This window comes from Phytohabitans aurantiacus, assembly GCF_027923225.1.
In the GTDB taxonomy this organism is placed as follows: Bacteria; Actinomycetota; Actinomycetes; order Mycobacteriales; family Micromonosporaceae; genus Phytohabitans; species Phytohabitans aurantiacus.
In genome coordinates this window covers 1-57,671 of the sequence record NZ_BSDI01000025.1, presented here as the reverse complement: position 1 = coordinate 57,671, position 57,671 = coordinate 1, and the positions used below count along the sequence as shown (strand labels likewise).

The window sequence follows — 57,671 nt, the reverse complement described above, 5'->3', positions numbered from 1 at the left end:
TCGCCGGCGAGGCCCAGCGGTTCCTGGAGTCCACCACGCCCGGCCGGGCGCCCGGCACGGGAACGGGCGCGCCGGGCCGCGGATTTCCCGACGCCGGACCCGGCACACCGCGCGGCGAGGGAGGCCCGGGCCCCGGCGGCGAGGGAGGCCCGGGCTCCGGCGGCCAGGGAGGCCCGTCCGGAGGCACAGGCCCCGGCGGCACGGGCGGCTCCGGCGGCACGGGCGGCTCCGGCGGCACGGGCGGCCGCGGTGGTGGCGGTGTGGGCGGTGGTGGCGGCGGCAGCGGTACCGGTGGCGGCTCCGGCGTCGGGCCGCGCCCGCAGTCCCCGGGCGGCGGCACCGGCACGATCGTGGACGGCCCATCGACCGGTGGGCGTACCGCCACGGGACCAGGATCCATCCGGGGCGAGCTGCTCCGGATCGACGAGGCGGCGTTCAACCGCGCCGAGGCCGACCTGGCGGCCCGGAACCAGCCGGGCGGCGGTTCGGCGCTCGGGAAGCTGCGTACGCCGTCCCAGGGCGAACTCGTCGCCTTGGACAGGGCCCTCAACGAAGGGCTGCTGCGGCCCGACGAGGCCGGCACCACCACGTTGCCGCGCGAGTCGACACCGGCCGCCCCACCCGCGCAGGCCGCCCCACCCGCGGCTCCGCCGTCTCGCGGCGCGCCGATGGCCCCACCGGACGCGCCGCCGCCCATGCGCGGCGGGCCCGCGCCGGCACCATCCGCCGCCCCGCCGATCCGGTCAGCGCCCATCACACCACCGATCGCCCCACCCGACGGTCCCACGCCGCTGCCGCAGGCGCCGGATCAGCCCGCCGCCGGCCCGGTCGCCGGGACGCCATCCGTCCACAATGGACCGGTCGGCCCGCCGCCCGTGACACCCGGCGCCGCGCCCGCATCGCCCGATGCCCTGGCCCCGCCGCAGGGCACCGACCAGCCCGCGCCTCCGCCGCAGGCCGCCGCACCGCCCGCCACGGCCACGCCACCGTGGACCGCACCGCCCGCGGCACCCCCACCGCAGGCGACCCCACCCGCCGCTGGCGCGCCGCCGCCCGTCATCCCGCCGCAGCCCATACAGGGGGTGGCGTCGCCACCGCAGGGTGTGGCGCCGCCGGGCGGAGGTGCGCCGCCCACCCAGCCGCCGACGGTGGTCACGCCGCCCGCTGCCGGCGCGCCGCCCGCCGTCATCACGCCACCGAGCCTGGGCACGCCGCCCGCGACGGCCGCGCCGCCGGTGGCCTCCGGGCCGCAGCCGGCGCCATCCCCTGCGCCCGCCCCGCCGGCACCGATCCCGCCGCAGGCGCCGGAGCCGATCCCGCCACAGTTCCCGTCGCCAGACGAGCTGCCGTCGGTGATCCCGGAGCCGATCCCGCCGCTCGCGCCCGAGCCGATCCCGCCGCAGGCGCCGGAGCCCATCGCGCCGCCGTTCCCCGCACCGGCGGACCTCCCCGCCGACCTCCCGGTGCCCGGCGACCAGGCGAGCGAACCAGCACCCGCCGACGCTGTCCCCGACCCTGCGCCCAGCCCCGACCCCGCGCCCGGCCCCATCCCCGTCCCGGGGCCCGCGACCGCGCCATCGACCGCGCCATCGACCGGACCCGCGACCGGGCCCGCGACCGGACCCGCGACCGGGCCCGCGACCGGACCCGCGACCGGGCCCGCGACCGGGCCCGCGACCGGGCCCGGGACGCTCCTGCCCGGCACCTCCCACCGGGTTCCCAACGCGTCCCCGCCGCCCGTACGCCTGCCGGCCGAGGCGATCCCACTGCACGCGTCCCCACCCGGGGAGCACCAGGTGATCGCGAAGCCGGGCGCGGAGGGCGCGGGTGCCACGACCGCCGCGGTGCCGGAGCCGCATCGGGAGGAGCTCGGGGCGGCCACCCCGGAGGAGCCAGAGCCCCGGGAACCCGAAAGGGTGCCCGGGCCACCCGCGATGCCGACCGTTCCGGGGGTTCCGGCACCGGGAGATCCGGACGCGCGGGCGGTGCCGCCACCGCCGGTGCCGGCGGATCGCGATCCGCATCGCCGGCGGATGCCGCCGCGACGCCGCGACTCCCCGAACGGCCTGATCACCCTCGGCCTGCCCGATGAGGTGCTGCCGGGCAATGGCGAGAACGGTGCCGGGGCGCCGGGGGAGGGTGACCGGCCCGACGGTGGCGGCCCACCGGACGGTGCTTCCGCCGACGGCGCGCCGCCCGGTGGCGCGTCCGCCACCGGGCGCGACGGCCGTGGCCGGCCGGCCGGCACCAGCGGGCCCGGCCAGGCGGGCGTACGGGGCCAAGCGGGCACCGCAGGCAGGGGAGGCGCGCCGGGCCAAGCGGGTTCACCGGGCAGCGGAGGCGCGCCGGGCCAGGCAAGTGCGGCAGGCCGTGGCGGCTCGCCAGGGCAGGCGGCGCCGGGGCAGGGAGGCGGGCCGGACGGGGGGACGCAGCAGCACCAACCCAGTACTGGCGGGGCGGGCACGATCACCAGGGCCCTCGCGCCGGGCCGGGCGACGGGCGCCAGCCGGCTGATCGAGGAGTTCAACCGGGCCGAGGAGGAGCTGGCGGCCCGCAACCGCAATGGCGCTCCGGGACGCCTCCGGGAGCCCGGTGCCGAGGAGCTCGTCGAGGCCGAGCGCCAGCACGACCAGCGGATGTTCGACGCGAGCGACCCCGAGGCCCTGCCCGAGGATCTCGCGCCGCCCGCTCGCAGGCGGCCGGCCTCGACCATCCACAAGGGAGCGACCGAGAGCGCGCCCGCGAAGCCAGCCGAACCACCCGCGAAGCCAGCTGAGCCGCCCGCGGAACCGGCACCGGTCCACAGCGAAACGGTCCGGGGTGGCGATGCGGCGGACGCGGAGGCGGTGGCCGGTGGAGGGCCGCTCAAGGCCGGCAGGGAGGCCGCGCCGCCGATCCTCGCCGCGCCACCGGCCGGAGGTGCTCCGCCGGCTCCGCCGGCTGTGACCGGCGCCGTTCCCGGCGAGCCGGCCCCGCCGGCTGTGGCAGTCGCCGCTCCCGGCGAGCCGGAGGCCCTTCCCGTCGCAGGCGTGGCGGCACCGGAGACCGGAACGCGGCCGCGACCGGTTCCCGCGCCGCCGGCACCGATCCCGCCGCAGGCGCCCCGACCCATCGCGCCGAAGCCCCCGGAGCCCATTCCCCCGCAGGCGCCCGAGCCCATCGCGCCGCAGGCGCCTGAGCCGGTACCGCCCAAGCCGCCGGAGCCGATCGCGCCGCAACCGGCCACGCCGGACCAGATCCCGCCCGAGCTGCCGGTCCCGTCCGAGCCGCAGCCGAACCTGCCGCCACCCGGGCCGGGACCGGGCGCCCCCGAAGGCGAACCTGGACCAGGTGCGCCCGAAGGCACACCGGGACCCGGCGCGCCGGACGCGGTCCCCGGTCCCAGTGCACCCGATGGGACACCGGAAGCGCCGGCCGCGCCGGTACCCGGTGGGCCGACGCCGGCCGGGCCGGCCGCGCCCACTCCCGGTGCGGAGCCGCAGCCGGCGATCGAGCCCGGCGTGCCCGGCGGACCTCCCGCGGTCCTGCCGCGCGACACCGCGGGGCTGCCGCCGAAGCGGCCCGAACCGGTCACGCCGGTGCACCAGGAGCCGCCTGTTCCGCGCCTGACGCAGCCGCCGTCGCCCCACCACCGCGAGCGCCTGCTGGACCGTCCGCGGGAGCGGCTCGGCGCGAGCCCGGTACGGATACCGGCGCCCACCGAGCCGCCGCCGTTGCCAGGGGTGCCGCAACCGCCCGGGGTCCCCGCCGCGCCCCGGCCGGACGACCCGGCGGCCCGGATCGCGCCGGGCCAGCAGAGCCAGCGGGGCGGGGCGAAGGCTCCGGACCGCACCGCGCACCGGCGCCGGATGCCGCGGCGCGGCAGCGGCTCCCCGAACGGCCTGATCTTCCTCGGCCTGCCCAAAGAGCTGACCCCGACCGGGCGGCGGCGGGCCGAGCGGATGGCGGAGGTGCGGCGCGCGCTCGCGGAGCTGCTGCGGGCGGAGAAGCAGGCCCGGATCGAGGCGCGCCGCCGGGCTACGGCGCGGGCGGCCGGTGCCACCGGGCGCGCCGAGGGTGCGCCGGCGCGGGAGCGCAAGGCGCGCCGGGCGGCCCGGAGCGCTGTCCGTCGACAGTGGACTATCCGGCGACCGTTCAACGCCAGCGAGATGCCCGGCTTCGAGAAGGGGCCGCGTCCAAAGCAGACGGACACTCTCACCGCGATCCGGGCGGTCGCTCCGACGCTCCGCGAGTACCTGGACGACCGGTACGAGTCGATCGAGTTTCGGGAGACGCCGAGCACGCCGGGTCCGGTCATCGGCGACGGCGACGGCGACGGGGGTGCCCAGGCGGGCGTGCTCACCCTCCGGCCACGGGGCGGGGCCGAGTTCAGCGTGCCGGTGGTCGTGGTGGACCTGGACGGCAAGGCCATGGCGCAGACCGACCCGGGCGAGGGCGCTACGCCGGCCCGGATCGCATTGGACTCGCGGATGCCGGACGGGCCGAAGAGCCCGGAGCGTGCGATCGTCTACGCGCGCCGGATGCTCGTCCACGAACTGCGGGAGCTGGAGGCGATCCGCACCGGCGTACGGGCGTGGGCCCGCCGTGGCGGTGGCCGCAAACCCGTCGACGTGCTGGGGCGGTACACGACGGTACGGCCCGGCCGGGATGCGCGGCCCGCACAGCGGACGCGGTTCCTTCACCGGGATCGCCGGGCGCGGGCGGCCCAGCCCGGCCGGGGATCGCGGCTCGGCCCCAACGACCAGGGACTGCTGGGCGAGGCTATCGCGCTCGTCCGGGGCGCTGGCCCGGACACCGGCGACGACCTGGCGATGTGGATCGACGAGACCGGCCTGCGGGACGGGTATCCGGGCGCCGAGCAGAAGTGGCAACTGGTCCACGAGGAACTGCCGGAGGACGTCCGTAAGCGCGTCGCCGAGGCGCGCCAGAAGCCGGCCACGACGCAAGCGGACCGGGCGCTGATCGCGCTGCACCGCGAGCTGGAGGGCGACCACGTGCCGCGCTCCTGGCTGGGGCTCGGACCCGCCACCGAGTGGTTCGAGGCGTTCCAGCGGGGCGGCGGGCTGGACGGGATGGGCTTCCTCATCCTGGACGCGGACGACATCCGGCGGTTGATCGACGCGGATGGCGTGCGGCTGCGCGCGGGCTTCCCGGGCGCGGACGAGAAATGGGAACTGGTCGCCGCGGCGCTGGACGCGGCGGGCAAGCGGAAGATACGCGAGCGGATCGGAAAGATTCGCGAGGAGCCGCCCAGCGACCCGGAGGACCGGGCGCTGATCGCCATCCACCGCGAGCTGACCTTGACCGGCGTCACGGGCATCCCGGGCAACCGCTACGAATGGTTCCAGGTTTTCCACTCCAGCGGCGCGATGGACGAACTCCTCCTGGCACCGGACGACATCCGGCGCTGGGTCGACGCCGACGGCGTGCGACTGGGCGCCGGGTTCCCGGAGGCGGAGAAGCGGTGGGAGCTGGTCGCCGCGGCGCTGGACTCGGCGGGCCGGCGAAAGACGCGCGAGCGGATCGAACAGATCCGCGCGGAACAGGCCCGCGATCCGGATCGGGTGGTGACCCTGACCGGCGTGGTGCACCGGGGCGAGTGGCTCGACGCCTTCCGCCAGGCCGGAGGGCTGGCCGATGCGGCGGCGGCCGTCGGGCGCGGCAGCGACGGCATCCGGCGGTGGCTCGACGCGGACGAGGTGCGGCTGGGTGCCGGCCTGCCGGGCGCGGACGCGTTGTGGGAGCTGGCCGCCGGGGCGCTGGCCGAAGCGGGGCGGGCGGACGTGCGCGAGCGGATCGAGCTGATCCGCATGGTGCAGGCCCGCGAGCTGATGAGCGGGGCGCGGATCGTGCCCATCGACGCCGACGCCCCGAGTACCCGCTTCACCGGCGAGTTCGTCCGCCTCGGGCGCGATCCCGTGACGGGAGTCTGGCATGCCGAGTACCGGGTGCGCGTCACGGAGTCGTCGGCGAGCCCGGAGATGGTCGGGCAGGAGCGGCTGGTCCGGCTCGTCGAAGGAGCCGGTCCGGTGGCTGGCCGGTCCTGGTTGGTCCGGCCGGCGCACGGGCGGATCAAGGGCCTGCGGCGCGGGTACGAGGTGCGGCTGGAGGAGACCGAGCCGGGCGGGCCCGACATGTCCGGCGACCCGATCACGGCCAAGTTCCTCGGCTTCCGGCGGGATCCGACCGGCGAGCACTGGCATCCCGAGTACCTGCTGCGGTTCGTCGAGCCGCCCGGCCGCCCGGAGCGGCTCCCGCGCCGCCCGTGGCTCGTGCGGCTGCGCCCGGAGAAGGTCGAGTTCACGCCCAGGAACAAGCTGCCGCGGAGCGCTCCCGTGGTCGAGCTCCCGGAGGGCACGCAGACCTGGCTCGAGTTCACGGGCGAGCCTCCGGGCCCTCCCGAGGACACGCTCCCGGAGGGCATGGAGACCTGGCTCGACACCTACCAGGAGAGCTTCGACCTGGTGTACCGGCTAGGGCACGGCATCACCGAGGCCGAGCTGATCGACGCGGCGGCGGACACCGTGGAGACGATGCGCGACCTGCGCGCGCACCTGGTGACGTCGACCACGTCGTCGTCCGTCACCACGGTGGAGGGTGGTGTGGGAGCGGGCGTCCGCATCTCTCCCGCCGTGCCCGACATCGCCGGCGTGCTCAACGTGCCGGACGCCGTCACGCGCACCGCGGTCAGCACGGCGGCCAGCACGCTCGGCCAAGCGGGCGACCAGCCCGCCTTGAACGACGACGTCGCCGTCGCGATCCTGCGGCGGGCGGACTGGGACGAGCGGATGGTCCGCCACCACGAGCGCACGATCGCGGAGACCCAGGAGGCCCTGGACGGCACCGAGAAGGCGGTGAAGGACGCCACCGGCGAGAAGGTCAAGGCGCCCAAGCTGGTCGAGCCGCCGCCGGAGGAGGCCAAGACCTCGAACGCCGGCAAGGGAAGTCTGTCGCGCGCCGCGGAGCCGCTGCGGGACGCGCTGGTGGGCCAGCGGCTGTTCGGCTCCCGCCCGATCGCCGCGGTGAGTGGCGCCCACGAGCACAAGGACGAGCGGTTCGACGCCGAGTTCGACCTGTCCGGCTGGCACGGGCTCAACCGCGACGAGCACGCGCGACGGACCGTACGGATACACGTGCGGCTCGGCCAGGGCATCGGTACGCCGCCGGAGGCCGTGGAACGGCTGCCCGGCTCCGACCGCGAACACATCCTGATCCGGGTCGACCTCGGGCAACTGGGCGTCGCCGCCCCGGACGACCGCGCACCGGCCGCGGTCGATCCGGGCCTGCGCGGGCGGATCATCCGGCGCGCCATCGAGCGGGGTATGCAGGGGCTGCCCAGCACCCAGCGACCCGAGACCCTGGCGGGGCTGGCGGCCGAGCGGGAGGATCCGGACCGGGTCACGCTGCCGCCCAGCCAGCGGCGCCAGCTCCTCGACGAGCAGGCACGCCGGCAGTTGCGCCGGGAGCTTCACCAGGCCGTCGACGGCGAGATCCTGGTCTTCCACACGGTGGCCCGGCCGCAGCGCCGAAGGCAGCGCCGGGGGCTGCGCTCGCACCCGATCAGGCGGGTGCGGGGGCAGCACGAGCACGGGCGCGAGACGTTCGACGCGCAGTACGAGGTGAGCGGGCGGGCCGGCCTGAACCGGTGGAGCCTCCAGGTGCACGTCGTGTTCGTGCCCGACTTCACCTCCGACGACAAGAAGTTCTGGGAGCGGGCGCCGCTGCCCGAGCCCGACCACATCCAGGTCCGGATCGACCCGAACCGGCTGAAGCGGCCGGGCCGGGCGCGGCCGGAGAAGCTGGAGGAACCGCAGCGGCCACCGGTCCCGCTGCCGCCACCGCGGCCGCTACGGCCAGCGGAGGGCGCCGACCCCATGACGGTGCGGCGATACGAAGAGGAACTGGCCCGATATCCGGCGGACATGGCGCGGTTCCGGAAGGACCTCGCCCAGCACTCGACGAAACTGGCGCGGTTCCGGGAGGAGCTGAGGCGGTACCACCAGGCGCTGCCGGCGTACCAGGAGGAGATGGCGAAGTACGAGAGTGACCTCGCGGACTTCGCCGCCGAGCGGCGCCGGGACGGGAAGCTGCCGCCGGCGCGGCCCCGGCCCGATGCCGACGAGCGGACCCGGACCAGGTACGCGCAGGAGCGGGAACGGTATGACGAGGAACTGGCCGAGGAGTACGACAGCGCGGTCAAGACCTACCTCGGGAACCTGCGCAGGGCCGTGCTGAAGGCCGTCGAGCCGACCTGGACGGAGGCGCGGCGGACCACCCCGTGGGTGGACCACGGTGTGGCCGCCGCCCAGTCGACCGGTACCTCGGGCGCCCGGCCGATCGGTCGGGGCGCCGACAGCGCGGTCGGCCACCCGGCCGGGCAGGCCGCGCCCCCAAGCGCCCTGGACGCCGCGCTGGCGACCACCCGGAACAGCGCGCTGGTGGCGCTGCCCAACTACCTCGCCGAGCTGACCGACCGGGCCCGGCAGGGCGTGCACCAGTGGTACTCGCAGCGGGCCCGCGAGGCGAAGGTGGCCGCGAAGCTCGCCAACCAGAAGCACCGCGACGACCAGACGCTGGGCCCCGGCGGCCGGCTGGTCCGGTCCGGCCTGGCGGGAAAGGTGACGAGCTTCCTCCTCGCCGCGGGGCAGGCGGTTGGCCGGGGAGCGGCCAAGGCACCCGGCCACCACCGCCGCCGCCCCACCGATCCGCCGGCCGACGACCGGGTGGAGTTGCCGGGCATCCGTAGCCTGCTCGCGCTCAAGGCGCTGGAGGCCGCGGACGGAAAGCGGGACGACCCGATCACGCTGGACGCCTCCGACGCCTGGCGGGCCAGGACCGAGCTAACGCCGCTCAAGGAGCGGACGCTCGCCGGCAAGCTGGAGTTCTTCGCCCCGGCCTTCGACCCGGTGGACAGCGTGGCGGAGCTGCGGACCTTCAACCATCTGCCGGAGGGTGCGCGCGCGGCGCTGGTGCGCGACATCAACGGGATGCTGCGGCTGACGGCGTTCGAGGCGCAGGAGCTCAACCGGCGGGTCGACGACCTGGGCGGTGCGGAGAAGTTCCAGGAGTTCACGAAGAAGACGACGGACGAGCGGCTCACGGCGCTCGCCGGCAAGCGGGACCCGGTCGGCTACCTGCCGTTCGACCTGCTCGACGTGGCCGGGAAGCAGAAGGCGCTGGCCGACGTGCGGCTCTTCGCCGAGATCGTCGCCTTCGAGGCACTGGGTACCGCCGAACAGCTTCTGGCGCTGGACGCGATGGCGCTGTCGCAGGAGGTACCGGCGTTCCGGCTCGCCCGGTTCTCCGAACGCGCGCGGCAGTTCCAGGCCATCCGCCAGTTGCGCCGGGAGGTGACGTTCGGGCGCGCGCGCCACAACGAGGTCCAGCGGCTGCTCGGGGTGCTGGAGGACTTCCAGGTACTGGCCGACTTCGACCAGATGACCCCGGCGCAGCAGATCGTCGCCGTGGACGTGTTACGGGAGATCCAGTGGCTGGCCGGCTTCGCGCGGCCGGTGCTGCTGGAGCGGGTCCAGTTCCTGGAGGAGCTGCGCACCTTCCTGCACCTGATGGAGCTGGAAGGGCTGGAGGGCGGCGAGCGGCTGCCGTTCCTGAATGACCCCGACAGCCTGTCCGGCCTCCCGGCGTTCGAGCACCTGACGCCGGTGGAGGCGGAGAGCCTCAAGAAGGAGCTGGCGAGGTTCCAGGATCTCCCCGTCGACACCCGGGCGACGCTGCTGGAGCGCTTCGAGGACTGGGAGCGGGAGCACGCCGTCGTCACGGTGCAGACCCGCACGTTCACCCTGCACAAGCAGCGGGTCCGGGTGGGCGTACTGGCCGACCACTCCGAGTCGCTGCGCGCCGGGACGGTCGTGCCGGTGGCGCCCAACGTGTTCCTCATCGTCTTCGCCGGGCGGATGACGCCCGCCGAGACCGCCAAGGCCGGCTGGTACCTCGATCCGGAACGGGACCCGGGCGAGGCGCCGGCGAACACCGAGATCGACCGGATCGTGGCGACCGAGCTGGCCCGCATCAGCGACCAGGTCAAGCTGCAGTACGAGGCGTTCGGGCCGCGACTGCTGGAGGCGATGGCGAAGTACGGCACGCCCGTCATCTACACCGGCCTGCGTTCCCTGGAGGCGACCCACGATCCTGGGAAAGCGATCATCGCGGCGATCGGTGGCGGGTTGACCCTGGCCCAGGCGCAGGCCGGCCGGCTGCAGGAGCGGTGGAAGTCGGCCTACAAGGCCGGCGCCGACCTGCGGGCCGAGACGCCGCAGGAGAACCGGCGCGCCGACGTGGAGCGCGCGTTGGCCGACGCCACGGCCGCCACGGACGCCCACCGCGACCTGCTCGTACGCCGGCTGAACGAGATCCTCGAGGACCCGGCGGCGACGGAGGAGCAGCGCGAGTTCGCCACGCGGAGCCTCGACACACTGTCCTATCGGGACGGTTTCATGGCCAAGTGGATCGAGGACGTCGTCCTCGACCGCCTGAAGATCGAGGGCCACAAGGTCACGAGGATCTCGGCGGGCGTCTACGCGTACATGCCGACAGGGAAGGACGGCAAGCCGCGCAAGGGAGTCGATCCGATCGTCGTGGTGGTGAGCCACGACCGGATCGACGAGGTGAAGATCGTCCGGCAGGAGAGCGGCGGCTTCGGCGACCTGCGCCTGGTCGTGCCGGACCGGGTGCGGATCGGCGACGACGACCAGGGCACGACCCAGGAGAGCATCGTCGGGCAGATGCGCGACCGGGTGACCGAGGAGCTGAAGCTGTACGCCGACCGGCCGGACGGTCGCGCGGCGCTGACGACGTACCTGCGCCGCATCCTGATGACCGACGGCGTCTCCGGTGGCTCGATGGGCTTCTTCGCGGTCCAGCAGGGCAGCCCCATGGGGCAGTACATCGCGGAGGCGGCCGGGGCCAGGATGATCGCCACCGGTGCGCTGGGCCGCCGCCTCGACCAGACCAACGGCGTGCGCCTGCACATGCTCCGCCAGCTGCTCAACCGGTACGACTGGCCCAGCACGCACGACTACGGCCAGGTCGCCGATCGGATCACCCACCTCGCCGATTACCACGGCGAGCTGAACCGGCTTCTGGCGAAGGCGGAACGGGTCCGAAACGCCCAGACCGTCGCTCCACTGATGGTGCCGCGGCTGGTCGTACCGCCGGTTCCCGGGGTCGATCGAAGCGTGGACCCGGCCGCTGGCCAGTCAGAAAGCGTGACCGCGGTCCGCGAGGGTCTCGGCAAGGCGGCCGCGGCCACCGCCGGAGAGCTACCGACCATGTTCACGTCCGCCAGCCATGACGAGTCGACCTCGGACGTGACGCTCACCCTGCCGGGCGGCCGGCGGGTGACCGTCGTGCTGGACGCCCGGGAGCTGCCGGATGGCGAGGCGGCGATCGTGGAGATCACGCCCGCGGAGCTGAACCCGCGGGACGGCACCACCGCGGCGTACCCGCTGGACACGCACCGGATCACCGTGGACGCCCGGACCGCCGCCGGCGAGGGCCTGGACCTGCGCCGGGTCATCGGTCATGCCCTGGCGACCGTGCACGCCCACGAGGTTGGCGCCGCGGCCGCCCAGCAGCGGCGCGTCGCCGACCTGACGATCCTCGTACGGGCGGCCCGGACACCACCGCTGGACGTCGTTGCCAGGGCCCGCGTCGCCCTGGTCGAGGGGCTGCTCGCCGAGGCCATCGACCACCACGGATACCGGCACGGCCAGGCCGGCGCGGACCGGCGCTGGCTCCTGGAGCAGGGCCGCTTCCCGGACGACGTGCGGGACTTCATCGCCGGGGCGCGCCGCGACGCCATCCCGGCCGCACCGGGCGCGGCCCGTCCCCGCACCCGCCCCGCGCCGGCACCCCGGGCCTTCGACCGGCACGGCAACCCGGTGCCACGGCGGAACGTCGTGGTGCGCCGGCTCGCGGATCCGGAGGCGGCCCGGGTACGGGCGGCCCGGCGCGCCGAGGCGGTCGCCGCCATGCTCCCGGAGCTGTTCACGGACGCCGCCCTGAACCCGGAAACGGGGCTGTTGCGGCTGGCGCTGCCCGGCGGTCGGGAGGTCGCCGTCGCCTTCGACGCCGCCGAACTGCCGGACGGCGAGGTGGCCGTCGTCCAGATCCGCCCGGAAGACCTGAACGTGCCGGGTGGCCCGGTCACCCACCGGATCACCGTGCCGGACCGGGTCGGCTGGTGGCTGGACCTGCGCCGCGGGGTCGCCCGGGCCCTCGCCGTCATCCACGCGCGCGAGGTGGGCGCCCCGAACCAGCGGCACCGCCCGGTCGCCGACCTGCCGGCGGTCCGGGACGCCGACCTGACGGTGCTGGCGCGGTCGGTGGCCGACTCCGGTACCCCGATGCTGGCGGGCCGCCTCGCCACGACGCTGGAGGCGTACGGGTACGGCGCGGGAGAGGCCGGAGACCGGGCCTGGGCGGGCGCCTGGCGCCGGTTCCCGCCGGACGTGCGAGCCGTGGTCGACGAGGCGCGGCGGGAGACGGTGCACGCGCGGGAGATTCCCGATGGCCGGTTCCGGCCCGAGGGTCGTGACGAGCCGTTCGCGGACGCGTTCATCGGCGAGCGGTTGCGGTCGATACCGGCGGATGTGTTCGGCGGCGAGGCGGCCGCGCTGCGCGTGTCCGACGACGGCCTGCGTTCGTGGGTGATCCGGCCGGACGGCGCCGGGGTCCACTTCGTGCATCGGGCGGCGCCCGATCTTCCTGAGGGTGTGGTGGCGCGGATCCGGGACGGATCCGGGACGGCGGCTGACCCGTACGTGCTGGAGGTCGCGGCGCTGGCGCCGGACGCGGCGGTCGATCGGGCGGCGCCGCATGAGATCGCGCACAAGGTGGCGCCCGACGTGTCCCGCGGCGCGGATCCCGAGCGGTTCCCCCGCCTGGTCGAGGCGCGGGTGATCCAGCACCGGATCGGCGAAGCGGTGGCGGCCGGTGACGTGTCCGAAGTGGACGCGCTGATCGCCGACGCGCGGGCGCTCCAGCGGGAGCTGGACACCGGCCGGGCTGTCAAGTGGGCGCGGGCCTGGAAGGTGCGGCGGCGCGCCAAACCGGCCGCGTTCCATCGACAGTGGACCGTCCGCAAGCCGTTCAACGCCAGCGAGATGCCCGGTTTCGAGAAGGGCGCCCCCAACCAGGAGGGCGCGCTGGCCGCGATCCGCGCGGTGGCACCGGACCTGAGCGGCTTCCTGGGAGAGCAGTACGAGTCGATCACGTTCGAGTCGACACCGGGAACCCAGGGCCCGGTGGTGGCGGACAAGGACCGCGGCGCGCAGGCGGGCGTGCTGACCGTCCAGCCACGGGGTGGGCGGACGGTCAGGATCCCGGTGGTCGTGACCGACCTGGACGGCACCGCCATGGCGCAGACCGATCCCGGCCCGCGGCCAGGCGACATACCGGTGCGGATCGCGCTGGACTCGCGGATGCCGCGCGACTCGGACGAGCGGGCGAGGGTCTACGCGCGCCGGATGCTCGTCCACGAGCTGCGGGAGCTGGAGGCGCTGCGCACCGGCGTACGGGCGTGGGCCCGCCGCGGCGGCGGCCGCAAGCCCGCCGACGTGCTGGGGCGGCACACGACCGTGCGGCCCGGCCGGGAGGCGCGGCCCGCCACTCGGACGCGGTTCCTGCGGCGGGAACGCCCGGCCAGGGCGACGCAGCCCGGTGTGGGATCGCGGCTCGGCCCCAACGACCACGGCCTGCTCGGCGAGGCGGTCGCGCTGGTCAAGGGAAACGGCCCGGACGTGGACAAGGACCTGGCCAAGTGGATCGACGCGACCGGCCTGCGGGACGGGTACCCGGGCGCCGAGCAGCGGTGGCAACTGGCCAGCGGGGCGCTGCCGAAGGAGGTCCGCGAGCGGGTCGCGGCCGCGCGCCGGAAGGCGGCCACGACGCACGAGGACCGTGCGCTGGTCGCGCTGCACCGCGCGCTGGAGCGCGACCACGTGCCGCGTTCGTGGCTCGAGCTGGGACCCGCCGTGGAGTGGTTCGAGGCGTTCCAGCGGGCCGGCGGGCTGGACGGGGCGAGCGCCCTTGTCCTGGAAGCGGACGACATCCGGCGGTGGATCGACGCCGAGGGCATCCGGCTGCGGGTCGGCTTTCCGGGTGCGGACGAGAAGTGGGAGCTGCTCGCCGGGGCGCTGGAGGCGGCGGGCAAGCGGAAGATGCGCGACCGGATCGGGCGGATCCGCGAGGAGGCACCCACCGACCCGGAGGACCGGGCGCTGATCGCCATCCACCGCGAGCTGACCCTGAGCGGCGTCACGAGCACCGCGGGCAACCGCTACGACTGGTACCGGGAGTTCCGCCGCAGCGGGGCGATCAACGACCTGTACCTGATGCGGCCGGACGACATCCGGCGATGGCTCGATGCCGACCACGTGCGACTGGGCGCCGGCTTCCCCCAGGCGGAGGAGCGATGGGAGCTGGTCGCGGCGGGGCTGGACTCGCGGGGTGTTCCGCCCCATCGCCATCCGGACGATCCGCGGGTGTTCGCGGGCCGGCAGCAGCTTCGCGAGCAGGTCGAACAGGTCCGCGCTGAGCAGGCCCGCGAGCTGAAGACCGGAGAGCGGGTCGTGCCCAGCGCGGCCAATGATCCGAGCACCCGCTTCACCGGTACCTTCGTCCGCCTCGCCCGCGACGCCGTCACGGGCGTCTGGCACGCCGAGTACCGGCTGCGCGTCACGGAGTCGTCGCACCACCCCGAGATGGTGGGGCAGGAGCGGCTGGTCCGGCTGGTCGAGGGGACCGGTCCGGTGTCCGGGCGGACCTGGGCGGTACGGCCGACATTCGGGCAGATCAAGGGCCTGCGGCGCGGGTACCAGGTACGGCTGGAGGAGATCGAGCCGAGCGGACCGGACATGTCCGGCGACCCGATCACGGCGAAGTTCCTGGGCTTCCGGCGGGATCCGACCGGGAAGCACTGGCATCCCGAGTACCTGATGCGGTTCGCGGAGCCGCCGACCCATCCGGGGCGGCTCACGCGCCGCCCGTGGCTGGTGCGGCTGCGCCCGGAGCAGGTCGAGCTCGGCCCCACGCACGAGCTGCCGGCGGGCTTCGAGACCTGGCTCGAGACCTACCACGGGAGCTTCGACCTCGTGTACCGGCTGGGCCGCAACATCACCGAGAACGATCTGGTCGAGGCGGCGGCGGACGCCGTCGAGACGATGCGGGACGTGCGCGCCCACCTGGTGATGTCGACCCCCTCGCCGTCGGCCGGCATCGTGGAGGGCAACGCGGGGGCGGGCGTGCGCGTGCTGCCCGCCCTGCCCGACGCCGCCGGCCTGCTCAACGTGCCCGACGCCGTGGTGCGCTCGGCGGTCAGCACGGCGGCGAGCACGCTCGGCCAGTCGCGCGACCAGACCGCCATGAACGACGACGTCGCCGTCGCGACCCTGCTGCGGACCGACTGGGATGAACGGATGCTGCGCCACCATCAGCGCAGTGTCGCGGAGGCTCAGGAGGCGCTGGACGGCACCGAGAAGGCGGTGAAGGACGCCACCGGCGAGGAGGTCGAGGCGCCCAAGCTGGTGGAGCCGCCGGAGGAGGAGGCGGCGAAGCCGGCCGATACCGACACGAAGGAGCTGAAGCGCGCCGCGGAGCCGCTGCGGGACGCCCTGGTGGGCCAGCGGCTGTTCGGCTCCCGCCCGATCGCCGTGGTCGGCGGTGCCCACGAGCACGGGGGCGAGAGGTTCGACGCCCAGTTCGACCTGCCGGGCTGGCACGGGCTCAACAGCGGCGACCACGCGCGGCAGGCGGTACGGATACACGTGCGGCTCGGCACCGGCATCGGCACCCGGCCTGAGGCGGTCGAGCGGCTCGCCGGCTCCGACCGCGAGCACATCCTGATCCGGGTCGACCTCGGCCAGCTCGGCGCGCCTGACCCGGACGACCCGGACAGCGCCGGTGAGGTGGACGACGCGGCCGCGGTCGACCCGGCCGAGCGCGGCCGGATCATCCGCCGCGCCATCGAGCGGGGCACGCAGGGGCTGCCGACCAAGCGGCCGGAGACGGCGGCCGGCCTGGCGGCCGAGCGGGACGATCCGGACCGGGTCACGCTGCCACCGAGCCAGCGGTACATGTTCCTCGACGAGCAGGCGCGCGAGCAGCTACGCCGCGAGCTGCGCGACGCCCTCGACGGCGAGGTCGTGGTTTTCCAGACCATGACCCACCGGCTGCGCCGGTCCGAGCGACGGTCGCTGCGGTCGAACCCGATCAGGTTCGTGCAGGGCGAGCACGAGTACGGGCACGAGAGGTTCGACGCGCGGTTCGAGGTGTCCGGGCGAGCCGGCCTGAACCGGTGGCGCGTGCAGGTGCACATCGTGTTCGTGCCGGACTTCAACGGGGACCCGAAGAAGATCTGGGAACGGGCACCGATGCCGGAGCCCGATCACATCCAGATCCGCATCGACCCGAACCGGCTGAATCGGCCGGGCCGGGCACGGCCGGTGCTGGAGGAGCCGCTGGCGCCGCGGGTACCGGAGCAGCCACGGCGGCCGCTGCGGCCCGAAGAGAGCGCCGGCGATGTGGCCATGAGGCGGTACCAGGAGGAGTTGGACGAGTATCCGGCGAGGGTGCGCCAGTACCGGAAGGACTTCGCGCGCCACTCCGCGCGGCGGGCGCGGTTCCGGAAGGCGCTGCAGCGGTACTACCGTGCCTTGCCGGAGCACCGGGAGCAGACCGCGAAGTACGAGCGTGACCTGGCCGAGTTCGCCGCGGAGAAGCGCCGGGACGGGAAGCTGCCGCCGGCCCGGCCGCCCCGGGACGCCGACGAGCTGACCCGCCGCCTGTACCAGGAGGAGCGGAACCAGTACGACAAGGAGCTCGCCGAGGAGTACGACAGCGCGGTCAAGACCTACCACGGGAACCTCCGCAGGTCCGTGCTGAGGACCATCGAGCCGACCTGGGTCGAGGCGCGGCGGACCACCCCGTGGGTGGACGAAGGCGTGGACGCCGCCCGGACCACCGGAAGCTCGAGCGCCCGGCCGATCGGCCGGGGAGCCGACAGCGCGGTCGGCCATCAGGGTGCGCCGGCGCCGGCACCGAACACCCCGCCACCGAACACCCTGGACAACGCGCTGGCGACCACCCGGAACAGCGCGGTCATCGCCCTGCCCAACTACGCCATGGAGTTGCTCGACCGGATACGGCGCGGCACGCACCAGTGGTACTCGCAACAGGTCCGCCAGGCGACGGTGGCCGGCCGGGTGGCCAACCAGAAGCACCGCGAGGACAAGGTACTGGGCCCCGCCGGCCTGCTGCCGCCGTCCCACCCGGCGGGCAAGGTGACGGCCTTCGTCCACGAGGCGGCGCAGGCGGTCGGCCAAGGGGCGGCCGCGGCTCCCGGCGAGCACCGCCGCCGGCCGGCCGACCCACCGGCCGACGAGCGGATGGACCTGCCGTCGGTACGGACCGCGCTCGCTCTCAAGATCCTGGAGAGCGCGAACGGCAAACGCGATGAGCCGATCACGCTGGACGCCTCCGACAGCTGGCGGGCCGTCACCGAGCTGAAGCCGTTGCGGGAGCGGACGCTCGCCGGCAAGCTGGAGTTCTTCGCCCCCGGCTTCGAGCCGGCGGACAGCACGGCGGAGCTGCGGACCTTCGACCGCCTGCCGGAGGCCGCGCGCGCGGCGCTGGTACGGGGCATCAACGGGATGCTGCGGCTGGCGGCGTTCGAGGCACAGCACACCGGCCGGCGGGTACGCGACCTGGGCGGTGCGGAGAAGTTCGCGGAGTTCACGAAGCAGACGACGGTCGAGCGGATCGCCGCGCTCGACGGGAAGCCCGACCCGGCCGGCTACCTGCCGTTCGACCTGCTCGACCTGGCCGGCAAGCGTAAAGCGCTGGCCGACCTGCGGCTCTTCGTGGAACTGCTCGCCTTCGAAGAGCTAGGCACCGCCGAGCAGTTGCTGGCGCTGGACGCGATAGCGCTGTCTCAGGAGGTGACCGCGTTCCGGCAGGACCAGTTCTCGGAGCGGGCCCGGCAGTTCGCGGCGATCCAACGGCTGCGGCGGGCGGTGGTCCTCGGCGGGGAGCACACCGGCGCGGTGGAGCCGGCGCTCGACATCCTCACGGACCTGCTGGCGCGGGCAGACTTCGAGCGGATGAGCCCGCGGCAGCGGCTGGTCACCGTCGACGGGCTCCTGGAGGCGCAGTGGCTGGCCGGCTTCGGACGGCCGGTGCTGCTGGAGCGGGTCCAGTTTCTGGGCGAACTGCGCCACTTCCTGTACCTGATGGAGCTGCAGGGCGTGGAGGGTGCCGACCGCCTGCCCTACCTTCACGACCCGAACAAGCTGTCCGAAGTGCCGGCGTTCCAGCACCTGACGGCGGTCGAGGCGGAGAGGCTGCTGACGGAGCTGGCGCGATTCGAGGGTCTGTTCGGCACCGTCCGGGAAAGGCTGCTGGAGCGCTTCGAGGACTGGGAGCAGGAGCACGCGGTCGTCACGGTGCCGACCCGGACGTTCACCATGCACAAGCAGCGGGTCCGGGTGGGCGTACTGGCCGACCACTCCGAGTCGCTGCGTGCCGGGACGGTCGTGCCGGTGGCGCCGAACGTGTTCCTGATCGTCTACGCCGGTCAGGCGACCCCCGCCGAGCTCGCCAAGGCCGGCTGGTACCGCGACGCGGAGCGGGCCCGGCGGGCGGGGGAGCCACCCGGTCCGGAGCAGGCACCGGCGGACACCGAGATCGACCGGATCGTCGCCGCCCAACTGGCCCGGATCAGCGACCAGGTCAAGCTGCAGTACGAGGCGTTCGGCCCGCGGCTGCTGGACGCCATGGCGAAGTACGGCGTACCGACCGCGTACGCCGGCGGGCGCGCCCTGGTGGAGACCGGCGATCCCGGCAAGGCGATCATGACCGTCATCGCCGCCGGGCTGACCCTGGCCCAGGCACAGGCCGGCCGGTTGCAGGAGAGGTGGCGGTCGGCCTACAAATCCGCTGCCGACCTGCGGGCCGAGACGCCCGACGAGAACCGGCGCGCCGACCTGGAGCGCGCGGTGGCCAGCGCCACGGCCGCCACCGACGCCCAGCACGACCTGCTCCTGCGCCGGCTGAACGAGATCCTGAGGGAACCGTCGGTGACGCCGGCGCAGCGCGCGTTCGCCCTGCGTTCGATCGACAAACTGTCCTATCCGGACCGGGAGATGGCCAAGTGGACGGACGACGCCGTCCTGCGCCGCTTGAAGATCGAGGGCTACGAGGTCACGAGGATCTCGACGGACGCCTACGCGTACCAGCCGACGGACGACGACGGCAAGCCGCGTCGGGGAGTCGATCCGGTGGTCGTGGTGGTGAACCACGACCGGATCGACGAGGTGCGGATCATCCGGCAGGAGAGTGGCGGCTACGGCGACCTGCACCTGTTCGTACCAGACCGCAGGACGATCGGCGACAGCGACCACGCGGCGACCCGCGAGAGCCTCATCGGGCAGATGCGCGACCGCCTGACAGAGGAACTGGAGCTGTACGCCGACCGCCCGGACGGCCGTGCGGCGCTGCTGACGTACCTGCGCCGCATCCTGATGACCGACGGCGTCGCCGGCGGTTCGATGGGCTTCTTCGCGGCGCAGCAGGCCAACGCGATGGCGCAGTACATCGCCGAGGCGGCCGGGGCGAAGATGGCCGCGACCGCCGCGGTGGGCCAGTTCGTGGACCAGACCAACGGCGTGCGCCTGCACATGCTGCGCCAGCTCCTCAACCGGTACGAGTGGCCCATCCTGCACAACCAGGTCGAGTTCGCCGACCGGATCACCCACCTGGCCGAGTACCACGAGGAGCTGAACCGGCTGCTGACGCTGGCGCGGCGGATCCGCGACGCTCAGGTCGTCGGCCCGCCGGCGGTGGCGCCGCTGGCCGTGCCGGCGGTTCCGGGTATCGCCCGAAGCCCCGGCGCGGTCGACCCGGACGCGCTGTTCGACGGTCTCGCCGAACGGGTCGCGGCCGTGGCGGAGGAGCTGCCGAACCTGTTCACGGCGGCCAGTCATGACGCCGTGACCTCGGATGTGACGCTCACGCTCGCGAACGGCGGCCGGGTGACCGTGGCGCTGAAGACCGCGGAACTGCCGGCGGGCGCGGCGGCGACCGTGGAGTTCGAGCCGGCGGAGCTGAACCGGCGGGACGGGAGCGCCACGACGTACCCGCCGGACCGGCACCGCGTCACCGTCGACGCCCGGACCGTCGCGCCGCGGGGTCTGGGCCTGCGCCGGATGATCGGCCAGGCTCTGGCGACCGTGTACGCGCACGAGGTCGGCGCCGACGTGGACCAGTCGCGCCGGGTCGCCGACCTGACCATCCTCGGCCAGGCGGCCAGGTCCGGCGTCGCCCTGGTGGCGGGGCAGCTCAGCGACGCCATCGACCACTACGGGTACCGGCACGGCCAGACCGGGGCGGACCGGCGCTGGCTGGTCGACGCGGGTCGCTTCCCGGCCGACCTGCGGGACATCATCGCCGGCGCCCGCCGCGACGCCATCCCGGCTGCGCCCGGAGCCGCCCGTCCCCGCCGCGCGCCCGCACCCCGCACCGTCGACCGGTACGGCAACCCGGTGCCGCGGCGGCGTTTCGTGCCGCGCCGCCCGGTCGACCCGCAGGCGGCCCGCGTACGGGCGGCCCGGCGCGCCGCGGCGATCGCCGCCACGCTGCCGGAGCTGTTCGAAGACGCCACTGTGGACGGTGACGCGCTCCGGCTGGTACTGGCCGGCGGGCGGGAGGTCACCGTCGCGTTCGACGCCGCGGAGCTGCCGGACGGCGAGACGGCGGTGATCCAGATCCGTCCGGACGACCTGAACCAGCCGGGTGGCCCGACCACCCATCGGATCACCGTGCCGGAGCGGCTCGGCTGGTGGCTGGACCGGCGCCGGGGACTCGCCCGCGCGCTCGCCGTCATCCACGCGCGCGAGACGGGCTCCCTGAGCCACCGGCACCGGCCGGTCGCCGAGCTGCGGGCGGTCCGGGACGCGGACCTGGCGGTGCTGGCCCGGTCGGTGGCGGCGTCCGGTACGACGATGCTGTCCCGCCGCCTCACCCTGACGCTGGAGGCGTACGGGTACGGCGCGGGGGGCGCTGGGGACGCGTCGTGGGCGGGCGCGCGCGACCGGTTCCCGGCGGATGTGCGGGCCGTGATCGACGCGACCCGGCAGGGTGCGGTGCACGCCCGCGAGATTCCCGACGGCCGGTTCGTTCAGGCGGGTCGGGACGAGCCGTTCGACGACGCCTTCATCGGCGAGCGGCTGCGGATGATCCCGGACGCCGTGTTCGGTGGCGCCGCGGTCGAGGTGGATGTCTCCGACGACGACCTGAGCTCCGCGGTGATCCGGCCGGACGGCAGCACGCTCCACTTCAGACACCGGGCGGCGTCGCCGGACGACCTGCCCGCGGATGTGGTGGCCACCATCCGCACGGGCAGTGGCACCGCCGCCGACCCGTACCTGCTGGAGGTGTCGGCGCTGGCGCCCGACGCGGCGGTGGACCGGGCCGCGCCGCACGAGATCGCGCACAAGGTGGCGCCGGACGTGTCCAGCGGCGCCGACCCGGAACGCTATCCGCACTCGGTCGAGCTGCGCGTGATCCAGCACCAGATCGACCAGGCGGTGATGGAGAACGAACCGTCCGAAGTAGACGCCCTGATCGTCGACGGGCGGGGGCTGCGCGCGGAGATGGGGCTGGTGCCCACCGAGGGCGACCCCGCCGAACCGGGCTGGCTGGCCGGCGACCTGCGCACGATCCTGCGCGGCCTCGACACGCCAGGGGAGCGGGCCGACCGGGACACGGCCGCCGCCCGGGACTTCGCCAGGCGGCTGGACGAGGCGCCGACACGGGACGGCCGTACCGTCGCGGACGAGCGCGCGGACGCCGACGCGGCCCGGCGGGAGGCGGCCCAGGCGGCCGATCGGGCGGCCGCGCTGCGGGTGGAGGCCGCCCAGGCCGAGACCGGCGTGGCCCGGCTCGCCGCCCTTGCCGAGCGCCTGCACCGCAAGGCTGACGCGCTGCACGGCGCCGACCCCAACCTGGCCGGCGCACGGGCGGCGGCGCAGCGGATGGCCCACGACGCCGGGCAGGAGGCCGCCCGGGCCGAGCGGCTGCTCGCGGAGGCGGGCACGGCTGACGCCGAACGGGACGCGGCACTGGACCGGCACGAGGAGATCCTGGAGTGGATCGACGTGGCGGTCGCCGGCCTGGCGGGCGACGAGCCGGAGGCCCGGGCGGCGCCGCTGCTGGCCCAGCGTGCCCTGGAGGACGTCTGGCCGAGGTACACCCGTCCCTCCATAGTCGAGGGTGAGCTGATCCGGGCGCTGAGCCCGGCACCCGACCCGGTGGACGCGCACGTGGCCTTCGCCGAAGGCTGGCTGCTGCGGCTGCCGCGGGTCGCGACGCCGTACGAGGAGGGCGGCCCGGCGGTCGACGAGACGGAGGCGATCGAGCGGATCAGTCACGGGCGCTACCAGACCCTGGTGGCCGGCGCGAGCCCGCTCGGCGCCACGGAACGGGTCCGCGCCGTACTGTCCGCAGTGGACACCGTCGCCAGCCTGGTGCGCGACGCTGGCCGGTTCGCGTACGCCTCCGTGGTGCTGGTCCGGCCGGATGGCACGTACACGCTGCTGACGATGGCCCACGACGAGACCGGCGTGCGGTACGTGCTGCCACCGCACGATCCGGCCGCCTCACCGGTGGAACTGCTCGGGTCGGGCTTCGCCGAGCGGGTGCACCACGTCGAGGCCCTGGTGGTCGACGGGCGGCGGGAGCCGGTACCGATCCCGGGCGCGCCGCGCGGCCTGCGCAACCGCCACACCGTGCCGGAGGCGTACGACGCCGCGCTGCCGGAGCTGGACCGGGTGGGCGCCCGGCTGCAGCGCGCGGTCGAGCGGCTCGCGGACACCTCGGCCGACGTCCGCCTGGCCGGGATGCGGGTCGAGGAAGCGGTCGCCGACCAGGACAAGCGGATGCTGGCCGAACGCGACCTGCGCCAGGTGATGGACGACCACCGGGTGGCCGAGAAGGACTTCGCCACGACCGCCGCCAGGGCCCGGATCGCGAGACACTTCGCCGGGCTCGCGGCGCACCACTACGACCTGTCCAGCCTCGACGCGGACCTCGCCACGCTGACCCCGGAGGAGGCCGCCGACGCCCTGCTCCGGGCGGCCGACCGGGAGCTCGCCGCGAGCCAGCTCGCCGACCGGTCCGACGAGCTGGCCCAGCAGTGGCAGGCGGACAGCGAGGCGTCCCGGGAGGCGCACCTGACCACCGGTGCGGCAGCGGCGCGCCAGCGCGCCGTCCGGCTCGCCGCCGAACCGGCGCGGCGGCGCCTCGAGGCGCAGCTGGCCGAGCGCTTCGCGGAGCGCCGCGCGCAGCTCGACGCCCTGGCCGACGAGGCCGCGACGCTGGTGCAGTCGGTGCCGTGGCTCGCCCACCCGGACATCGCGGGCGCGGGCGACGGGCATCTGCAGAACTGGCGGGCCGCCGCCCGGCGCGGCGCCGACCAGCGCGCCGAGGCGGAGCGGGCGTGGCGGGAGCGGCGGGACCTCGTCCGCGCCGCACAGGAGCGCGAGGCCGCCGGCGACGGGACCGGTGCGGCCGGCCCGCGGGCGGACGCGGCGCGGCTGGCGGAGCGGGCCCGGGCCGCCGAGCGGGCGGCGGCCGCCCACGAGGTCGAGGCGGCCGAGCACGAGCGGCGCCACCACGCGGCCCGCGCCGGCCGCGACCGCGCGGCCACGCGCGCCGACCTCACCGAGGATGTGGTACGCCGGTACGGGCGGCTGGTGACGACGTGGAACGACGCGATCGCGCGCCAGCGGGAGCTCGGTGACGCCCGCACCGCGATCGAGGACGCGCTCGCCGACATGGCCGCCGCCGACGCGGCGTTCGACGCCGTACTGGACGCCCGCCAGGTGCCGATGCTGCTGGCGTACCTGGCCGAGCTGCGGGTGACCTGGCACGAGGCCATGGCGCTGCACCTCGTCGAGATCGGTGCCGACCGGGCCGAGGTGGAAGACGCGACGCGGCTCCTCGTCGCGGCGCTGGCCCGCGGCCGGGCCATGGGCGACGCCATCGCCCGGCTGGACCGCATCCTCAAGACGGCCGGCCAGCTGACGTTCGTGCGGCGCGTGCAGTTCATGGAGACCAGGGCCGCCGAGATCCGGCTCTGGCTGGAGCTGACGAACATCCTGTCCGCCGCGGCCACGTCGCTCGCGGACGCGGACCGCGCACTGCGCGAGCTGGTCCAGTCGGGCCATCTCGGTGCGCCGGAGCCGCCGGTGTTCGCGAGGGAGAAGGAGCGGTTCGAGCAGCGCGGGCGGGACGAGGCGGTGGACGCCGTGCACCTGGTGGCCCGCTTCGGCGCCCTCCCGGTCGAGGTGTTCGGCGGGCGGGCGGCGGAGGTGGCCGTCGACGGCGACCGGATCGTGGTCGACACCGAACTGCACTTCGTCGTGCGCGCGGTGCCGCCGGAGGTACTCACCGCCCGGGGCGATCCCGAGCGCCCGCCGGTCGCCATGATCGAGACCGGCGCGGGTACCGGCGACGACCCGTTCGTGATCGAGGTGTCGAACCTCGCCTCGGACGCGGTGATCGACCGGGCGATACCGCACGAGATCGCGCACAAGCTGGCCGGGCCGGTGGCCCACGGCGCGGATCCGGAGCGGGTACCGCACGAGGTCGAGGCGCGGGTGATCGCGTACCGGATCGACAGCGCCGCGGAAAGCTCCAGTGTGGACGCCCTGATCGCCGACGGGCGGGCGCTGCGGGAGGAGATGGGCGCGGCACCCGGTGCGGCGGGCGACGCCGAGCCGGGTTGGGTGGCGACCGACCTGCGGTCGATCCTGCGCCGCTTCGACGACCCGGGGGAGCGGGCGGCCCGGGAGGCGGCGGCGGAACGGCGCGCCGCCGAGCGGCTGGACGCGGCGCCCGCCGGCGCGGGCCGGACCGTGGCGGACCAGCGGCGGATCGCCGACGAGGCGCGGCGGGACGCGGCGCGGTGGGCCGGGCGGGCCGCCGTACTGCGCGGCCAGGCGGTGCGGGCCGCCGGCCGCGCCACCGAGCTCGCCGGCCTGGCCGAGCACTTCCACCTGCTGGCCGACGCGACGCACGGCGCCGACCCGCGCCTGCCACAGATCCGGGCGGCGGCGCGGAACACGGCGCGGCGGGCCGAGGCGTACCGCGTCGAGGGTGCGGCGGCGCGGGACGCCGCGGAGGTCGCGGAGCGCCAGGTGGAGCAGCGGCTGGCCGACCACGACAACCTCCTGCGCCCGGTCGAGGCGGCCAGGGCGGTGCTCGCGGAACCGGCGCCGGACGGGCCGCCGCTGCTGGCGCGCCGGGCGGCGGAGCGGGCCTGGCAGCAGCGTCCGTCCACGGTGGACACCGAGGCGGTGGCCCTGCTGGGTCCGTTCGACGACGCACACGCCCTGTTCGCCGGCGGCTGGCTCCACGGCCGCCTGCCCGGCGCATCCCAGGACCAGCTCGCGGCGATCGAGGAGCTGACCGGTGCCCGGTACCAGACGCTGGTGGCCGGCGCGAGCCCGATGGATGACGCCCAGCGGGCCGCCGCTGTAGGGCCGGCGGTGGCGAGCGTGGTGCGAGCGGTCGACGAGGGCGGGTACGCCTCGCTCGTGTTCGACCTGGCGGGCGGCGAGCGCATGCTGGTGGCGGTGGTTCGGGACGCCACTGGGCCGCGGTTCGTCGACCCGCCGCGCGAGCCGGCCGGATCCCTGGAGGAACTGCTCGGGACGGGCTTCGCCGGCCTGGTGCGGCACGTCGAGGCGCTGGCGGTGCACGCGAGCGGCACGCCGGCCCCGGTTCCCGGCACGCCGGCCCCGGTTCCCGGCGCGCCGCGCGGGCTGCACAGCCGGCACCCGGTGCCCGAGGCGTACGACGCCGCCCTGCCGGAGCTGGACCGGGCCGCCGCGCGGGTCGAGCGGCTGGCCGCCGGGCTCGCGGACGAGGCCGACCTGCTGCGCCGGAGCCGCCTGGCCGCCGACGCCGAGCGCGCCGAGGAGCTCAGGCTGCTCGCGGTGGTGCGCGACGCCCGCACCACCCAGGTGGAGTCCCGGCTGGCCGAGGCCAAGGCGGCCACGAGCGCGGCCCGGGCCATGGCCGCCGCCGAGTTCGCCGCGCTGGAGGCGCATCACTACGACCTGCTCGCCGACCTCGGCGCGCCAGGCCTGACGGTCGACCAGCGGGCCGCCGCCGTGCTGAGCGCCCTCGCCGCGGCCGAGGTCGCCAGGGCCGGCGATGCCGAAACCGTGGAGTGGGAGCGGCGGGGAGCCGAGGCCGCGCGACACCAGATCGCCAAGGAGCAGGTGCTGGCCCGGCATCGCGCGGACCGCGCGGCGCTGGTCGGCCGGCGGCTGGATTCGGAGGCGGGCCTGAAGGCGCTGGCCGAGCGCCATCAGCTGCGCCTGGACGACCTGGCCGACGCGATCGGCGACCTGCTGGCGGTGTACCCCGGCGGCGCGGCGGAGACGGGTGGCGCGGCGGAGCGGGCCTGGCGCGACGGCGTCGACGAGCTGACCCGGCTCGACGAGCTCCGCGCGGAGCACGCCGCCACGGCGGAACGGGCGTGGCGGTACCGGCGGGACTCGATCCTGGCCGCGCAGGAGTACGAGGCGGCCGGCGACGACACCCGTGCCGCCGAACACCGCGGCGCCGCCGCTCAGATGCGGGACGCGGCGGTGACCGCCGAGCGCGCGGCCGCCGAGACCGGCGCCCGCCTCGCCGAGCACCGCCGCCGGCACGAGGTCGAGCTCGACCGGACGATGCGGGAACGCCGGTGGACCGGGATGGCAGGGGACACCGCCCGCAGGTACGGAGAGGTCGTCGCGGACCTGACCAAGGCCGGCCGGGAAGCGGCGGCGCTGCCCGACCGGCGGGTCACCACCGAGGTGCGGCTGAGCGCGGTCGGCTCCGCCGTCGACCGGCTCGAGGCACTGCTCGACCGCCTGCACCTGGAGAAGACCGCGGTCGAGGCGGCGCTGCGGCGCGCCGCGTGGCACCAGGCGCAGGCCGCTTACCTGCGCGAGGTGGGCGGCGAGCCGTGGGACGACGAGCGCCGGGCCGACGACCTCGTCGAGCAGGCCGCGCGCGCCCTGGACCGGGCGGGACAGCTGGGCCGGGAGACGGTCGAGGCTCAACTGGCCGAGACGGTCGCGCGCGGGGAGGTGGACGCGGCGCGGCAGGCCGAGGACGCGCTGGCGGCGGGGGCCGCCAACCGGGTGGCCACGGCGGCCCGGGTGCTCGCCGAGGCGGACCGCGGCCACCGCCTGCTCAACCAGGGCCTGATCAACCAGGGCCTGATCAATCAGGGCCTGCTCGATCAGGAGGAGCCGCCGCAGGTGCACGCCGGCGTGGTGGCCGGGTCGCGGATGGTGCAGGCCGAGCTGCCGCCGGACGATCCAGGCGTGTCCGACGAGGAGATCTTCGCCGGGATCGCCGGGCTGCCGGTCGGCGTCTTCGAAGGCGACGTGCTCACCGTGGAGCCGGTCGATGCCACGCTCGCCGCCGTGCGGGTACCCGGACAGCACGACCCCATCCACTTCCGGGCCGAGGCGGCCGACCTGCCGGGAGACCTGTTCGCCCGGACCGTGCTCCGGTCCGGCACCGCCGAGGACCCCCACGTGCTGAACGTGACCCGGAACGTCCCGGCCGCCGACCGGCCGGCGCTGCTGCCGAGGGCGGTCGCGCACGAGATCCGGCACGCCGTGCTGCACCTGGCCGGCGTGGAGGAGCGGCTGGCCGAAGCCGCGGCCCGGGGGACCGAGGCGCTGGTCATCGACGACCAGCTCGGTACCGCCGGCGCGGCGCACCGGGAAGCCCTGCTCACCGACCGCCAGGCCCTGGACGTCCATCTGGCGGGCGAGCCGCCACGCTCCACATCGGACCTGCGCGCGTGGCGGGAGGCACACCTGCGCCCGGGGATGAGCGCCCAGCTGCGGAAGTCGCTACGCATCGTCCCGCCATCGATCGAGGCCACCGCCGCGCTGGTGGCGACGCGGCGGACCACGCTCATCGAGGCCAGCAAGGCGATCGCCAAACACATACTCCCGCTGCTGTCCCCGCCCACCGGCAACCTCCTCAACAAGGCCGGGAAGAAGGTGAACGCCCTGGCGGAGCGGGCGGTGCGGAAGGCACCGGAGATGCCGCCGGAGATCTTCCAACGTGAGCTGAAGCGGATCGAGGAGGCGGCGGCGCTGCTGGGCAGCGCGGCCGAGGAGGTGGCGCTCGACCTGCACGCACCCAGGTCCGGCCCGGTGGCCACGGTCGCCGGCGGGCTGCGCCAGGTGCGCGACGATCTGCGCCGGAGCGCGTCGAGCGCCAGGTCGGCCGTCGAGACGCTGAAGGGCGCCGCCGAGGCGGTCAAGGCCGGCAAGCCCGACGCCGGCGCACACCGCGCACTGAACAGGGCACGCGGTCACCTGGTCGCGGCGACCGAGGCGCTGGACGGACTGGTCGCCAACCTGCCGGGGATCACCGAGAGCGTCACCGCCGCGGTCGGCGAGATCCCCGCGGCGGATCAGCCGCCGGCTCCCGCGCTCGAGCCGGTGGCGCCTCGCCCGGAGCCCGGCGCGTGGCGGTTCGCGGCCGGCCGGTCGCGGGTGGCGGTCGTGCGGGAGCTCCCGGACCGGTTGGACCGCGCGCTCCTGGAGCCGCTGGAGGGCCCGATCCGTAAGGTCGCGGCGGTACAGGAGGAGTTGCGGGCGCTCGATCTGCGACTGACCGCGCACCGCGACGAGGGCACGTGGCCGGATGTGGACGTCGCGGCCCTAGCCGAGGGCCGGCGCGACACCCTTGAGGGGGTGAGGGCCGCGCTCGCCCGGATCGTCGGCGACCCGCCGCCGCTACTGCCCGAGGTGCCCGACCCGGGCCAGCTGCACGGCGGTGCCGCGATCGCCGACGTCCTGACGATCGCGGCGGGGCTCACGGAAGGGTTGCGCACCGCGGTGGACGCGGCCCGGCAACTGACCGGCCTCGTCGGCGAGATGGACACCATGCTCGCCCGGGTACTGGCCAAGAAGTCCGACGGCGCGCTCGCCGAGGCCGTGGCCGGTGTGCGGCACGCCGCGGGGGCGGCGGCCCGGCTGGCCGACCACCTGAACGGCCGGCGCGAGCGGCTGATGGCGCTGGTCGAGTTGACGCAGCGGGCGGTCGAGCGGGTCGAGCCGGGCGCCCCGCCGCCGGTGCCGATCGCCGAGATGACCGCCGCCGACCTGGCGGAGTTCTTCGCGGTGGAGCCGGTACCGGCCGGCATGGTCGTCGCGCGGTCCCCGCGGGCGCGGGCGTTCGCCGAGATGTTCCCGGCCGGTGAGGGCGACTTCGCGGTGGTGGTCGACACGGTGACCGCCCCGGACGGGCAGATCCTCGGCTTCGCGCCGCCGGGCCGGCCGACCGTGACCGGCGAACTGATGGACGCCACCGAGCTGTGGGAGCTGACCCGCCGGGCGATCGAGCTGACCGGGCGCGTGGACGTGACGCGGGTCGTCCTGGTGGCCTCCGGGGCGGCCGCGCTGGCCGCGGAGTTCCACGAGCTGGCCGCTGCCGGCGGCATCGCGGCCACCCTGGCGCCCCACGGCACCGTCTGGCTCACCCCGGACGGCGTGCCCTTCGTGGCGGCCGCCGGCTGGGACGCGAACCGGAGCCTGCTGGTACCGGCCAGTGCCGACGCCGGCTGGCAGGTGTACACATCGGATGGTCCACAGGAGACCGTGATGGACGTGGGCGAACCCCCGGCGCGGCCGCCGGCGCCCGCGCACATCGTGTCCCTTGTGGATGGATTCGACTCCGGAATGTCCGCCGCGGACCTGGACCTGCCGTCCGGCACCACGGTCGTCGTCACGGGGTCGGGCGTCCCGCCGTCGCGACTGGTGTCCACTCTGGAGGAACGGATCGCCAGGGGCGAGCTGCCGGCCGGGAGCCGCCGCCACGCCCTGCTGCTGACCCGCCCCCACGGCGACGACTACGGCCGGGCGGTCGCCCGCGCGTGGGGCGGCCCGGTGCTCACCCCGACCCGGGAGTTGTGGCTGCGCCGCGATCCGGCCGGCCGGTGGCGGATCGACGGCGGCGGCGTCCGGTACGTGCCCGGGGAGGGCCTGCGCCCATCCGCCCGCGCCGAGCGTGCCAGGCGGGCCACGGTGCACGTGTACCACCCCGACGGCTCGATCCGCCGCCACGTCGACCTGGACGGGTACGACCGGAGGCAGCGACAGCGGCTGGCGGAGTCGGGCGCCCGTCCCGGCCCAACCATCTTCGGCGCACAGCGTGCTTCGCTGCCCGCTCGGGGCATCCAGTTCGCCGAGCGCCCGCCGAGCTGGACCCGGCCCGAGGCGGTGCCGGGATACGTCGACATCCACCTGAACGCCGACGGGGCGGAGGCGTTCTCGCCGGGGGACCTGCTGGCACCGCTCTCCCCGGAGGCGGCCGGCGAGGCGGTCCGCCTGTGGCGCGAGCACGGGCTGCTCGGGCCGGACGGGTGGCTGCGCGGCATCCGGCTCCCTGACCTGCGGCTGGCCGAGCACAGCCCGCTGGTGGCGCGGCTGGCGCGGGCGGCCGGCGTACACGTGCTCGTGCCGTGGGGCGGCGAACGCACCCCGGCCGGCACGGCCGCGGGTACTACGGCCGCGGGTACCTACGTGCGGTACGCGCCCGACGGCCAGATCGCGCCCTACTACGCCACAGCCCGACCGGCCCTGCTGATGCGGGTCGGCGACGGCTTCCTGGGCGCCGGCGGCATCGAGCCGGCCGCCGAGCCGCTCAACCCGCCCGGCGAGTACCCGATCCGCGAACCCGGGGACGGCGCCGTCGCGACCCGCAGCGGGCTGGCGGTGGGCGTACCGGCGGACGACGCGAACGAGATCGAGCCGGTACCGGACATGGTCGTGCTCGTGGTGGCGGAGGCGGAACGCGAGAAGCTGGCCGGCGTGCTGCGTCCGATCGCCGCGAAGCGGCCGATCCGGGTGCTGTTCGACCAGCCGACCACCCCGGAGTACGCGAGCCGGCTGGCCCGGGAGTCGGGCGCGACGGTGGTCGCCACGCGCGGGATCCCCGAGGACGACCGCCGCGACCTGGTCCGCGACGGGGTGCGGGAGACCCAGGACGGCGCGGTGCTCGCCCCCGAGGTGGGCAAGTTCCACGAGTACCGGCCGGACGGCACCGCGCTGCCGTACGTGCCCGAGACCTGGACGACCCAGCGGGTGTACGCCGGCGCACCCGACCTGGCGCGGGACGAGTTCGGCGCCGCCAGCGGTACACGGCCCGAGCCGCTCGTCCTGCTCGGCCCCACCGAGCCGCACCTGCCGCACCTGGAGATGGACCTGTCGGCCATCGCCCGGGACGTGACGGCCGAGCCGTCGCACCCGCCGGCCCGGACGCTGCAACCGTTGCCGGATGGCGCCTTCCCGCTGGTCGTCGAGGACGGCAAGCTGATGAAGGACCTCGGCAGGAGCCGGGTGCCGCTCGACGTGGAGAGCGCCGCCTTCTACCGGACCACGGACGGCGGGCTGGTACTGGGCGAGCCGCACGGTGAGGCGACCGCCGCCGGTGAACTGACCGCCACCCAGGGCGTGCTGCGCGGCGTGGTCGACGACGGGCGCGACCCGGGCCGCGCCGTCCGGACGGTACGGGAGATGGTCCGCCAGGGTCTGCGGCCGCACCCCGACGGCCTGCTGGTCTTCCGGTCCGGCGACCCCGACGGGCAGCTCATGGCCTACGGTGCCGCCGTCCGCCCGGCCACCGGCCGGCCCGCCCCGGCCGCCGGCGTGGTCGACGCCCTGGCCCGGAGCAAGGCGTTCCTGCTCGACTTCGACGGACCGATCACCGACCTGTTCGCGCCGCGCGCCGCGACGGACGGCCTGACCAGGATCCGCGCCGTGCTCGCCGACGCCGGCGTCGCGCTGCCCGAGCCGATCGCCGCCGAGACGAACATGGTGGCGGTCATCCGCTGGGCGTTCGGGCTCGGCCGACCCGACCTGACCCGCGCGCTGGAGGAGGCGCTCGGCGAGATGGACCGCACCGTCGTCGACGCCGCGACGCCCACGCCGTACGCGCTGCGGTTCCTGCTGGCGGCCAGAGCGGCCCGGCGGCCCGTGGCGGTGGTCAGCAACTCCTCGGAGCAGGCCATCACCAGGTTCCTGGAGGCGAACGGCTACGGCGACCTGGTCGCCGTGGTCATCGGGCGGGCGCTGGGCGAGCCGGATCGGTGGAAGCCGGCGCCGGATCCCGTCCTGCGCGCGGCCGCCGCGCTCGGCCTCGACCCGGGCGCGCTCGTGCTGATCGGCGACGAGCCGGCCGACGTCGCGGCGGCGAGGGCCGTCGGGGCGCGCATAATCGGGTACGCGGACAGGCCGTCGACGGTCGAGCGGTTCGCCGGGTCCGAAGTGGACGCGATGGCGGGAAGCATGCGGGAGCTCGCGGAGGCCCTGTGGGTGCTCCGGCGGGACGATGTGGACGATCGGGAAGGGTGAGGGCGTGGCGTTGCTGCTGGAGCGGTCGGTGGAGGAGGCGCACCTCTACATGGCGATGCACCCGTGCGAGGTGTGCGGCGAGTCCGACTTCGAGTGCCAGAGCGCGGTCGTCATGGCCGAGGGCGACCTCGCCAGCCGGTACCAGGGGCCGTGCGACGGCTGCGGCACGGCACGCGAGTTCGTGTTCCGCCTGCCGGAGGCGGTGTCGTTGCCGGGCAACCGGGTGCGGTTCGGCGGGCCGGAGCCGTCCGAGCTGCTCGACGCCGGCGAATGGCTGTGGGTGGCCGGCAACTTCGCCGCCGTCGAACCGCTCGGCGACCTGGCCGCCGAGGATCTGGCCGCCGAGGAGCTGACCGGCGAGGAGTTGGCCGCGGCACGTGCCGACCTGGCCGGCGCGGTCGCCGCCGTCGACGAGGTGTTGAAGTTCCTGCCCGACGGCGCCGAGGAGCCGCCGGACGAGGCGTTCTGGTCCGAGCGCGGCAAGCGGGTGCGCGCCGAGAGCCCCGCCGATCTGCGTCGCGAGCATCTGGAGGCCCGCCGCGCGAAATACGAGGAAGCCCTCACCGTCCTCACAGGACGGTAGCCACCACGTCCTCACCGGCGAGGCGGCGCAGGCTGGTCATGTCGGGGCGCTGGCCGCTGGCGAGCAGCCGCTGCGCCTGCGCCTTGCGGATCGCCTCGAACAGCTTGCGTGCCTCCCGCGCGTTGCCGAACGTGGCGTCCCGGCGCATGCGGGCGAAGTGCTCGTACAGCAGGGTGGAAGCCTCGTCGGTGAACTCGTAGTCGGACGCCGCCGCGATCCGCTGCGCGATGAGCACCAGCTCCTCGGGCTCGTAGCTCTCGAACTCGATGGTGGCGGAGAACCGTGACGCCAGGCCAGGATTGGCCGACAGGAACTCCACCATCTCGTCGGTGTAGCCGGCGGCGATGACCGCCACCTCGTCGCGGTGGTCCTCCATCAGCTTCACCAGCATGTCGATCGACTCCTGGCCGAAGAAGTCGGCGCGCGAGGTGGCCCGCGACAGCGTGTAGGCCTCGTCGATGAACAGCACGCCGCCCTTTGCCTCTTCGAACGCCGCCGCCGTCTTCTCGGCCGTGTGCCCCAGGAACTGCCCGACCAGATCGCGCCGCGACACCTCCTTGAACGTGCCCTTGGCCAGCACGCCCAGCGCCGCCAGCAGCCGGCCGTACAGCCGCGCCACCGTGGTCTTTCCGGTGCCCGGCGCGCCCGCGAAGATGAGATGGTGGCTGGTCTGGTCGACGACCAGACCGGCGCCGCGTCGCCACTCGTTGACCTGAATCTCGTCGATCAGGCCGCGCACCTCGGCCTTGACGGCCGCGAGGCCGACCATCGCGTCAAGGTCGGCCAGGCGCGACCGCACCGCTTCCGCGTCGTGCCGGTCCGGCTCCGCGGTGGCGTTGTCGGCTCCGGTACGCCCAGCCGCGTCACTGTCACCGATGGTGACTGCCGTCGTGGCTGTCGCGTCCACGTCGACGCCGGGCGTGCCGGTGTTCTCCAACCGGCAGCGGTCGACCTCGCCGCCGCAGCCCCGTCCGATCTGGACACCGGCGCCCCGGGTGTCGTGGATCCAGCAACCCCGGATCGTCGGCGCGCTTTCGTGCACCACCGCGATGCCCGCGTCACCGGTGTGGGAGATCTCACAGCCTTCGATGACCGGCCGCCCCGACTGGTACACGTAGATGCCCCGGCGCTGGCACCGGCTGATCGTGCAGCCGCGGATCTCCGGGTTGGCGCCCAGCCGCACGATGACGCCGTCGTCGGCGATGTCGGTCAGCTCGCAGTCGGTCATCGTGCCGCCCGAGTCTTCGAACACCACGCCGTACTGCCCGGCGGTCACCCGCACCCGGTGCGCCCGCAACGTGCCGCGGTCGCGCACGTCGATCGCCGCGCCGTATCCGGTGCTCAGCACCACCTGCTTCAACGCGACCGTCGCGCCCCGCGCGGAGATGGCGGGCAGGTCACCGGCGCGGATGGTCAGGCCTTCGAGGCTGACGTCGCCGCTCTCCACGTGCAGCGCCGGATACGGCAGGTCGCTCGCGTCGAGTTCGACCGCGCCCGAACCGTCGGCCGGTGCGATCCGCAGCGTGATATCGCCGACGAATAGCGCCTCGCGGTAGATGCCCGGGGTGACCAGCACGGTGGCACCCGTGGGGGCGGCGGCGAGCGCGTCGCCGATCGTCGCGTAAGCGCCGTGCTGCAGCGGCGCCACGAGGAGTGTCCGAGTCATTCTGCGCCTCAGCATAGTTGCGGAAGGGCCCACATCGGTACGCTGTGCGGGTGTCGACTGTGGCCACTCGGTTTCCGGTGGCGCCTCTCGTGGGCGCCGAGGTCGCCGCCGCCGGGGCGGCACTGGCCTACGCGGCCCCGTCCGCGTGGTGGTCGTGGGCGGTGCTGGGCGCCGGCGCGGTCACCACGACGGGAGCGCTGCTGGCCCGCCGCTCGCGCCGCGCCAAGGCGCCGACACCGGCGTTGCGCATCCGCACCGTCGAGCGCGGTGGCCTGTCCGTGGGCGTCGCGCAGGATACCGGCGGCTGGTTCGCCGTCGCGGAGCTGGCGCCCCGGCTCGACCTGCGGCCGGAGAGCGCCCCGCTGCCGCCCCTCGCCGCCGTGGCCCGCGTGTTCGCCGACGGGCGCGACCCGACGGCCGTGCAACTTGTCTCGCACACCATCGCCGCGCCGTCCACCCTGCTGCCACCGGAGTCCCCGGTCCTGGAGTCGTACCAGCGGCTCACCGCCGGCGAGTCCACTGTGGCCCACCAGGTCTCCTGGGTGTGCGTGCGGGTCGACGCCTGCGACGGCGCGGCGGTGGTGGCCAGGCACGGCGGCGACCGGGAGGCACCGGCACGCGCGGCCGCGGCGGCGATCCTGCGGGTGAGCCGCACCCTGCGCGTGTCCGGCGTGTCCTGCCGGGTACTCGACGCCCGTGAGCTGGGCGAGGCGCTGCAACTGGCCGGCGTCGGCGGCGTCGCCGGTGGCATGGCCGAGGTCTGCTACGGCGTCGACGACGTGCCGAGCCCGCTCGCCACCGCCGTCGCCACGGCACCCGCGGCGGTCGCCACCGTCGCCACCACGATCGTGTCCGGCCCGCGAGGGCTGCGCGCCCGCCGGCTCGTACGCGTGGTGGCACCCGAGCGCGACGTGCGGCTGTGCGACACGGCTGTCCAGGCCGGTGCGATCCGTGCTGGCGTGGCGCTGACCAGGTTAGACGGTCGGCAGGCGCCGGCGGCGTACGCGGCCGGGCCCACGGGCGCCGCGCTGCCACCCTCGGGCGGATACGCGGTGGCCGGTGCCGCGGCCGGGCTCGACCCGCTCGACGTGCCGTGGCACCCCGTCACGCAAGACGCCGGTGAGCCCGCCGGCCCCGCCGCCTCCGTCGGTGTCCTCTTCGGACGCGACGTTGACCGGCGCGCCACCGTCGTGCGCCTGTTCCGGCCGTGGCCCACCGAGATGGTCGTCATCGGCGGCCGGGCCACCGCTCAGGTCCTCGCCCTGCGGGCGCTGGCCGTGGGCGCGCAGGTGTGCGTGCGCACCGCCCGATACGCCGAGTGGACCGCGTTGGCGCAGGCCGCCCGCTGCCCCGACCGGCTGGTCGTCGGCGCCGAGCCGCCCCGCGTCGCCGCCCCGTACCGGCCGACACTCGTCGTCGACGACCTCGACCCCGACGGCGCCACCACCCGCGCCCCGCTGGGCCCGTGGCAGGCCCGCCTGACCGTGGCCACCCGCCTCTCACCCGCTGGCGCCCGCCGCCTCGCCGAGGCGCATCTCGCCGTGCTACACCGGATCGGCGAAGACGAGGCCGACGTCGCCGCCCGGGCGCTCGGCATGACCGGCGACACCCCGCGCGCCCTGACCCGCCTGCCCGACGACATGGTCGCGCTGGTGGGCGGCGGCGTAAACAGCTACACCTGGCTGGAGGCGACCGAGTGGGAGCGCACGGTGACCGGCGCCCCCGCCCCCTTGGCACCAACCGCGGCCGTCGCATGAGCGCGGTGCCCTTCGCGGCTGCGGGCGTCGGCGCATGAGCGCGGTGCCCTCCGTGGCCGCGGGCGGCGGCGCATGAGCTGGCGGCCCGACGAGTACGTCCTTGGCGCGCTGTACGACGCTGTCCACCGCGGCGACCCGGACGCCTACCTGGCCGCGCTCGTCGACTCCTGCCTCGTCGTGCCCGGCGACCCCGCCGAGGGCGGCTGGCCGGTCGTCGAGACGCCCGACGGCGTGTGCGTGGTCGTCTACACCACCCTGCCCGTCGACATCGAGCGATACAGCATCTGGCCCGCGTTCGACCTCCTGCACGGCTGGCCGGACCCTGAGTGGTCACTCAGTGTCGACAGTGGACTGCCGACGCAGGTGACCGTCGAACCGAGCGGCGTCGCCCAGGCCGCGGCCCGCGCGGCGGAGACGTACCCGTTGGACGTCGCTCTGTGGCAGGCTGGCGGCGACCCGGAGCCCTACCTGGACGCCCTTGTCGGCGCCGACGTCACCGTCCCGATGCGCCCCGAAGGATCCCCGTCGCGCGACCTGACCGACCCGGAATTCGCCTGGTGGCGCGCGCCGGACGGGCAGGCGATCGCCTTGTTCAGTTCGCCCGTGCGGCTGCGCGCCAGGCTGGGCGACGTACCGTGGCTGGTCGCCCGATTCGTCGACGTACTACGCCACTGGCCAGACGAGCACGCCGCCCTCATCGACCCCGACCACCACATCGGCGCAACCCTGCCCGCGGCGACCATGGCAGCCATGACCAACACCCTCCCCACCGCCACCCCCTAACCCACTTTCGCCCCGCGCGCCCGCTCCGCCCCCCACCGCGCGCCCGCTCCGCCCGCCCAGGTCCTTTCCCCGGCGCTGCCGCCCGCCGGTGACGGCGTGTCGCCACGCCCGGTCCGCCGATCAAGGGCGAATGCACGCGGTTGGATCTCTTTCCCGCGTGCGTCCGGCCCGAGGCCAGCCCGGCACGGCGTGTCGCCACGCCCGGTCCGCCGATCAAGGGCAAAGGCACGTGGTTCGATCTCTTTTCGCGTGTTTTCGCCCTTGATCGATGCGACTCTCCTTGATCGGCGAGCGCCGCCCCGCCGCCCCGCGAGCGCCGCCGGCGCCCCGCGAGCGCCGCCCGCGGCCCGCGAGCGCCGCCCGCGGCCCGCGAGCGCCGCCCCGCCGCCCGCGGACGACGAGCGCCGCCCGCCCGCGGCCCGCGAGCTGCGGCCGGCCGCCTGCGGTCCGGGAGCGCCGGCCCGCCCGCGGACCGCGGGCGTGGCGGTTGCGGTCCGGGCCCGGCGCCAGGGGACCTGGTCGGTACGGTGAGGGGGTGGCGTTCGAGCCGCGGGTGCCCTCGCCCGTCACGGAACTGGTCGACGAGCGGCTGACGCCCTCCGGCGTGCGCCTCTACCTCAAGCGCGACGACCTTATCCACCCCGAGGTCCGGGGCAATAAGTGGCGCAAGCTCAAGTACAACCTCGCCGCAGCCTCGGAGCAATCGCATCACACCCTGCTGACATTCGGCGGCGCCTACTCGAACCACATCGGGGCAACCGCCGCCGCCGGCCACCACCTCGGCTTCGCCACCATCGGCGTGATCCGGGGCGAGGAACACCTGCCGCTCAACCCTGTCCTCGCGTACGCCGTCGAGCGCGGCATGCGCCTCGTCTACCTGGACCGGGCGATGTACCGCGCGAAGACCGACCCGGCCGTCGTCGAGGACCTGCGCCGGCGGTTCGGCGACTTCTACCTACTGCCCGAGGGAGGCAGTAACGCGCTGGCGCTCCGAGGATGCTCCGAGCTACCGCCCGAGATCCCGTTCGCGTACGACCTGATCTGCTGCGCGTCCGGCACGGGCGGCACCCTCGCCGGTATCGCGCTCGGCCTCGGCGAGGGCCAGCGCGCGATCGGATTCTCAGCCCTGAAAGGCGGCGATTTCCTGGTCGGCGAGGTGCGGCGGCTGCAGGCGGAGTACGGCCGGGTGACGGACAACTGGTCGATCGAGACCGCGTTCCACTTCGGCGGGTACGCCCGGCGCACCGCCGAACTCGAAGACTTCGTCCGCGACTTCGAGGACCGCCACGGGCTGACCCTGGGCAGGGTGTACGTGGCGAAGATGATGTACGGGATCTTCGCCCTCGCGCGCCAGGGACGGTTCCCGCGCGGCACGGTGATCGTCGCGGTCGTGACGGGCTGAAGCGGTACGTCGACGAAACAGCGGCCGACCCCGCCCAGGGCCGGCCGCCGTCGCACGCTGAGAAAACGGTCAGGACATAGCTGGCCAGCACCCAGTTCACGGGCTGGTAGTAGGCCGGATTGGCGGTGCAGGTTTCGCCGCCGCCGGACAGGATGCCGAGCGCGTCGGTGCCGGCCCACATCGGGCCGCCGCTGTCGCCCTCCATGGCGCAGTGCGACGTCTCGATCATGTTCTGCAGCGATGAAGGCGCGGGCGGCGCTCAGCCCCCATCTTGATACGGGCCTAGACTGGCGGGCGTGAGCGCTCCCCGCCGCGCCCCGGGTGACCTGCTCGTCCACCTGCGCCGGGCCCGCGACCATGCCGACCGCCACTACGCGGAGCCGCTGACCCTCGACGCCCTGGCGGCGGTGGCGGGCCTGTCCAAGTACCACTTTCAGCGGCTCTTTACCTCGACCTACGGCGTGTCACCTGCCGCGCACCTCTCTCGCCGGCGCGTCGAGCGCGCCCAGGATTTGCTCCGAGCTACCAACCTCACGGTCACCGAGGTTTGCCATGCGGTCGGGTTCACCAGCCTCGGGTCATTCAGCAGCCGGTTCCGCGAGGTGGTGGGGGAGTCGCCGAGCGAGTTCCAGCGCCGCTGGGCGGCCAAGGGCGCGCCGTACATCCCCGGCTGCTTCGTCTTCATGTGGGGCCTCGCGGAAAAGAGCGAGCCGGAAAGAGCAAGCCGGAAAGAGCAACCCAGGAGAAGCGGGGCGGCGAGAACGCTCCCTAGCCTGGAGGAATGATCACAAACATCTCCATCGCCAGCGTTTTTGTCAAGGACGTCGACGCCTCGAAAGCCTTCTACATCGATGTTCTCGGCTTCGCGGAGCACACCGACATCACGCTCGCCGAGGGGTACCGCTGGTGCACCGTCAAGCACCCCAGCCAGCCCGAACTCCAGGTGCATCTGACCCAGCCCGGCCCACCGCACTCGCCCGAGATGGTCGACATGATCAATCGGGCGCTCGACGAGGGCGGCATGCACGGCCTCGGGCTCAACGTCGACGACTGCCGCAAGACGTGCGACGAGCTCCGGGAGCGGGGCGTCCAGTTCATCCAGGAGCCGGAGGAGCGTCCATACGGGGTAGAGGCGGTCGTCCGCGACAACTCGGGCAACTGGATGGTCCTGGTCGAACCGCGCGAATACACAGCCGACGACTTCAACTGATCGCCGGCCCGGCCCGGCCGTGCGGAGGGCAGGCACGGCGATGGAAACCCCACTAGCATCGGCCCGTGGTTTTCCGGACGCTGCTCGCGCTTGGTGTGGTCGCGGCCCTGCTGCCGGCGTGCGGCGGCGGCTCGGACGGCGGCGGCGACGACCCGCCGCCGACCCCGGCCGCCACGTCGACCGCGCCGGACGGCAAGGCGGCGCTGGGTGCCGCGCCCACCACCAAGGCCCCGACCCCCACGGCCGGGTCGTCCGGTGGCACGCTGCGCGCGGGAAACCCCAACGGCAAGGCAGCGGTACCGGCCGAGGCGCGCGCCGTCGACACCACCAAGCCGAACAGGGTGGTCGGCAACGGTACAGCTGCTAGCTGCACCGGAAAGGCCGTGGCGACCGCGGTGGCCGCGGGCGGCGTGGTCACGTTTTCGTGCGGTCCTGACCCGATCACGATCACGATGACGCAGACCGCGAAGGTCAAGAACTCGACCAAGCGCGTCGTGCTCGACGGCGGCGGCAAGGTCACGCTGAGCGGGGCCGGCAAGCGCCGCATCCTCTACATGAACACGTGCGACGACGCGCAGGGCCCGCCGCCCGGCGACTGCACCAACCAGGACCACCCGCAGCTCACCGTGCAGAACCTGACCTTCGCCAGCGGCAGCTCCATCGGCGCCGACCCCGACCCCGAGGTCACGAACGGCGGCGGCGGGGGCGCGCTCTACGCACGCGGCGGGCGGCTGAAGGTGATCAACTCGCGGTTCGTCAAGAACAGGTGCGACTCCGGCGGGCCCGATCTCGGCGGCGCGGCCATCCGGGTGCTGGATCAAAACCGAGACCTGCCCGTGTACGTCGTGAGCAGCACTTTCGGCGGCGCCGCCGGCCAGGGTGGTGCCTGCTCGAACGGTGGCGCCCTGAGCAGCATCGGCGTCTCGTGGGTGATCCTCAACAGCCTGTTCAGTCACAACGAGGCCATCGGTTACGGCGCCAACGAGGCCGCCAACGGCACCCCCGGCGGCGGCAACGGCGGCGCGATCTACTGCGACGGCAACACCTTCACCCTGCGCGTCGCCGGCACCCTGATGGAGCGCAACCACGCCCGCGAGGGCGGCGGCGCGATCTTCTACGTCAGCAACGACCGTAGCGGCACCCTGCGCATCGAGAGCTCGACCCTCCGCCGCAACCCGAGCGACGAGTTCGAAACCATCCCCGGCATCTTCTACCGAGCCAACGGCGAAGCCCAGATCACCGCCTCCAAAATCACCTGACCTCCCCCGCCCTGCCGCCCTACCTCGCGCTACTCGCGCGCCCGCCCCGCCTCGCGCGGCCGCCCCGCCTCGCGCGCCCACCCCGCCTCGCGCTGCTCGCGCTGCCGCCCCGCCGTGCGTTGCTCGCGCGGCCGCTTCGCCGGCGCCGCGCGGCGCGGTGCGCTCGCGGTGCGGGCGCGGTGCGCCATCCGCGAAATAGCCCTCCCTCCCGCCGATCAAGGGCGAACGCACGTGGTTGGATCTCTTTTCCGCGTGCATTTGCCCTTGATCCATGCAGATCTCCTTGATCGACGTCGTCGAGGAAGGGCGATCGCGCCGCTTCGACCCCGACCAACCGCGTCCGGGCCGGCGCTACGCGCGCCCACCGACCAGATTGTCCCGATCCGCGCAGCGGACCCCTTGTGCCGGACGCGACACGGAACCAGCGGACGGCGCACGAGGTGCGCGTGGGCGCCGGGTCAGCGGCGGAAGATCGTGATGGAGTGGCCCACGTCGTCGATCTTGGTGCTGGTCGCCACGAGATCCGCCAGCGGCCCGTTGATGGCCTTTGCGAGCGTGCTGTTCGAGACGACGAGCAGGCCGCGCACCTCGTCCGGCGGCGTGCGCAGCGGGTCGCGAAACTTGATCTCGTAGTAGTCGGGCTCGCCGCTGCCGCGATACACGAGCCAGATCTGCTCGTCCGGATATCGCGTACGCAGGCGTTCCGCCAACCGTCCCAGATCCTGGCCCCAGTCCACATTGGAATCGTGCAGCCGCAGGTAGGTCTTCGATGGCCCACCGAACGCCTCGTTCGAGTACGGCAGGTAGTAAGGGAACGTTCGCAGTGAACTGATCGCCACGAAGAGGACCAGCGCCGCCATCGCGGCCCGCACGAGACCCGGGCGCCAGGGCACGACCGCCACAGCCGCCGCGGCGACCGCGAGCAGCATCGGCATGAAGAGGGTGTACCGGGTGCCGAAGTCGCGGTCGCCCGTCATTGCGGCAGCTAGCAGTACCGCAGCCGGCAGCAGCACGTACGGGGCGGCCGCCCTCAGCCGCCGCACCGACAGCATCGCCACCACGCCGGCCAGCCAGAGGGCGAGCATCCCGAGCGGCGTCTTCACCAGCAGGGCGGCGGGCTGGTAGTACCAAAGGGAACCGGAGTAGTTGCGCCCGAAGAGGTACCCGCCGAACTTGCCGTCCTCGAACCCGAACTGGACCCGCATCCCGTCGCGGTACGGCTGGGGGAAGGGGAGCGCGTCGACGAGGAGCGCGCGTAGGCCGTGTACGGCGGGTAGGTCGGGCGGCGCCACCCACACCAGGTCCGGGTCGACGGCCAGGTAGCTGGCCCACACCACGCCCACGGCGATCAAACCGACCCCGAACGCGGCCGCCACGCCGACCGCGAGGACCCGCCGCCGCCCGGCGCCGCGCGCGCCCTGCCCGGAAGCCACCCTGATCCCGCCAGTCGCGGACGACGCCTCGCCGGGTGATTGTCGCGTCGCGTGCCACACGGACAAGGTGGCCAGGGCGAGCACGACCGGCGCCCCGGCCAGCGCGGACATCTTCGTCGCGAGCGCGGCCCCCAGCGCCAGCCCGGCCAGCGGGAGGTATGGCAGTGGCCGCCGCCGGGCCCGCCACACCATCCACAACGCCGTGATGAGGAAGCCTGAGACCAGAGCGTCGAGCGTCGCCAGCGACCCGTGCGCGATCACATCGGGCGAGAACGCGTACAGGGTCAGCGCCGCCAGCCCGCCCAGCCACCCGGCGACGTCGCGCGCGAAACCGAAGACCACAAGCCCGAAAAGCAGCGTCATGACGATGACGGGGAGGCGCGCCAGCAGCATGGTCCGCGCCGGGTCCTGCCCGGACTCGTACTGCAGCCACCTGCCGAGCTCGGTCTGGTTGCCGACGAACCCCGGATCGATCCTGGCATCGCCGTACGACAGTCCGGCGCCGATGATCAGTTTGCCGAGCGGCGGGTGCTCCGGGTTGTACCGCAGGCTGCGCTCCTGGAGCTGCACCAGCGCCGCGCCCGCGTACACGGGCTCGTCGATCGTCGAGGTCTGCCCGACGGCCGTCGTGAGCATCGCGGCCGCCATCTGGGCGAGGAGCGCGGCCACGGCGAGGGCGAGCAGCCCGCGCCGCAGCCACCGTGGCGTGGTCGTCATTATGATCGGATCATGGCATGTGTCCGGCTGCGCGCCACCTGAGCCGGACCGGCAGGATGGAGATCATGTACGACTTCCTGCCCTGGCTGTACTGGTCACAGGCCACAGACGAAGAACGTTCCATCCAGGTGGCGTGGCAAAGGACACTTCGCGAGCGGGGCGTGCGGGAGGTCGGCGAGCGCACGTACCTGTCGCCGCTGGCCGCGATCCATGAGACGACGCTGCGGATCGGCCGGGACTCGTACATCGCCGCGCACGTGTACCTGACCGACGACGTGGAGATCGGCGACAACTCGACGCTCAACCCGTACGCGGTGGTGCGCGGGCGGGTGCGGCTCGGCGACGGCGTCCGCGTCGGCTCGCACGCCTCGTTGCTCGGCTTCAACCACTCGATGGCTCCCGACCGGCCGGTGCACGAGCAGCCGATCACCACCAAGGGCATCACGGTGGGCGATGACGTCTGGATCGGTTCCAGCGCGATCGTCGTCGACGGGGTCACCATCGGTGAGCACAGCGTGATCGGCGCGGGCGCCGTCGTTACGAAGGACGTGCCGCCGTGGTCGATCATGGCGGGCAATCCGGCCCGGCGCGTCCGGGACCGGCGCGAGAAGTCGGGCACGCGGGCGGGCGACCTCACCGCGCGGCTGACGCGCTTCGCGGACCGGGCGCGGGAGGAGGCGCCGGCGCTGCTCGACCGGTACTGGCAGCCGGAGCACAGCCGGTTCATCAATCAAATCGGCGGTGCATTGGACGTGCGTGCCACGTGCGATGCCGTGGAGATCTCCGACCTATTGCTCGGCGCGCCGCCCCCGCAATTGCCTGCGAGCAATCTGGTCGATTGGCTCAAGCAACAGAGCAGGGAGGATTACCACATCCTGTGCGTCGGGTACGCGCTCGATCTGCTCGGTGCGCCTTTCGAGTACCCGATCAGCCTGGACCACGACGGCCTGGTCGCGCGCTTGGACGGCCTGCCCTGGCAGACGGCCGCGTGGTCGGCCGGTGCGTGGGTCGACGCCTTCGGCACCGCCCTGCTGTGGAACCGGCGACTCGGCGCGCCGGCGCCGCTCGAAGCGCTGTTCGGGTGGCTGCTGACCCGCCAGGATCGGTGGACCGGACTGTGGGGCGCGCCCACGGCGGCCGAGCGCTTCCGCCAGCCGGTCAACGGGTACTACCGGCTGACTCGGGGCACGTTCGCGCAGTTCGGGCTGCCGGTGCCGCGTCCGGAGGCGACGATCGACGCGGTGCTCGCGCACAGCCGGGACGCCGGGTTCTTCGGCGACGGCCGGGGCACCGCGTGCGACGTGCTCGACGTGATCCATCCACTGTGGCTGTGCGGGCAGCAGACCCGGCATCGTCGCGGCGACGCGCACGCGTGGGCGCGGGAACGGCTCGACGCCGCGCTGTCGAGCTGGCGACCCGGCGCCGGGTTCGCGTTCAGTCCGGCTCCCACGACCGGTTCCGAGCACGAGGCCAGCCTCATGGGTACCGAGATGTGGCTCGCCATCGTCTGGCTGCTCGCCGACGTGCTGGGGGAGAGCGGTGCGCTCGGGTACCGGCCGCGCGGAGTGCACCGACCCGAGCCGGCTATTGACCCGACCAGTTAACCGACCCAGCGGTACCGGCGCTCGGGGCGCCCAGGCACCGCGTAGCGCAGCGTGACGTCCGCCTTGCCGGTGTCGTGCAGGTGCTCGAGGTATCGGCGGGCACTGACCCGAGAGATCCCCACCTTTTGCGCGCACTCGGCGGCCGACATTGTCTCGTCGGTGCCCCGCAAAGCGCCCTCGACGAGTCCGGCGGTGACCGTGCTGAGTCCTTTGGGCAGGGCGGCGGCGGTCGCCCGCCCGGACGCGGCACGGGCCAGCACCCGGTCGACGTCGGCCTGGTTGTGAACCTCTGCCGCGTACATGCCGCTGCGCTGGGCCGCGTACTGCTCCAGCCGCCGCCGCAGGTCGTCGAAGCCGAACGGCTTGAGCAGGTAGTTCACCACGCCGTGCCGCACCGCACCGCGCACCGCGTCGGACTCCCGGGCGGCCGAGATGACCAGTACGTCGCAGTCGAGGCCGGCGGTGCGCAGCCGGGTCACCACGTCGAGGCCGAAGATGTCCGGCAGGTACAGGTCGAGCAGCACCAGGTCGGGGTGCAACTCGGCGGCGGCGTCCAGCGCCTCCTGTCCGGTGTGGGCGGTGCCGACGACCCGGAAGCCCGGCACCCGTTCCACGAAGCCGCGGTGGATGCGCGAGACCATGAAGTCGTCGTCGACGACCAGTACGTCGATCATCTGTTGGCCTCCACGACCGCGACCGGATGCCCCACCGTGAGCCGCGCGGTGAACGCGGCCCCCGCGGCCGTGTTGGTGACCGCGACCTCGCCGCCGTGCCGCTTGCAGACCAGGCGCGTCAGCGCCAGGCCGATCCCGCGCTCGCCCTCCTGGGCGGCCTTCGTGGTGAACCCGTGCGAGAACACCTCCTGCGCCAGTTCCGGGGCGACACCAGGCCCCGAGTCGCGCACGACAATCTCCACAGTGGACGCGTCCTGGCGCAGCTCGACCTCCACCCACGCGTTGTGCCCGGCCTCTCCAGCGGCGGCGGCGTCGACCGCGTTGTCCACGAGGTTACCGACGACGGTGGCCACATCGGCCGAGTCGCGCGGGTCGAGCCGGTCGAGCGACGTGCGCTCGGAGACGCGCAGCTGGACCCGGCTCTCGGCCGCCTGCGCCGACTTGGCCATCAGCAGCGCCGCGACCGCCGTGTCGTGCACCCGGCTGGTCAGCGTCAGGTCGAGCGACTCGCGGTGCCGGGCCAGCGCGTCGACGTACCGGACCACCTCGTCGTAATCTCCAAGCTGGATGAGGCCCGAGATCGTGTGCAATTGGTTGGCGAACTCGTGCGCCTGTGCTCGGAGCACTTCGGTACTGCTCCGGAATGATCCGAGCTCCTGCTCGAGCTGGGCGAGCTCGGTGCGGTCACGCAATGTGGTGACCGATCCGAGGCGCCGGCCGTCCTTTGTCACGCTCATGCGGTTCATGACCAGCACCCGCCCGCGGCGCAGCACGACCTCGTCGGTGCCATCGCCGTCGACTCCGGTCAGCACGTCGCGTAGCCGCCCCTCGATGCCCAGCTCGGCCAGGCTCCGCCCGACGCACTCCTCAGGCAGGTCCAGCAGCGTACGCCCGACCGCGTTGACCAGCGTGATCCGCTGATGCGGGTCGAGCGCGATGACGCCCTCTGCGATGCCGTACAGCATCGCCTCACGGTGCTCGGCCAGCCCGGCGATCTCGCGCGGCTCCAGCCCGAGGGTCTGCCGCTTGATCCGCCGCGCCAGCAACCACGAGCCGACGAGGCCCATCGCGCTCGCCAGCCCGAGGTACAGGATCAGGTTGCTCGACGCGTTGCGCGCCCGCTGCCACAGCGTCGGTGACGCCTCGCCGACCATGACCGTGCCCAGATGCTTGCCGATCTTGCCCTTCTCCGCGCCCAGCACCGGTACCTGGGCGACCAGCTCGCGTTCGCCGTCGACGCGCAGCTCGCCCGACCAGCCGCGCGCCTCCGCCACGCCCGGTTCGCCGAGGGGCAGCCTGGTGCCGACCAGGATCGGGTTGGTCGAGCTGACGACGACGCCGCGGGCGTTCGCGATGGTCACCGAGGTGATGCCCGATTCGGTACGCGTCGACTGCACCAGCGGTGCGAGGGTCTCGCCCGGCGCCGGGGCGTCGAGCTGGGCGCGGACCAGCGGGTTGTCGGCGAGCTGCTCGGCGAGAGCCGCGACCCGGCGCCCCTCGACCCGGTTGAACGTCGCCGCCGACTGGGCCAGCGACAGCGCGGCGACAGCCACCAGTACGACGACGATGATCGCCAGCTGGAAAGCGAGCAACTGGCCCGCCAGCGTGGGGCGGCGGGACGGCACGACCACGAAGACTCAACTTTCTGACTGCGGGGTCAATCATCATCGCCCCCGCCCCGGCCTGGGCGCTAGGCCCTGTCCTGTCGATCATGTCGAGTCGAGACGGAGTCCAGGCGGGATCCGGCGCCGCCGGTCGTCGCCTGGGCCCGTCGCAGGCCGACAATGATCGGCAGGACAGGGCCTGGTGTCGCGGGCCGGGGTATCGGGAGGTTTGGGTGGGTGAGGTCATCGTCGTCACGGGTGTGATGGCGGCGGGGAAGTCGACGGTCGCTCAGGGGCTGGCCGAGCGGTTGCCGCGCGCGGCGCATGTGCGCGGTGACGTGTTCCGGCGCATGATCGTCTCGGGTCGCGCGGAGATGGCGCCGGACTCGGGTACGCCGGCCGCCGCTCAGCTCGACCTGCGGTACCGGCTCGCGACCCAGGTCGCCGACGGGTACGCCGGAGCGGGCTTCACCGCGGTGCTCCAGGACGTCGTGCTCGGCCCGGAGCTGGCCCGGTACGTCGACATGATCACCACGCGGCCGCGGTACCTCGTGGACACTGACTCCGCTCGTGATCAGGGCGTCCCTCACGTCGTTAGAGCGACTTGAGGGACGCCCTGATCACGGTGAGTTCTCGGGTGTTGTGGAGGCGGTCGGGGAAATCGGTGGGGAATGCGTGGGCCAATCCGGGGAGCAAGGTCAGGGCGCATCGGAGCCCCGCTCGGCGCAAACCATCGATTGCCGGGAGCGCGTCGTCGCGTACATCATCATCCTGCTCACCGAGCAGGACCGTGCCGGTGACGCCGCGCGCGACGGCGGCTGTGAACTGTGTGGGGTCGAGGTGCGCCGGCCCGATGGCGGGCGCGACCGCGACGAAGCCCGCCGGCCGGCCCGGCTCGCCGGCCAACGCCCACAGGATGGCCTGCCGGCCGCCGGCGGAGAAGCCGCCAGCGATTAGCGGAAGGCCCTGGTCACCGGCCGGCAGCGCGGCGAGCGCGGCGGCGATGTCGCGCAGGCCGGCGTCGGGATCGGGCCAGGACCGGTAGGTCGGCGTGTTGCGCTGCGAGGAGTCGGGCGCGAGCAGGACGAAGCCCGCCGCGACGGCGGCGCTCCAGGCGGCGATGGCGTCGTCGGCGTCTTCGCCGGCGCCGTGCAGCGCGACCAGGACGCCCCGGGCGGCGCCGGCGGGCCGCTGGATCAGCGGCGGGCGGGTCGCGGTGCCGGCGGCCAGGGCACGGGCGTGGGACCGTTCGACGAGGTCGGCGAAGCCGGGCAGGTCACGCAGGGACGCGAGGTCATCGTCGTCGACCAGGATGCGGCGGTGCCACCAGCCGCCGGCGTCGAAGGCGGACCGCAGCTCGGCCAGCGCCTCGGCGGGCCGACCCGCCGCACCGAGCAGGCAGGCTGCCAGGTGCGCCAGGTCGGCACGCCACGATGGCAATTGAGGCATCGCGTCTCGGAGCAATCCGACGCCGTCCTCGTAGCGCTCCTCGGTGTAACAAGCGACCGCCCGATCCTCGACACCTCGGTACGCCGCGCGGTCGTCAGCCATCCGATGCCCGGACGTAGGTGGTGAAGGAGGCGCCGGAGCCGAACGTCCGGACACCGGTGACCGCGAATCCGGCCGGGTCGAAGGGCCGGTCGACCATCGGTATGCCGGAGCCGGCGATCACCGGATAGCGCTTGATCATGAGTTCGTCGATCATCGGCAGTAGGCTACCGGCCAGGCGGCCGCCGCCGCACAGCCATATTTCCTGTCCGGGCTGCTCCTTGAGTCGCTGGACGAACTCGACCGGGTCGCTGGAGACGATCTCGACCCCGGGATCCGCCGCGCTCAGCGTCTGGGAGAACACGTACTGCCGCAGGTGCGCGTATGGGCTCGTGATGCCCTCCTTGAGCGCCGGCTCATACGTGCCGCGTCCCATGAGGACAGTGTCAAAGCGCTTGTTCGGCGCGGTTTCCAACCCGCATTGCGCGCGGAACGCGGTCGGCACGGTCTCGGGCTGCTCGGCGTTGACCACTGACATCAGCTCGGGGTCGATCGTGAAGAAGTCGAACTGCCCGTCCGGCCCGGCGATGAACCCGTCGATGGTGGTGGCGACGTAGTAGATGAGCTTTCGCATGTGGTTCCCCGTCTCTCGAAGCACTCCGAATGTAGTGGTCTGAATGTAGTACTGTGCCTGTAGTGGTGTCAACCTCCCGGACCGAAGGAGTCACATGCGCCAGAACCCCGGCCGCCGCACCGCCCTCCTTGACGCCGCCATCGAGGTACTGGCCCGCGACGGCTCCCGCGGGCTGACCTTCCGCGCCGTCGACGCCGAGGCGGCCGTGCCCAACGGCACCACCTCCAACTACTTCGCCAACCGCGACGACCTGCTCAACCAGGTGACCCAGCGCACCCGCGAACGCCTCACCCCGAATCCGTCCGATGTGGAAACCACCATGCGCGAGCCGCACGACCACAAGCTCGTGACCCGCCTGCTCTACGACCTGCTCGACCGGATGCGCCGCGACCGCAGCAGCTACCTGGCGATGTTCGAACTGCGCCTCGAAGCCACCCGCCGTCCCGAGGTGCGTGCTCTGCTCATCGACGTCTTCCGCGCGAACCTTCAGGACGGCATCGACTTCCACCTCGGCGCGAGCCTGCCCGGCGACGAAATCACCGTGGTGCTGTTGTATCTGGCGATGAGCGGCCTGCTCATCGACGACCTGACGGTGCCGGAGGTCCTGGCGCCGTACCCTTACGACCAGCTCATCGCCGACATGGTCGAGCGCATCCTGCCTCCGGCCCCGTGAACCGGCGGTAGGGTGAGGCGGTGATTCGCAAGCGCGTCCTGGTCTCCGGTGAGGTGCAGGGTGTGTTCTTTCGAGACACCTGCCGCCGCGTGGCCGGGCAGCAGGGCGTGGGCGGTTGGGTGCGCAACCTGCCCGACGGCCGCGTCGAGGCCGTCTTCGAGGGCGATGTGGACGGTGTCGACCGGCTGGTGAGCTGGGCCCGCCGCGGCCCGTCCCGCGCGACGGTAACGGCGGTCGACGTGCGCGACGAGCCCGCCGAAGGGCTCACCTACTTCGAGATCCGGTGACCTCGCCGTTCAATGTGGACCTACCGGCCCAGAAGGTGGGCGACGCGCACCAATGGCTGAGCGAGCGCGAGGATCCGCTCCGCGTCGTCGAGCCGCGCCTCGTAGTACGTGAGCAGTTGGCGGCCGTAGAGGCTCCATGGCGGTACCCGGCCGGCGATGTGCTCGGCGGCGAGTGACGGGCCGACGTACCGCCGGATCGTGTCGGGGTCCGGGCCGGTGAGCCGGAACTTGCTGTCGAACCGTTCGTCGCCGAGCGCGGCGGGTTTGTCGCCGAAGATGGCCCGGCCGAGCTTCGACAGGCCGCCGCGGCGTTCCACCGCCAGGGTGGGGCCGGGCTCGGGCAGGGTGACCACCACGACCACGAGATGGTGGGTCGTCGACGACGTGCTGGTCTGGGATCGACCGTCGCCGCCGGTGGTGGTCGACGTGCTGGTGCGCGTGTACGAGTAGTCGGCGACGGTGACTTCGCGCCCATCCAGGACACCGGTCAGGGCCAGCGTGACGCGCCGCTGGCTCGTGCCGGGCAGCCGCGACATCCAATCGACCCGCGGCGCCTCGACGTATCGCCACTCGTTGCGGTGCGCCCAGTCCCGCAATGCTGCGCGGCGCCGCCGTTCGTGGCGGATGCCGAGCACGGTCGCCAGGACCACGAAAGCGATGAGCAACGCGAGGCCCAAGCCGATCACGACGGGTGCGAACTGGTCCACCCCCATCAACCTATCCAAGACACGCCAGTGCGAGGATGGCTACCATGATCAATATTGGTTCGCTGCGGCCCACCGACCGCGCCGCGTGGGAAGCGCTGGCGCGAGGCTACAAGGCCTTTTACCAGACCCCGGTCAGCGACGACGGCTACGACGACATGTGGCACCGGCTGCTTCGCGCGGACGGCGTACACGGAATCGGCGCCTGGCTCGACGGCAGGCTCGTCGGCATCGCACACTATCTCTTCCATACCGCCTGCTGGTCGGCGGACCACTGCTACCTGCAGGATCTCTTCGTGGACAAGGCGGCTCGTGGCCAAGGTGCGGCGCGAGCGCTCATCGAGTGGGTGGCCGCGGAGTCCGGCAGGCGGGGAGCGGCGCGCCTGTACTGGACGACCAAGCAAGACAACGACGTCGCGCGGGCACTGTACGACAAGGTTGCGAGCTTCAATGGATTCATCCGATACGACTACCCGTTGAGTCCGGCGGGCTGACGGAGGCGCCGATGGACGATCTGCTGGGCACCAGCGCGGCCGACTACGCACGCTTCGGGCTCGAGGCCGACTCGATCGCCGCGTGGGAAGACGGCGCGCGCACCGACAATCGTCCCGGCACCTACGAGTGGTGGTATTTCGACGCGCACCTGGACGACGGTGCGACGATCGTCGTGGTCTTCATGAACAAGCCGATGGCGTCTGCCGGCGGGCCACTGTCTCCATTGCTGCGGCTGGGCGTGGTTCTGCCCGGCGGCCGCTCCCTCCAGCAGGTGGTTCCCTTCGAGGCGGAGCAGTGGTCGGCGGCGACGGACCACGCCGATGTGCGGTTGGGGGTGAACCGGTTTCGCGGAGACCTGCGGGAGTACCGGATCCAGGCGACGGCCGGTGACGTGTCGGTCGACCTGACGCTGCGCGGGGAGATCCCGCCGTGGCGACCGGCGACGGGACACCTCGTGTACGGGAAGCGGCGCGAGCTGACGTTCGCCTGGCTGCCGTCTGTGCCACAGGGGCGGGTCACCGGCAGCTACACAGTGGACGGTGAAACGCGCGCGGCGTCGGGAACCGGCTACCACGACCACAACTGGGGCAACGTTCCGCTCCACAGGATCGTGCACCACTGGTACTGGGCGCGCGGCCAGGCCGGCCCGTACACGGCCATCGCCGCGCATATCACCGCTACGAAGCGGTACCGGTACCGGCCGGTGACAGTGTTCATGCTCGCCCGTGACGGCCGTATCATCGCCGATGAGGGCTCTCTCGTGCGGTTCGAGACCGATGGTGTATTCGTCGACGAGCGCACCGGTAAGCCGGTCGCGGCCGCGACCCGCTACGTGTACGAGAACGGCGACGACCGGATCGTCGTGTCGTTCGCGCGGGAGCGGGACATCGCCGTTACCAAGCTCGTTGACGAGATGACCGGCTGGAAGAAGGCGGCCGCGCGATTGGCGGGTTTCGACGGCGCCATCCTGCGTTTCACCGGGCCGATGACGGTGACCGTCTACCGTGCCGGCGCCGTGATCGAGCACCACACCGACCCGGCGATCTGGGACCTGGTCTACCTCGGACGCAACCTCCGCTGATCAAGGGAGATCGCATCGATCAAGGGCGAACGCACGTGGTTGGATCGCTTTTCCACGTGCGTTTGCCCTTGATCGGCGGAAGGGGCGGCGCGGGAGGCGCGCGGCACCCGCCCCGCGGGCCGCGCGGACGGGGCGGGCCGCGCGGACGGGGCGGGGCGGGCGGGGCGGGCGGGTTATGGGGTCGGGGTAGGCGGTGCGGGGTGGGCTCGGCCGGTCGCGCGAAGCGCTGCGCGGGGTGGCGTGGCGGCCAGGGCGGCCGCCGCCAGCAGGAGGTGGGCGACGAGCATGGCCACGAAGTACCGGCGGGCGTTGTCCGTGATGATCGGGTAGAAGCACGCGATCGCGAACAGCGTCCCGTACGCGGTCGTCGCCCCCACGGCGACTCTCCGGGCGTCCGGGTCGCGGCCGGCTGCCGCCACAGCGCCGAGCGCCGCCGGCACGAGCGGCAACAGCAGCACGAGCGGCCCGATGTAGCCGCCCGCCGACGTATCGTCGTCGAAGGCGACGAACTGCGGCACCAGCAGCGCGACGAAGGCCGCCCCGAGCAGCACCGCCGGTACGGGGGCGGGGCGACCCAGCGCCAGCCCGTGCCGCAGCCGGGTCGACGCCACCGCCACGCCGAGGAGCACCGCCAGCGCCGCGCCCAGCGAGACAGCCCACACGGTGCTGGATGGACCGTACCCGAACCCTCCACTGAGGACGACCAGGCCGGTCGTGGCGAACAATGCCGCCGTGGCGGTCACACCACCCACGGCGTACGCGGTCACCGCCCCGCCGGCGCGGCTCAGTAGCGCGGCGGCCAGCATCAGCAGAGCCGCGTAGACGGTGCCGTCGTACGACTGTCGCAGCACGCCGGCTGACCCTTCATAGGAGTCGTACCAGAGGCTCTGCCCTTCGAGGATGGCGTGCCCGTTGACGAACAGCAGCAGCAGAGCCGCACCGACCAGCCCCACCACACTGCCCCAGGATGCCCTCGGTGCGGTACTCCGATTGCCTCGGGGCATTAGCGGCAATCCCACCGCCAGCGCACCGAACACCAGGATGTTGCCGGCGAGCCCCAGCGAGAACCCCGCGTGCATGTCGGCGTTCCAGGCCGGTATGAGGTCGACGACTCCGAGCAGCGTGACCGCCGCGGCGGCGGCACCCAGGAACCGGCGTGTCGGCCGGTCACCGGCCGCCAGCGCCAGCATCGCCACCGCGGCCAGGGCCAGCGGTCCGAGGGCGTCGACGCCGTACGTGACACCCATGATCGACACGCTCTCGTGGGTCACCGACGACCCGGCCACGAGCAGCAGCCCACCGGCCACGACCAGCGCGGCGGCGGGCCACGCCGGCCACCCGAACGGACCGTGGGGCCGCGCTACGAACAGCGCCAGCGTCGCCAGCGCGGCACCGATCGCCAGGGAGGCGATCCAGTACCCGGTCTCCTCGCCCGAGATCTCGGCTACCAGCAGCGTCGCGGAGGTCAGCGCGAGAAAGCCCGCGCCGCCCGCGAGGACCCCGAGCGCGACCTTCGCGCCGCGCGCGACCAGCGGCGCCGCGAGAGCGCCGGCGAGCGCGAGCACGGACGCCAGGATGAACGGGTCGTCGGGCGTGCGGTAGATCTTCCAGCCGGTCTCCTCGTCGAGCCACGCCACGCGCTCCCCGGTGCTGCCGGGCCAGTTCAGCACGACCAGAACCAGGGCGCCCGCGCAGAGCAGGGCCGCCGCCCACCACGGCGTCCGCGCCTCCGCCAGCGGCACGGGTACTGGCTCCATCGGCGACGCGACCGGCTGTACCCGATGCGGCTCGGCCGTCGACGCCGGCATCCGCGACGCGACCGGCTGTACCCGATACTGCTCGGCCGGCGGTGCCGGTGACGGGCGCGGCCCGGCGGATACCGGCGGCGCAGCCAGCGGAACCTGCCGCGGCGCGGTTGTTTCCGGCGGTGCGGATGCTACGACTGGCGCGGCCATGTCCGGCGGCGCCGCTCCTTCCCGCGCTGCCATTACTTCCGGCGGCGGTGCTGCTCGCCGCGGTGCCGATGCTGCTGGCGCTGACGGTGCCGCTGGTTCCGACGGTGCGGCTCTTTCCGGCGGTGCCGTTTGTGGCGTCGCGGTTGTTGCGGGCGGCGCTGCCAGTCCGCGCGGCGGTGCCGTTTGTGGCGTCGCGGTTGCTGCGGGCGGCGCTGCCAGTCCGCGCGGCGTGGTCGCCTCCGGTGCGACCGCTTCCGGCGCCGGGACCGCTCGGGCTTGGAGCGGCGCCGAGCCTTCCGGCACCGGAACCGGTGGAGCGTGGAGCGGCCGCGAGCTTTCGGGCGGCGGTGCTGCGAGCGGCCCGGTGGTGGCCGGGCGCGACGCCGGCTCGGGCTGGGCAGCCGTCGCCGCCCGTACCCGCACCTCGACCGGCACCGCCACCTCGCCGGTCGGGCCCTTGACGGTGAGGGTGCCCCGGTGCGCGCCGGTCCCGCGGGCGCGCACCGACACGGACGGGCCGGCCGCGGTCTCGGTGACGAGGATCCAGCTCTCCGACGCCTGGTACGCGCACGCGCGCGCCAGGGGCGGCCCGAGCAGCGGCAGTACTCGGGCGGCCGGCTCGGTGCCGCCGGCCACGGCTTCGAAGCGCAGTTCCGCCTCGGCCGGCCGGATCGCCACCTCACGCAGGGCCACCGCGGCCGCCTCCGCAACGTACTGGATATCGTTGCCCGCGATCTCCCGCAGCGCTTCGAACGCGCCGAGCGCGACGGGCAGGTTGTCGCTGAGCAGCCTGGTGCGCAACTCGGTGACGGCGCCCAGCCGGCTGAACATGTTCGCGTCGGTCATGGCCGCGCGCACGGCGGCCGGGATGGGCTGCGGCCGGAGCCGGCGCCGCCGGCTACGCGCCAGATACAGTTCGCCCTGCATCTCCACGTCGCGGCTGGGCGTCTGGTTCGGGTTGCGGTCGCGGACCCGGTCGAAGACATACTCGTACAGTTCGTTGAGCGACACCCAGCCGTCCTCGTCGCGGTCGGCTTCACCGGTCGACAGCCCTTCGACCAGCGCGGTCGTGAACACGGAGGGGGCGGGGCCCCGCTCGTCGGCGAGGCGGTCGCCCTCGAAGGCGTACTCCATCGAGGTCGACGCGCTGATGACCGCGCGCCCGCGGCCGCCGCCCAGCCTGCCGCCCGGGAAGCTGTCGAGCACGTTGACGTCGCCCGCCGCGCGCACCGCGACGCCCTGCCCGAACGCCCCGCCGTAGCAGCAGTCGAGCAGCAGCACGATGCTGCGCGACCGGCTGGCGCGCATGCAGCGCTGGACGAAGTCCGCCGACAGCGCGGTCGAGCCGAGCCGGTTGGGCCGGGTGTTGCGCGCGGCGAAGTACAGTTCGCCGGACTCGCTCTTGAGCCCGTGCCCGGAGAAGTGCACGAGGAGCACGTCGTCCGGCTTGGCCTCGGAGAACAGGTCTTCGACGTGGGCGCCCATGACGTGGGCCGGCTCGTTGTGCACGACCCGCACGTCGAACCCGCCGATCTCGGCGTCGCCGAGCACCCGCCCGAGCGCCTCGGCGTCCGCGGCCGGCGAGAGCAGGTGCCGGAGCCCGTCGTTCTCGTACAGGTCGTTGGCGATGATCAACGCCCTCCGCTGCCCGGTCACGGGTCGACCTCGTCGCGGGCGTGCCGGCTCACGAACAGCGTGATCAGGCGGTCCTGCTCCGTCGCCGACACCTCGGAGAGCTCCAGCGTGTCGCCGTCGATCTCGATCTTCACGGTGCGGCGTACCCCATCGCCGCGCGCCAGCCACCGGCGGACCGCGGCCACGACGTCCTTGAGACCCCCGGCGGTGCGGCCGAGCGTCACGACCAGGCCGCCGAGGGCCATGATGTCGACCGCGCGGGTACCGGGCGGCGCCGCGCCGCCCTGCGCCCGCCGCACGTCGTCGACGTCAAGATCCAAAAGCTCCTGCCGGAGGTATCCGGTCAGGGTGTCCAGCCGTTCGGCGCTCGCCCCGTCTTCGCCGAGTTGGAGGTTGAGCTGCCGCGTCATCGGCCCGCCCCTCTCGTGGGACTCCTGTCCAGGTAAGAGCCGGTCGGAGGGCGCCAGATACGATCATTTCCACCATGACCGAGCCCGCTGACACCACCACGACGCCCGGCGCGCGGCTGCTGCCCGGCGCACCCGTCGCCGAAGCAGTGCTGGCCGAGACCGCCGCCGCAGCCGCCCGCCTCCGCGAACGCGGCGTCACGCCCAGCCTGGCAACCATCCTTGTGGGTGACGACGACGCCAGCGCCGGGTACATCCGGATCAAGCAGCGGCAGGCCGCCGCCCTCGGGTTCGCGTCGCCGCACGAGCACCTGCCCGCGACCACCACCCAGGACGAGTTGCACCGGGTGATCGCCCGGTTCAACGCGGACCCGGCCGTGCACGGGATCCTCGTCCAGTACCCGATCCCGGGTCACCTGGACTATGACGTGGCGTTGCAGACCATCGACCCGGACAAGGACGTCGACGGCATGCACCCGCTCAACATGGGTCGCCTCGCCGTCGGCCTGCCCGGACCGCTGCCGTGTACGCCGGCCGGCATCGAGGCGCTGCTGGCGCACTACGAGATCCCCGTGGCCGGCCGCGAGGTCGTGATCCTCGGGCGCGGCGCGACGCTGGGGCGGCCGTTGGCGATGCTCCTGTCACAGAAGCGCCCGACCGCCAACGCGGCCGTGACGGTGGTGCACACCGGCGTACCGGACTGGCCGCGCTACACCCGCCGCGCCGACATCCTCGTCGCCGCCGCCGGAGTGCCCGGCATCGTCCAGCCGGAGCATGTCAGGCCGGGGAGCGTGGTAATCGGGGCGGGTGTCCGGTACGCCGGGCGTCGTTTGCTTCCGGATGTCGACGAGGCATGCGCCGAGGTTGCTGGGGCGATTACACCGAGGGTGGGCGGCGTAGGGCCCACGACGGTCGCCATGCTCTTCCGCAACGCCATCCACGCCGCCACCCGCTCCACGCCGTAACTCCACGCTCTTGCGACGCGGTCCGCGCTCTGTCCGCGCGGTCCGCGCTCGTCCCGCACGCTTCGCGTGCCCCGCTCTCCCCGCCGATCAAGGGCAAAAGCACGTGGTTCGATCTGGCGGTTTCAGGGGGTCAGTGCAACGAGGTGCTGGTTGAGCTTCTGGGCTGGAGTATGCCAGTTCAGGGTTTGTCGTGGCCGTC

At 74.0% G+C, this 57,671-nt stretch carries 24 protein-coding genes and 1 pseudogene (1 of these 25 running past the window's edge); 15 read left to right on the top strand and 10 right to left on the bottom strand.

Going from position 1 to position 57,671, the window contains the following annotated elements; genetic code table 11:
• Nucleotides 1-32,456: the 3' portion of an HAD family hydrolase gene (locus tag QMG73_RS24385; protein ID WP_281899366.1), read on the top strand. The gene continues 1,123 nt to the left of window position 1, outside the view; only the last 32,456 of its 33,579 coding nucleotides appear in the window; the start codon falls outside the window, past its left edge; the stop codon is at nucleotides 32,454-32,456.
• A 4-nt stretch (nucleotides 32,457-32,460) separates the two neighbouring features.
• The gene (locus tag QMG73_RS24380) at nucleotides 32,461-33,039 is read left to right on the top strand and encodes a hypothetical protein (RefSeq protein ID WP_281899365.1); all 579 of its coding nucleotides are present in this window, start codon (nucleotides 32,461-32,463) and stop codon (nucleotides 33,037-33,039) included.
• Here the strand turns inward: QMG73_RS24380 and QMG73_RS24375 are convergent.
• Entirely contained in the window at nucleotides 33,026-34,705 is a 1,680-nt protein-coding gene (locus tag QMG73_RS24375) for a right-handed parallel beta-helix repeat-containing protein (protein WP_281899363.1), read from the bottom strand. The genes QMG73_RS24380 and QMG73_RS24375 overlap by 14 nt on opposite strands.
• Before the next feature lie 50 nt (nucleotides 34,706-34,755).
• On the opposite strand from QMG73_RS24375, the gene QMG73_RS24370 reads away from it, so the two are divergent.
• From QMG73_RS24370 to QMG73_RS24360, 3 genes are all read left to right on the top strand, one after another.
• A complete protein-coding gene (locus tag QMG73_RS24370) occupies nucleotides 34,756-36,462 on the top strand; it encodes a type VII secretion protein EccE (RefSeq protein WP_281899362.1) in 1,707 nt (568 codons plus the stop codon).
• A 72-nt stretch (nucleotides 36,463-36,534) separates the two neighbouring features.
• On the top strand, nucleotides 36,535-37,245 hold the full coding sequence (locus tag QMG73_RS24365) for an SseB family protein (RefSeq protein ID WP_281899360.1): 711 nt from the start codon (nucleotides 36,535-36,537) through the stop codon (nucleotides 37,243-37,245).
• Between the two features lie 535 nt (nucleotides 37,246-37,780).
• On the top strand, nucleotides 37,781-38,647 hold the full coding sequence (locus tag QMG73_RS24360) for a 1-aminocyclopropane-1-carboxylate deaminase/D-cysteine desulfhydrase (RefSeq protein WP_281899358.1): 867 nt from the start codon (nucleotides 37,781-37,783) through the stop codon (nucleotides 38,645-38,647).
• A gap of 106 nt (nucleotides 38,648-38,753) precedes the next feature.
• Here QMG73_RS24360 and QMG73_RS46420 read toward each other — a convergent pair.
• Nucleotides 38,754-38,876, bottom strand: a pseudogene (locus QMG73_RS46420) (trypsin-like serine protease); the annotation flags it as partial.
• 67 nt (nucleotides 38,877-38,943) lie between these two features.
• Between QMG73_RS46420 and QMG73_RS24355 the strand changes: the two are divergent.
• The 3 genes from QMG73_RS24355 to QMG73_RS24345 all read left to right on the top strand — a co-directional run bounded on the left by QMG73_RS24355 (nucleotide 38,944) and on the right by QMG73_RS24345 (nucleotide 41,116).
• Entirely contained in the window at nucleotides 38,944-39,432 is a 489-nt protein-coding gene (locus tag QMG73_RS24355; RefSeq protein ID WP_281899357.1) for a helix-turn-helix domain-containing protein, read from the top strand.
• Nucleotides 39,429-39,857 carry a VOC family protein gene (locus QMG73_RS24350; RefSeq protein ID WP_281899355.1) on the top strand — a complete coding sequence of 143 codons (429 nt, stop codon included), beginning with the start codon at nucleotides 39,429-39,431 and terminating at the stop codon, nucleotides 39,855-39,857. Before QMG73_RS24355 ends, QMG73_RS24350 begins: the two co-directional genes overlap by 4 nt.
• A 65-nt stretch (nucleotides 39,858-39,922) precedes the next feature.
• Entirely contained in the window at nucleotides 39,923-41,116 is a 1,194-nt protein-coding gene (locus QMG73_RS24345; protein WP_281899353.1) for a hypothetical protein, read from the top strand.
• Between the two features lie 458 nt (nucleotides 41,117-41,574).
• On the opposite strand, the gene QMG73_RS24340 is transcribed toward QMG73_RS24345, so the two are convergent.
• On the bottom strand, nucleotides 41,575-43,266 hold the full coding sequence (locus QMG73_RS24340; protein ID WP_281899351.1) for a phospholipid carrier-dependent glycosyltransferase: 1,692 nt from the start codon (nucleotides 43,264-43,266) through the stop codon (nucleotides 41,575-41,577).
• A gap of 65 nt (nucleotides 43,267-43,331) precedes the next feature.
• Here QMG73_RS24340 and QMG73_RS24335 point away from each other — a divergent pair, with 65 nt between their 5' ends.
• Nucleotides 43,332-44,870, top strand: coding sequence for an acyltransferase (locus QMG73_RS24335; RefSeq protein WP_281899350.1), 1,539 nt, complete (start codon nucleotides 43,332-43,334; stop codon nucleotides 44,868-44,870).
• On the opposite strand, the gene QMG73_RS24330 is transcribed toward QMG73_RS24335, so the two are convergent.
• A complete protein-coding gene (locus QMG73_RS24330) occupies nucleotides 44,867-45,544 on the bottom strand; it encodes a response regulator (RefSeq protein ID WP_281899348.1) in 678 nt (225 codons plus the stop codon). The two genes, QMG73_RS24335 and QMG73_RS24330, sit on opposite strands and share 4 nt — an antisense overlap.
• Nucleotides 45,541-47,175: a sensor histidine kinase gene (locus QMG73_RS24325; protein ID WP_281899344.1), complete on the bottom strand. Its 1,635-nt coding sequence runs from the start codon at nucleotides 47,173-47,175 to the stop codon at nucleotides 45,541-45,543. Before QMG73_RS24325 ends, QMG73_RS24330 begins: the two co-directional genes overlap by 4 nt.
• 206 nt (nucleotides 47,176-47,381) lie before the next feature.
• On the opposite strand from QMG73_RS24325, the gene QMG73_RS24320 reads away from it, so the two are divergent.
• On the top strand, nucleotides 47,382-47,756 hold the full coding sequence (locus tag QMG73_RS24320; protein WP_281899342.1) for an AAA family ATPase: 375 nt from the start codon (nucleotides 47,382-47,384) through the stop codon (nucleotides 47,754-47,756).
• Here the strand turns inward: QMG73_RS24320 and QMG73_RS24315 are convergent.
• Nucleotides 47,743-48,699, bottom strand: coding sequence for a serine aminopeptidase domain-containing protein (locus QMG73_RS24315; protein WP_281899340.1), 957 nt, complete (start codon nucleotides 48,697-48,699; stop codon nucleotides 47,743-47,745). The two genes, QMG73_RS24320 and QMG73_RS24315, sit on opposite strands and share 14 nt — an antisense overlap.
• Nucleotides 48,692-49,270 carry a dihydrofolate reductase family protein gene (locus tag QMG73_RS24310; protein WP_281899338.1) on the bottom strand — a complete coding sequence of 193 codons (579 nt, stop codon included), beginning with the start codon at nucleotides 49,268-49,270 and terminating at the stop codon, nucleotides 48,692-48,694. Before QMG73_RS24310 ends, QMG73_RS24315 begins: the two co-directional genes overlap by 8 nt.
• Nucleotides 49,271-49,364: 94 nt before the next feature.
• On the opposite strand from QMG73_RS24310, the gene QMG73_RS24305 reads away from it, so the two are divergent.
• Nucleotides 49,365-49,943 carry a TetR/AcrR family transcriptional regulator gene (locus QMG73_RS24305; RefSeq protein ID WP_281899337.1) on the top strand — a complete coding sequence of 193 codons (579 nt, stop codon included), beginning with the start codon at nucleotides 49,365-49,367 and terminating at the stop codon, nucleotides 49,941-49,943.
• A gap of 20 nt (nucleotides 49,944-49,963) precedes the next feature.
• Nucleotides 49,964-50,230 carry an acylphosphatase gene (locus QMG73_RS24300; RefSeq protein WP_281899336.1) on the top strand — a complete coding sequence of 89 codons (267 nt, stop codon included), beginning with the start codon at nucleotides 49,964-49,966 and terminating at the stop codon, nucleotides 50,228-50,230.
• A 20-nt stretch (nucleotides 50,231-50,250) separates the two neighbouring features.
• Here the strand turns inward: QMG73_RS24300 and QMG73_RS24295 are convergent, their stop codons facing one another.
• Nucleotides 50,251-50,937: a hypothetical protein gene (locus tag QMG73_RS24295; RefSeq protein ID WP_281899333.1), complete on the bottom strand. Its 687-nt coding sequence runs from the start codon at nucleotides 50,935-50,937 to the stop codon at nucleotides 50,251-50,253.
• 44 nt (nucleotides 50,938-50,981) lie between these two features.
• Here QMG73_RS24295 and QMG73_RS24290 point away from each other — a divergent pair, with 44 nt between their 5' ends.
• A complete protein-coding gene (locus tag QMG73_RS24290; protein WP_281899331.1) occupies nucleotides 50,982-51,428 on the top strand; it encodes a GNAT family N-acetyltransferase in 447 nt (148 codons plus the stop codon).
• A gap of 11 nt (nucleotides 51,429-51,439) precedes the next feature.
• On the top strand, nucleotides 51,440-52,510 hold the full coding sequence (locus QMG73_RS24285; protein WP_281899329.1) for a lipocalin-like domain-containing protein: 1,071 nt from the start codon (nucleotides 51,440-51,442) through the stop codon (nucleotides 52,508-52,510).
• Nucleotides 52,511-52,683: 173 nt separating this feature from the next.
• Here the strand turns inward: QMG73_RS24285 and QMG73_RS24280 are convergent, their stop codons facing one another.
• Nucleotides 52,684-56,121 (bottom strand): caspase, EACC1-associated type, encoded by a 3,438-nt coding sequence (locus QMG73_RS24280; RefSeq protein ID WP_281899327.1) that lies wholly within the window; start codon nucleotides 56,119-56,121, stop codon nucleotides 52,684-52,686.
• Complete coding sequence (locus QMG73_RS24275) at nucleotides 56,118-56,510, bottom strand: hypothetical protein (protein WP_281899324.1); 393 nt, start codon at nucleotides 56,508-56,510, stop codon at nucleotides 56,118-56,120. The genes QMG73_RS24280 and QMG73_RS24275 overlap by 4 nt, the downstream gene beginning before the upstream one ends.
• Before the next feature lie 74 nt (nucleotides 56,511-56,584).
• On the opposite strand from QMG73_RS24275, the gene QMG73_RS24270 reads away from it, so the two are divergent.
• Nucleotides 56,585-57,472 (top strand): bifunctional 5,10-methylenetetrahydrofolate dehydrogenase/5,10-methenyltetrahydrofolate cyclohydrolase, encoded by an 888-nt coding sequence (locus QMG73_RS24270; protein WP_281899322.1) that lies wholly within the window; start codon nucleotides 56,585-56,587, stop codon nucleotides 57,470-57,472.
• Nucleotides 57,473-57,671 lie beyond the last annotated feature (199 nt).

What these genes read in the sequence shown, in the direction of transcription:
- QMG73_RS24330 (WP_281899348.1), bottom strand. Translation starts at nt 45,544, where the DNA reads ATGATCGACGTACTGGTCGTCGACGACGACTTCATGGTCTCGCGCATC.
- QMG73_RS24365 (WP_281899360.1), top strand. Translation starts at nt 36,535, where the DNA reads ATGAGCTGGCGGCCCGACGAGTACGTCCTTGGCGCGCTGTACGACGCT.
- QMG73_RS24285 (WP_281899329.1), top strand. Translation starts at nt 51,440, where the DNA reads ATGGACGATCTGCTGGGCACCAGCGCGGCCGACTACGCACGCTTCGGG.
- QMG73_RS24335 (WP_281899350.1), top strand. Translation starts at nt 43,332, where the DNA reads ATGTACGACTTCCTGCCCTGGCTGTACTGGTCACAGGCCACAGACGAA.
- QMG73_RS24290 (WP_281899331.1), top strand. Translation starts at nt 50,982, where the DNA reads ATGATCAATATTGGTTCGCTGCGGCCCACCGACCGCGCCGCGTGGGAA.
- QMG73_RS24315 (WP_281899340.1), bottom strand. Translation starts at nt 48,699, where the DNA reads ATGGCTGACGACCGCGCGGCGTACCGAGGTGTCGAGGATCGGGCGGTC.
- QMG73_RS24275 (WP_281899324.1), bottom strand. Translation starts at nt 56,510, where the DNA reads ATGACGCGGCAGCTCAACCTCCAACTCGGCGAAGACGGGGCGAGCGCC.
- QMG73_RS24270 (WP_281899322.1), top strand. Translation starts at nt 56,585, where the DNA reads ATGACCGAGCCCGCTGACACCACCACGACGCCCGGCGCGCGGCTGCTG.
- QMG73_RS24340 (WP_281899351.1), bottom strand. Translation starts at nt 43,266, where the DNA reads ATGACGACCACGCCACGGTGGCTGCGGCGCGGGCTGCTCGCCCTCGCC.
- QMG73_RS24350 (WP_281899355.1), top strand. Translation starts at nt 39,429, where the DNA reads ATGATCACAAACATCTCCATCGCCAGCGTTTTTGTCAAGGACGTCGAC.
- QMG73_RS24305 (WP_281899337.1), top strand. Translation starts at nt 49,365, where the DNA reads ATGCGCCAGAACCCCGGCCGCCGCACCGCCCTCCTTGACGCCGCCATC.
- QMG73_RS24375 (WP_281899363.1), bottom strand. Translation starts at nt 34,705, where the DNA reads ATGACTCGGACACTCCTCGTGGCGCCGCTGCAGCACGGCGCTTACGCG.
- QMG73_RS24310 (WP_281899338.1), bottom strand. Translation starts at nt 49,270, where the DNA reads ATGCGAAAGCTCATCTACTACGTCGCCACCACCATCGACGGGTTCATC.